Genomic DNA, 55,967 nt, shown 5'->3' on the forward strand with positions numbered 1-55,967 from the left:
CCCGCGCATGCGATACGCGCCGATCGCCGGATGCTGGCCCTGCGCCACCACCTCGCCGCCCGATCGCGCAATGGCGTCGTCCAGCTTCAACCGCAGCACGCCCAGCCGCTCGATATCCTCCGCCACGCCAAGCGCCGCCGCAAACCCCAGCGCGCCCGGCAAATTCTCGGTCCCGGCACGATAGCCGCGTTCCTGCCCGCCGGTCGGGATCAAGGTGGCGACATCGCGCACCAGCAACCCGCCCACGCCCGGCGGCCCACCGCGCTTGTGCGCCGAGATCGCCACGAAATCGGCATGCGCCGTCACATCCGCATCAGCCCCCGTCGGCATCTGCGCAGCATCGATCAGCAACAAGCCGCCCGCGGCATGGACGGCGTCGGCGATCGCGGCGACCGGCTGGCGCACGCCCGTCTCACTGTTCGCCCATTGCACCGCGACCAGCACCCGCCCCGCTCCCGCCAGCACCTCGGCCAGCGCGGCCATGTCGATCACGCCCGCCGCATCCACCGGCAGCACCGCCGCGTCGAGCGCGACCCGCATCACCGAATCATGCTCGACCGCAGAGATCGCGCGCCGCGCCGTCACCGATCGGTTCAGCGCGATCCCCAGCGATTCGCTCGCCCCGCTGGTCAGGATCGTCTCGCCCGTCCAGCCATAGGCCGCCCCGATCCGCGCGCGCGCTTCTTCCAGCGTGGCCCGAGCCGCGCGCCCCTCCGCATGCGGAGACGAGGGATTGGCCCAGCGCGCCATGCCATCGGCCATCGCCGCCACCGCTTCGGGCAGCATCGGCGTCGTCGCGGCATGATCGAGATAGATGCGGTCGGCCAAGTGTCAGGGGTCCTCATGGGCACAATGATTGCGCCGGAGCGCGTCATGCCTATATAGCGCCCAATTCCGCGCGGCCCACGCGCTCACCGAATTTTTGTCAGCAGGTCCCATGCCAGAAGTCATTTTCCCCGGTCCCGACGGCCGTCTCGAAGGCCGTTTTGCTCCCGCGCCGCGCCCCCGCGCGCCTGTCGCGATGATCCTGCATCCGCACCCATCCTCGGGCGGCACGATGAACAACCGCATCGTGCAGGAGCTCTACAAGACCTTCCAGCGCCGCGGTTTCGCGACCCTGCGCTTCAACTTCCGCGGCGTCGGCAAGAGCCAGGGCACGTTCGACAATGGCGTCGGCGAGCTCTCGGATGCAGCCAGCGCGCTCGACTGGGTGCAGAGCTTCCACCCCGAGGCCTCGACCACCTGGATCGCCGGCGTCAGCTTCGGCGCCTGGATCGGCATGCAGCTCCTGATGCGCCGCCCGGAGATCCGCGGCTTCATCTCGGTCGCGCCGCCAGCGAACATGTACGACTTCACCTTCCTCGCACCCTGCCCTGCCTCGGGCATCATCATCCAGGGCGAAGCCGACGAGGTCGTGACCCCGCTCGCGACTCAGAAGCTCGTCGACAAGCTGCGCACGCAGAAGCACATCACGATCCACCACGACACCATCCCGAAGGCGAACCACTTCTTCGAGCATGAGATGCCCGAGCTGATGGGGTCGGTGGATCATTATCTCGACATGCGGCTCGACCCCAACTCGCCGATTCGGTGAATCTCCCTTCTCCCCTTGTGGGAGAAGGTGGCCCGAAGGGCCGGATGAGGGGGAGTGAGGCTCGAAACGATCGGGTGTCCCCCTCACCCTCCCAAGCTTCGCTTGGGCCCCTCCCTCTCCCACAAGGGGAGAGGGGCTAAGTTACATCGTCCAGATCACCACATTGCCGAAGATCACCAGCGCGAGCACGAGCATGAGCGCTGCCTTTTGCCGGTCGCGCTTCTTCACCAGCAGATAGATCCCGCCGAAGATCAGCGCGAAGACCGCCAGCATGCTGATCGCCGGCGCAGTCGCCGACATGGCCTGCGCGATTCCGCCCAGCGCCCCCAGATAGCCCTCCATCCTAATCGTTCCCGGCCAGTACGGCGCCATAAGCCGCCAGATCGACATTGCCGCCCGAGAGGATGACGAGCGTCCCGTGAGTCACCTCGACCTTGCCCGCCAGCAGCGCGGCAAGCGCCACTGCACCGCCCGGTTCGACCACCAGACGCAGCCGCTCGGCCGCCCAGCGCTGCGCAGCGCGAATCTCCGCCTCGCTCACCGCCACACCCTGCACGCCGCGCCGCGACAACACGTCGAAGGTCAGCGATGAGACGAGCGTCGTCTGAAGAGCATCGCACGCCGTCGGTGGGGGATTTGGCCCGACCGGTTCGATCCACCCGGCCTCGAGCGAGCGGCGCATATCGTCCCAGCCCTCGGGCTCGACCACCGTCACAAAGGCATCGCGCAGCCCCAGCGCTGTCCCGGCCGCCAGTCCGCCGCCGCCGCACGGCACGATCGCCTGCACCGGCTCGCCCAGCCCTCGCTCGACCATCTGGACCGAGGCCTCGATTCCCGCGCTGCCCTGCCCTTCGATGATCCAGGGATCGTCGAAGCTCGGCACCAGCACCGCCCCGCGCGCCTCGGCAAGCTGCGCCGCGATCGATTCGCGACTCTGCGTCGCTCGGTCGTAGCTGACCACTTCGGCGCCCAGCGCCAGCGTCCCCTCGCGCTTCGATTTCGGCGCATCGGCCGGCATCACGATCACTGCGGGCATGCCGAGGCGCTTCGCTGCCCAGGCGACACCCTGGGCATGATTGCCCGACGAGAAGGCAACCACCCCTTTTCCGCGCGATTCTTCATCGATTGCGGTGAGCCGATGCCACGCCCCGCGCAGCTTGAACGCGCCGACCGGCTGCAGCGCCTCGGCTTTGAAAGCCACTGGAATCCCGCGGATTTCCGCCACGAACAGCGGCGAAGGCGGCAGGATTGCCGCAATCTTTGCGGCGGCGTCACGCACGCCGGCACGGGTAGGCTGTCGCACAAATGTCACTTCACGTCTCCGTGGGTCCAATTCCACTTTACATTGGGGAAAGTCGACCCTATTTCGCGCTTCCCGCTGCCCCATGGGACTTCCAACCGCAAGGCAGCTTTCGTCCGCCATTAGGCACTTGGAGGTCCCTTGAGTTGCACAAGCATCATAGCGCGCTGGGGTTAGCGACCACCCTTTCGACCGCGACCCGCGGTTTCGAGATCGCTAAGCACGGACCGGTTCAGCCGGTAACGCTCATTCGCCCGCACGCCGCATCGCGTGCCGCCCGCTTCTTCGTCGAGAAGTTTCCGGGCCGCTCGATGTATGCCGTGAAGGCCAATCCCTCGCCGGACCTGCTGAAGGTCCTGTGGGAGAGCGGAATCACGCATTACGACGTCGCCTCGATTGCCGAGGTACGGCTCGTTGCTCGCACCGTTCCCGGCGCGACCCTGTGCTTCATGCATCCGGTCAAGGCCGAGGAAGCGATCGAAGAGGCGTATTTCACGCATGGCGTCCGGGTCTTCTCGCTCGATTCGATCGAGGAGCTCGACAAGATCGTCCGCGCCACCCGCGGCGCACAGGACCTGACGCTCTGCGTCCGCCTGCGCGTGTCGTCGGAGCATTCGAAGCTCAGCCTCGCGTCGAAGTTCGGCGCGGCCCCCGGCGAGACCAAGGCGCTGCTGTTCGCGGCCCGTCAGGCGGCCGATGCCCTGGGCATCTGCTTCCATGTCGGTTCGCAGGCAATGACGCCCGAGGCTTATGCCCAGGCGATGGAGCGCGTCCGCGCGGCGATCGTCGATGCGGCGGTCACGGTCGACGTCATCGACGTCGGCGGCGGTTTCCCCTCGACCTATCCGGGCATGGAGCCTCCTCCGCTGGAGCGTTACTTCGAGACGATCCACCGTGCGTTCGAAAGCCTGCCGGTCAGCTATTCGTCCGAGCTGTGGTGCGAGCCCGGCCGTGCGCTGTGCGCCGAGTACAGCTCGCTGATCGTTCGGGTGGAACGTCGCCGCGGCGACGAACTCTACATCAACGACGGCGCGTACGGCGCGCTGTTCGATGCGGCGCATATCGGCTGGCGTTTCCCGGTCGAGCTGCTCCGCGAGCCGGACAGCCGGGCGAAGCTGATGGAGTTCAGCTTTTACGGCCCGACCTGTGACGACATGGATCACATGGCCGGCCCGTTCCTGCTGCCTGCCGACACGCGCGCCGGCGATTATATCGAAATCGGCATGCTCGGAGCCTATGGCTGTGCGATGCGCACGGCGTTCAACGGCTTCGGGTCCGACGAGACGGTGATCGTCGAGGACGAACCGATGGCGTCGCTGTACGTCGGCGACGAGCGCGAGGTCGCTTCGAACGTCGTCACGCTGTAACCAGCAACCACTACCGCTCTTCTTCCCCCTCCCGCCTTGCGGGAGGGGTCGGGGGAGGGCCTGTAATTCAGGGGTTTCGGCGACACGCCCTCCCCTAGCCCCTCCCGCAAGCGGGAGGGGGATTTATGGAGCAACCAATGACCGACACCATCAACGACACCCGCAAAGCCGAGCTGCTCTCGACCACCGTCGAGCATATCGACATCACCAAGTTCGACGCGCGCCCGATCGTCGATGCGATGAAGAAGATGAGCTTCACCAGCCGCGACCTCGGCCGCGCGACTGACATCTACAACCAGATGCTCGCCGATCCCGATTGCTCGATCTTCCTGGTGATCGCCGGCTCGACCTCGGCCGGCGGCTGCATGGACCTGTACGCCGAGCTGCTGCGCAACAACATGATCGACGGCGTGGTCGCGACCGGCGCCTCGATCGTCGACATGGATTTCTTCGAGGGCCTTGGCCACAAGCATTATCAGGCACTCGAAGTGCCGGACGACGACACGCTGCGCTCGCTGCTGATCGACCGCATCTACGACACCTATATCGACGAAGAGCAGCTCCAGGATTGCGACCACACGATCTACGAGATCGCGAACGGCCTCGAGCCGCGCCCTTATTCGAGCCGCGAATTCATCCGCGCGATGGGCAAGTATCTCGTCGAGAACGGCAAGAAGGACAACAGCCTGGTCAAGCTCGCATACGAGCATGACGTGCCGATCTTCTGCCCGGCGTTCGTCGACAGCTCGGCCGGCTTCGGCCTGGTCAAGCATCAGGTCGACCGCGCCAAGGAAGGCAAGCCGTACATGGTGCTCGACGCCATCGCCGACTTCCGCGAGCTGACCGACATCAAGATCAAGGCGGGCACCACCGGCCTGCTGATGATCGGCGGCGGCGTGCCGAAGAACTTCATCCAGGACACAGTGGTCTGCGCCGAGATCCTCGGCCACGACGACGTCCAGGTGCATAAGTATGCGGTCCAGATCACCGTCGCCGACGTGCGCGACGGTGCCTGCTCATCCTCGACGCTGCAGGAGGCCGCGAGCTGGGGCAAGGTCAACACCGGCATCGAGCAGATGGTGTTTGCCGAGGCGGGCTCGGTCATGCCGCTGCTGGCGTCGGACGCCTATCACCGCGGCCTGTGGAAGACCCGCACCAAGCGCCGCTGGGGCGCCAGCTTCGACTAAAAACCGTTCCTCCCATCGCGCAGATGGGAGCGGACCACGAATTGGTGGCGGGGCTTGGAGCACGGCACATGCCGGACTCCGGGCCCCTTTCCGTTCCCGCTACTGACATCATTGAAAGTTGCGTGCCCGTCACGATTGAGGCAGCCTCCTTAAAATAACAAAGGGGGATGCCAGAATGACCGAACACAGCCCGATCCTTGCACCCGTCGTCGCGCTGGTAGCCTGGAGCCTCGTGATGTGGCTCTGGATGTACGCGAAGCGGATTCCGGCGATGAACGCCGCCAAGATCGACACGAAGAACCTGGTCGGCGGTAACGGCGCTGACCTGAGGGCCCGCATCCCTGCCCAGGCACAATGGCCGGCCGACAATTACAATCACCTGATGGAGCAGCCGACGCTGTTCTATGCGATCGCGCTGACCCTGGCGCTTCTCGGCTCCGGCGGGGGCGTCAACCTGACGATCGCCTGGGCTTATGTCGGTCTGCGCGTGGTCCACAGTATCGTGCAGGTCACGGTGAACCGGGTGATCGTCCGCTTCTCGATCTTCACCCTCGCCACACTCTGCCTGATCGCGCTGACCCTGCATGCGGCAATGGTTGTGTTCTGAGTCAAGGGATCAGCCGAACAGCCTCGCCATCGATCGTTCGAGCATCACCAACTGCCACAGCGTCCGACCGTGCTCCGCGCGGCCGGCGCGGTGGTCAGCCGCGATCCGTTCGATCGCGCGGGGATCGAACCAGCCGGTCCCGGTAAGCACACGCGATTTGGCCAGGCCCGCTGCCTCATCGGACAGCGGTCCGCGGAACCAGGCGCTGATCGGCGTCACGAAACCCATCTTGGGCCGATAGAGGATGTCGCGCGGCAAATAGCGCTCCATCGCCTTTTTCAGCAGCCATTTGCCCTGCCCACCCTTCAGCCGCATCGACACGGGCAAGGTGGCAGCGAACTCGACGAGGCGGTAGTCGAGCAGCGGCTCGCGCGCCTCGAGGCTAACCGCCATGCTGGTGCGATCCGCCTTGGTCAGGATGTCGCCGGGCAGCCAATGCTGGAAGTCGGCATATTGCGCCCGGTCGATCGCATCGCGCGCCGGCGCATCCCGCATGCTGCGGACATAACGATCCTCGGCACGATGCCCCGCCAACGCCCGCTTGGCCTCGTCGGAAAAGAGCAGCCCGCGCAGCGTCGGGGTCGTCACGCCGACCGATCGCGCATAGGCCTCGGCGCCATCCTCGGCGAGCGCCAGCAAGGTGGTCTTCGCCCGCAGCCGCTGCGGCGCCCAATCGGCCTTGGGGTAGAAGCGTCCCAGCGTCCCGAATGCACCCGCCCGGATCGAGGGGGGTAGCAACGCCCGCACCCGCTCCTCGGCTGCCTGAAACTTGTAGCGCCGATACCCCGCAAACGCCTCGTCCGCGCCGTCGCCGGACAGTGCCACTGTCACACTTTCGCGGGCCAGTTCGCACACTCGATATGTTGCCAGCGCCGACGCATCGGCAAAGGGTTCGTCGAAACTCGCGACCAGCGTGTCGATCAGCGCAAAATCGTCCGCCGCCACCACGCGCTCGCGATGTTCGGTGGCAAAGCGTTTTGCGATCTGGTCGGCATAGGCGCGTTCGTCATGCCCGGCCTCGTTGAACCCGATCGTACAGGTCTTCACCGCGCGCTTCGACGCCTCGGCCATCAACGCGACCACCGCCGAGCTGTCGACCCCACCCGATAGGAATGCGCCGAGCGGCACGTCAGAGACCATGCGCGAAGTGACCGCATCGCGCAGCCGCGCGACCAGCTCCTCCTCGAGCGCCTTCTGCTTGCCGGTCGCCCGCCGCGAGAAATCGACATCCCACCAGCGCGACGGCGCAGGCACCGCCCTGCCCCGTTCGAGCAGCAACGAATGGCCGGCCGGCAATTTCTTCACCCCCGCGATCAGGCAGGCATCGTCCGGCACATAGCCGAACGCCATATAATCCTCGACCGCGCGGATATCGGGTGACCGCCGCAGCAGCGGATGCGCGAGCAGGCCCTTGAGTTCGGAGGCGAAGGCAACGCCGCCATCCGACAGCTCGACATAATGGAGTGGCTTCACGCCAAGCCGGTCGCGCGCCAGGAACAGGCTCTGCCGCCGCGCATCGTGCAGCGCAAAGGCGAACATGCCGTTCAGCCGGTCGAGCATCGCCGGCCCCCAGATCGCCCAGCCATGGAGCAGCACCTCGGTATCGCCCTTGGTGACGAACACCGCGCCCAGCGCCGCAAGCTCGGCGCGCAACTCGACGAAATTATAGATCTCGCCATTGTACGTAACCGTCAGTGCCCCGTCGGCGCTCGCCATAGGCTGCGGGCTGCCCGCAACGTCGATGATCGACAGGCGGCGATGCCCCAGGCCGACCCCCGGCCCCGTCCACACGCCCGACCCGTCGGGCCCGCGATGCGCCTGTGCATCCGCCATCGCGGCGATGCGGGCCGGATCGACCGGCTTGGGCGTGGCGGGATAGAAGATCCCGGCGATGCCGCACATCAGTTAAGTCCCCACCCGATCGTCACGCGCCCCGATAGACAGGAAGCGGAGTCCTTCGACAAGCTCGACCCGACCGAAATCACGACTGGTTCAGCGCGCCATGCCGGCGCTGCGATCCGCCAGCACGCCGATCGGCCCGAGCGCCGCGACGAACGCCCCGATCGCAGCACGCGGGTCGCGGCCCGGCAGCACTTCGGCCGACACATGCACCGCCACCGCGCGCTGCGGCCCGCCGAGCATCTTCGCCTTGAGCGTCTCCAGCTTCACCGTCCGGTCGTTGTTGGTCACCACGTCGCCGACCCGGTACCAGGTGGCGATCTGGCGCTCGACCGGCCCCGGCGCAGTCGCCCGGATCACCGATCCGCCGACGATATCGGGCAGGTCCTCGATCCGCACCCACACGTCGTCCTCGCGGATCGCGCCGATGCCGAACGAGACCAGCTCCTTGCCCTCGTGCTGGCTGCCATAGACCGCGACGGCCAGATCGACCGCATCGCCCTGCCCGTTCACATAGCGGCCGATCAGATAATGGTCGGCGCCCGGATAATAAGGCGACCAGGGCGCGTTGGTGCTCATCGACGCGCGGTGCCAGCCCGCCACCTCCGGTAGCGCGATCGTGTTCGGCAGCGCCTGCGCACGCCCGGCGATCGCCGCCGACCAGGCCGGGAAGATACCGGCGACCGTCAGCACCAGGGCAGCCGCGACCAGGGCGTCGATCCGGCGCTTCGGCTCGGCCTGCAAGGTCGCCGGATCGAACACCGGCGCGTCAGGCGCGCGGTCGAACCAGCGCCAGCCGATCGCCAGCACCGCTGCCATCACCACGCCGAAAAACACCCAGCCATAGACGATATGGTCCATGCCGGTGGCACGCTCGACCGAGGTCAGATGCGCCGCATAGATCGTCCCGAAGGCGCGCAGCCCGTTGGCGATCACCGGCACGACCAGCGCCACGACCATGAAAATCGCGCGTCGTGTCCAGGAGGTGAAGCAGACATTCGCGACCAGCGCGCCGTACGCGATCATCGCGATGACGAACTTCGCGCCCGAGCACGCTTCGGCGACCTCGAAATAGCCGTTGGGAATGGTGATCAGCACGCCGTCGACCTGCGCCGGCACGCCGAACAGATGGAGCAGCGGCATGGTCATCTCGACCGTGACGGTCTGGAGCGGCCCCTCCATCCCCTCGCCGAACGGGACCATGAAAAAGGCATAGCAGAGCGGGAACAGCAGCCCGCGGGCGACATTGGGCCCGAGGATCGTGACGACAGCGCCTTGCAGCATCATCACCAGCCCGAGATGCCGCGCCAGTGCCACGCTCGCCGCATCGCCGAGCAGCCAGCCGAACCCGCCGATGGCAACCAACGCCAGCCCCGGCCACCACGCGACCGGCGTCAGCTGCGCCAGCTCCGCCCGGCGTTGCCAGACCAGCCAGCCGATGACAGGAGCGATGAACAGGCAATGCCCAAAGGTCGTGCTGGTCCACCAGATCCGCGCGAGATCGCCAGCGTCGGCCCGGAACAGCAACAGCAGCGCGATCGCGACCCCAGCCAGGATCGCCGTCTGTCGCCGCCAGATCGCGCCAGCCTGTGTCCCGGCCGCGAAGTCAGCCGCCGGGACCGCGATGGTCACGCGGCAGATCGCCGCGGCGGCGCCTTCACCCGGATGCCCAGGATCGAGTCGAGCGGCGCGAGGCACGCATTCCAGCTATAGCGTTTCTGCACCTGCGCCCGCGCCTCGCGGCCCATCGCCGCGCCGCCCGCCGCATCGTCGAGCACGGCGATCACTTCCTCGGCGATCTCGCCCACGGTCGCGCCGATGCGGATCGTCCCGCCATGGTCGATACCCTCGGCCGCCGCGGCCGAGGCCACGACCGGGCGGGCCATCGCCATCGCCTCGAGCACCTTGTTCTGCACGCCGCGCGCCAGCTTCAGCGGCGCGACGACGACCGACGCTGCTGCCAGCCAGCCGCGCACATCGGCGACTTCGCCCGTCACGATCACGCCCGGCTGCTTGGCCAGTGCCTTGACTGCTTCGGTCGGGCTGCGCCCGACGATCACGAAGCGTGCCTGGGGATGTCGGATGCGGACATGCGGCAGGATCGTCTCGACGAACCAGGTCACTGCCTCGATGTTGGGGCGGTAATCCATCTGGCCGGTGAAGACCATCAACTCGCCGGTCGTATCGATCCGTTTGAAATGCGCGACCGGGTCGAAGAATTCGGTGTCGATCCCGTTCTCGACGACATGCACCCGCTCCGCGCCGGTCTTGGAGCGGAACAGCTCGGCCTCGACCTCGCTGACGAACAGGCTCGCATCGGCACGCTGGGCAACGGCGCGTTCATGGCTGAACAGCATCTTCGATTCGCGCTTCAGGAACCAGGCCATCGGCCCGGTCGCCGTCTTGGCGTACGCGGCGAACTTCGCCGAATCCATGTCGCAGAAATCCATGATCACGCGCTGCCGCGGCCGGGCCGGCAGATATTGCGCCATCTGGCTCGAAAAGACGTAGATCGTGTCGATCGAATGCGCCGACAGGATTCGCTCGACCTGTTCGCGTAGCGGCCGGTTCTCGAACGCCGTCAGCGAGATCGGCTTGCGCGAGAAGATCGCCTCCAGCGCCGCCACGGCGCGCGGCTTGGAACGCCAGATGATCGAGCGGTTGCCGGTGAATTTCGCGAGGCCGTTCTTCTGCTTCATGTCGCGCGTGTCGTCGGCGAAGGCGATCAGGTGCACGCGCTTCCGCGCCGACAGGAATTTCAGGATATTGAAGCCGCGAATCTTGTCGCCCCGATCCGGCGGATAAGGGACGCGATGCGCCAGGAACAGAATGTCGCCCATCAGCCGAGTCCCTTGGAAATATGCGGCCCAATCCGATTTGCGACCCACAGCGGCAGTTTTTTCCACATCTCGACCTGAAGCCGATAGCGCGGGTTCAAAGGATTGATTTCGCGCGGCGTCTCCCCAGCTGCCGCCCGCTTAGCATACATCAGGGGGACGCCCTGAAAACCCCAGTTCTTCTTGAACGCCGCCGGGCCTGTGCCAGCCTTGGAGCGCCCGAAATCGAAGCGGGTGCAGCCCTTCGCACGGGCATGCGCCATCAGCGCGAAATACATCCGGTCATTGGCCCGCAGCGCCCGCGCTTCATGCGTCCCGCCACCCCAATAAGGATAGACGGTGCCGTTCATATACAGGCTCAGCACGCTCGCCACCGGTTTTCCTCCCGATCGAATCGTCAGGATATCCGCAGAGTCCCCAAATTCCCTTAAGACCGACCGGAAAAGCGCCGCCGGAAACACCGGGGTACCCAGATTGCGCACCGATTCCGCATAGACCGCATAATGCGCGCGCAGGTCGCTATCATGACGGCCGGCCGAAACCTCCAGATCGATATCGAGGCTTTTGCGCACCTCGGCCCGCTGCTTGCGCGGAATGGCCGTCAGCTCCGCCTCGTCGGATTCAGCAAGCGGGCGGGCGAAGCCGAGATAGGTCGTCTCGTCGCGGATCCATTCCGGCCCCTCGACCGCACCGCCGCGAATCTCCAGCGTCGGGCAGCCAAGCTTCTCTGCCAGCGCCCAGGCCGCCTCGCCGAGCGGCCGCACCGCATCCTCACTCTCGGTGAGAATACCCCCGTCGACCGCGAACCCGTTCGAGACGAGCGCCTTGCCGAACAAGGGTGATCGCACCTCGGTCAACGGCAGCATCGCCGCCAGCGACCCGTCGGCGCGCTCGGCCACCAGCGTGTGGCTGCGCTGCCCGCACCCTTCAGCCACCGCCTTGCTCCACGCCGGCAGATGGAAGGGTGTCCCTTCGGAGTGCGCGCGCACGAATGCATCGAGCCGCACCCGTTCATCAGCATCGCGCAGATCGACCGCGCGAAGCCCCAGCGGCGCCGAGACCAAGGGCATGTTCACGCCAGCCCCGCCCGCGCTTCGGCGACCACCGCGTCCATCCGCCCCCAGTCGTGCCGCCGGATCAGCCCGCGCAGCTTGCCCGCCATCGCGCCCAGCCGGCTGTAATGCCGGATCTTCGACTTGACCGGCGCATTCGCCACGCGCGGCTGGCCGGGATCGATCTCCCAGGGATGGAAATAGAACACCGCCGGATGCCCCTCGCCCGCAACCTGGCGGATCGCGTAATGGGTCAGCGCCGCCGGAAACAGCCGGAAGAACCCGCCCCCGGTCGCGAGCTTCCGCCCGCCGACATCGGCGATCGTCACCGGCACCTCGATCAGCTCGGCACCCGCCACCGGCCGGAAGGCGAAGCGCGGTGCCTCGGGCCAGCCATAATGGTCGTGCCGCACCGGTGCGACGCTTGATGAATAGGCATAGCCCTCTTCGGCCAGCACCGGGTGCGCCCAGGGCGTGCGCTTGTCGATCGAGAAGCTCGGCGCGCGATAGCCCGTCACCGCCACGCCGCCGGCATCCTCCAGCGTCTTGCGCGACCGCGCGAGATCCGCCCGGAACTGCGCCGCATCCATGGTGAAGACGCGCTGATGGTCCCAGCCATGGCTCGCCAGCTCATGCCCCTGCTCGACGATCCGCCGGATCAGCGCGGGATAGCGATGCGCCACCCAGCCGAGCGTGAAGAAGGTGCCCTTCACCCCGCTCTCGCCGAACAGCGCGAGCACGGCATCGGTGTTCCGCTCGACGCGCGGCGCGAGCGAATCCCAATCGGCCTTGTCGATCACCTTCTCGAAGGCGCCGACCTGGAACCAGTCCTCGACATCGACGGAAAGGGCGTTGCGCATGATGCGCTACCGGCTGACCGCGTGCACCGACGCGAGATCGGGACGCTGCTCGCCCTCGACCCAGTCGACCAGCAGGGTGAGCACCCGGCGCATCACAGCATCCTGGTCCTGCACGCGCGCTTCCAGCGCCGCCAGCCGCGCCATCAGCGCATCGTCGCGCACCGGCACTGGTTCAGGCGCGATCTCCTCGCGCACCGACCGGATCGACCGCGGCTCCTCGGCAACCGGCATCGGTGCCGGCTGAACGAAGGCGGCGGGCCTCCCCACCGGCGAATCCCCCGCGATATCGGCGATCACCGCCGTCACCGCGCGCGCGTCGATCGTGTCGATCTGCTCGATCGCGCCGAACAGCAGCACGCGCCCGGCAAGCTGGTTCAGCCGCCGCGGCACGCCGTCCGACCCCTTGTAGAGCGCCTGGAACGCATCGGGTGTGAAACGCGGTCGCCCGTTCCAGCCCACCACCTTGAGTCGGTGGACCATGTACGGCTCGACCTCTTCCGGTCCCATCGGATCGAGATGGTGCATCGCGATCACGCGCTGGCGCAGCTGCTCGAGCCGCTCCGATCCATGCAGCCGCTCGCGGAATTCGGGCTGGCCGAGCAGGAAGATCTGCAGCAGCGCATGGCCGCCCGCCTGGAAATTGGAGAGCATGCGCAGTTCTTCGAGCGCGGAGACCGGCAAGGCCTGCGCTTCGTCGACGATCAACAGAGTCCGCCGCCCGCTGCGCGCCATGGCATGCAGCCCGCGCTCGATCGCGGTCAGCAGCTGCGCCTTGGTCATGCCGGCGCTGTCGAGCTCGAGCCCGCCCGCCACCATGCGCAGCAGATCCTCAGCCTCGATCTGGGTGGAGACGATCTTGATGACGTGCAGCCGCTCGCGATCCACCGTCGCCATCAGATGGCCGACCAGGGTGGTCTTGCCCGCGCCGACATCGCCGGTGATGACGATGAACCCCTCGCCCTGGGCAAGCCCATAGCCGAGATAGGCCATCGCCTTGCGGTGCGTGGCCGTATCGAACCAGAAGCGCGGATCAGGCGTCAGCTGGAACGGCCGCCCGCTCAATCCGTAATGGTCGTCGTACATTGTCACCATCCTAACGCGCAGCAATGAAGCCGCTACGTGCTTCAGAATTGATAGCGCATCCCGAGCTGGGCCGATCCGGAAACCTGATCGTCCTCACCCTTCTGGCTGAATTGATAGACCCCGACAGAGGCGGTCGTCCCAACCCGGCCGAAATTATGATAATAAAGCCCGGTCGCCCCGGTCCCGAGCACGCCCGGCGTATTGCCGATGCCGCTCTGGAAATAATTGGCGAACACATTGCCGCTCACGCCCGAATTGCGATCGATCGCCGCCGAGACGAACGCCTGGCCGTAATAGCTCTCGTCGGTCACCCCGTTGATCGTGTAGCCCGTGCCGCCCGGCGCATAGAAGCGGCGATTGGCATAACCCGCACCGACACCGAACTGCAGCGGCCCGCGATTGGCGGTCATCACCGCGTCCACACCGCGCGCACGATAGCTCGAGCTGGTGATCGACTGGAAGATGCCGTTCAGGCATCCGCCCGGCGCGCCGCTCGACGCGCCATAGGTGCAGCCGCTGAATTGCTGGCCGAACGCGTCGCGCTGCTCAAGGAAGCTGGTCGGCAGGCTGGCAATGCCGTCGCGCAGCTGGCGCCCGAAGGTGTCGACGCTGTCGTACACGCCGATCTGGAAACCGATCGAGCGGCTCGCGGCATAGCTGAACGAGCCGGTATAGGTCATGCCGCCATAGCGCTTGCCGACCCGTGCCTGCAGCGTGGTGCGCGGCGACGGCCGCCAGATCACGCCGGCATCATAGATCAGCCCGTCGGTCTCATAGGCGATGCGCCGCGGCGAGGCGGGATCGGTCTTGAACCGCCCTGCCCCGTCGACCACTGGCTGGCCGGTGCCGTCGAGCAACGGATCCCGCTGGCTGACCTTGATCTTTTCGTACCCCGCACCCGCGGTCAGCGCGACCGTGGGCAGCACCGGCAGGACCACATCGCCCCGCGCGAACTTGCCTTCGTAGCGCTGGTCGAGCTGGCTCGCATCGTCGCGCTCGTACGCGCCGCTCACGGTGACGCCCACCGGCAGCACCGTACCCGCCTTCACCCCAACGCTCGCCTGCGCGACATGGCTCGTGGCGCTGTCGAACACGTCGAGCCGCTGGCTGCCAGGGGCGACGCCCGTCGCGCCCGGCGATTCCACCTTGGTGTAGCCGAACGTGTAGCTGGCATTGACGCTCGCCCGCCCGACATGAGTCGACAGGCTTGGCCCGACATAGGCTGAATAGACCTGGGAGATATTGTCGACATTGCCGGCGAGCACGCCGGGCGCCGCCCCGCGAATGTCGGAACGCGCCCGGGTGGCGAGCGCGCCACCCTGGACGCTGAAGCCAGGCGCAACGCTCACCGAGGCGCGCGCGAGGCCGCTATGGATATCGTCGTCGCCGACCTTCTTGTTCCAGGAAATGCGCCGCTCATAGCGATAGCTCACCTGAACCTGGGTGCGCTGGGTCTGGATCGAGGCGTCCACGCCGGCCGCGATCGTCGAATAGGTCAGCACGTCGCCCGATTGCAGATCGGCGGTCAGCACCTGGCCGAGCTCGATATAGGGCGCGATCGACTTGCTGCGCTGGCGGTCTTGCGCGGCGGCGGGCGTAACGAGCGTGGCGGTCAGCGCCACGCCGAGGATGATCGGGCGCATCATTTTGCGTCCTCCTGATCGTAATAGCTGCCGAAACGGCGGCCGCCGGGGACGAACGACACGGCGTTCAGGACGAGCTGGATATGGTCGCAGCCATCGAGCTGGGCGACCGCATCGCGCAGGTCGCTTTCGCTGGTGCGATCGGCCCGGACGACGAGCATCACCTGCCCGGCATGGCTGGCGAGCACCGAGGCGGGCGACGCGGCCAGCGCCGGCGGCGAATCGAAGATCACCAGCCGCTTCGGGTCGGCGGCGAGCAGATCGGCGACGATCTCCGCCGTGCGCCGGCTGGCGAGCAATTCGGTATCGGTGATCGATTTGGTCCCGGCCGGCAACAGGCTGAGCTGCGGGATGTCGGTGCGGATCACGCAGGCTTCGACATCGACCCGCGGATCGGCCAGCGCATCGAGCAGGCCCGGGCCGTCCTTCAGCCCCAGCCGGTTCATGACGTCGGGCTTGGCGAAATCGGCATCGACCAGCAGCACCTCGACATCGCGTTCGGCCGCCATCGAGATGGCGAGGTTGATCGCGCAGAAGGTCTTGCCGTCATTGGGTTTTGCCGAGCAGACCAGCACGGTCCGCGACCGGTCGCCATCGGTCTTCTTCACGATCCGCGCCGTCTGGAGCAGCTGGCGCTTCACCTGGCGGAATTCCTCGACCAGCGCGCCGATCGGTGCGCCGGGCACGAGCAGCCCCTTCTCGGCAAGCATCGCGCGGTCGATGGCGACGCCCCGTCCGGGCGCGGCCTGCACGGCGCGTGCGCGCGGAGCCGGCGCCTCTTCGATCCTTTCCTCGCGGGCCGGTGGAAGGGGTGCTTCGTCGCGCAAGGTCAGCGCGGGCGCTTCCTCATATACGGGTGCTTCCTCATATACGGGTGCAGGGGCAGGCTTCGGCTCGGGCCGAACCGGTTCCTGCTGCGCCGGGCGCAGATGCGTGCCGAAGTCATAGACCTGGGCGGCACGCTCGAGCAGCGATCCGGCCGGTTTGCGGGGAGTCATGTCGTTCATGCCGCCAGCCCCCGTTGCAACATCTCGACCCCGAGCAGCGCGACATAGGCGACTGCCAGCGCCCCGGCACCGCCGCCGAAAAAGACCATCTTGCGCCGCCGCGACGCGATCTGCGCCCGGGTCACCATTTCGCCGATCGACCCGATCACCGGCATGCCGGTGGCACGCTCGAGCCGTCCGGCCGTGGCGAACGTCGTCTGCAGCTGCCCCATCGCGAAGGCCGCACCGATGCCGCCGAAGATGCCGGCCAGCAGCGCGCCAGTCAGCAGCAGCGGGCGGTTCGGCGACGTCGGCACGCGCGGCGCGGACGGCGGATCGATCACGCTGAACTTGATCGCGTCGGTCTGGGTCTGGGCCTGGCCGCGCAGCTTGATCGACTCGCGGTCGGCCAGCAGCTTGGAATATTGGTCCTTGAGCACCTGATAATTATTCTCGATCTCGGATTGCTCGGCGGCAACCGCCGGGTCGCCCGCCAGCTTCGAATTGATTTGCTCGAGATCGGACTGGAGCTGGTTCTTGCGCATGGTCAGCGCGGCGACCGTCGCCTGCTTGTCCGCCTGCATCGACTTCAGCGACAGGTAGAGCGGGTTGTTCGCCCCGCCGCCCGCGCCAAGCGGCTCGTTGCGCGCAGCGGCCTGTGCCGCAGCGAGCTGATTGCGCAGGGCGACGACATCGGGATGATTCTCGGTATAGCCGCGGGCCCGTGCTTCGCCGAGCTGGCCCTGGATCGCCGCAAGCCGCGCCCGGGCCGGCCCGCTGGTCGGGCCTGCGCCGGCGACGGACTGCGGCGTACCGGCCATCTGGCCGCTCAGCGCGGCAAGGCTGGACTGGGCGGCGGCGAGGTCGCTGTCGATCTGCGACATCTGGCTGCGCACCGTCCCCATGCGGTCGGTCAGCGATCCGGTGCCGGGCAGTGAGCCCAGATAGCGGTTCTGGAAATCGGCGCGTTTGGCCTCGGCCTCCTGAAGCTGCTTCTGGCGCTGTTCGAGCTGCGAATCGAGAAAACCGAGCGACTGGGTCGTCTCGTCGCGATCACCGGCGAGATTCTGTTCGACGAACAGGTCGATCAGCTTCTGCACGATCTGGCGCGCGACCTTGGGGCTCGATCCCGTCACGACGATCTCGAACAGATTGTCCTGCTGCGCGGTGATCTTGATCGCCTTTTGCAGGCCCGCTGCCCGGTCGAGGACTTCGCTGTCGCTCGACACGGTGTTCGCCAGGTCGGTGCCGCGCACGACCTTTTGCAGGTTCACGGCCGACGTCAGCGTCTGGCGGATCGTGTCCACATCCTTCTGCTGATCGGCGGCGGAGATGCCGACCGCATTCGGCAGGATGCGCTGCATCTGCACGAAGACACGCGCCCGCGATTCATAGCTGTTGGGGATCTGCGAGACGAGCAGCCAGCCGACCACCGCGATCGCCCAGGCGACCGCAAGCGCCAGCCAGCGCCGCGTCCAGATCGCGTGGAGCGCGACCCTGATCTCGTCGTAAAGGCCGTTCATCCCCCCGGCCCTCTCAGAACATGCTCTCGGGGATGATGATCACGTCGCCCGGCTCCAGCCGCACGTTCGCGCTCGAATCCCCGTTCTTGAGCAGGCTCGACAGCTTGATGTTGTATTCCACCTGCTTGCCGGTGTTGCGGTCGTAACGGACCAGCTTGGCGCGGTTGCCCGCGGCATATTGGCTGAGGCCGCCGACCGAGATCATCGCGTCGAGCAGGGTCATGTTGGCGCGATACGGGATCGACGCCGGCTTCTCGGTCGCACCGACGATGCGGACCTGCTGGCTGAACGTGCCCGAGAAATTCTCGACGATGACCGAGACGATCGGATCCTTGATATATTCGCCCAGCGCGATCTTCATGTCGTCGGCGAGCATCGCGGGCGTCTTGCCGACCGCCGGCATGTCGCTGACCAGCGGCGTGGTGATCCGGCCGTCGGGGCGCACCTGCACCTTCGCCGACAGCTCGGGGTTGCGCCACACGAAGATGTTGAGCTGGTCGAGCGGGCCGATGATATATTCTTCGCCCGGCTGTTCCTGCGACGCCACGAAGCTCGCCGGCGGCAGATCGGAACGCCCGCCACCACCCATGCAGCCGTTAAGCATAAGGGCGGCGGAGGCTGCGATAGCCAAACCATTGAAACGAGACGAAAAACCCATTGCGAGAACCTCCCGCCGTCTATCTTCGCCGGTGACGTCAGTCCGGCAAAGTTCACGGCAATGGTCCCGCTATGGGGCGGAAGAGGTGAAGATTGCGTTAGTAATGGGCCCGGGGCCCGGCCTAACCGGCGAGAATCTGGGCCGGAAGGGCATGTCCGAGGAAGGCTGCAGGGCTCGCCGACAGGCCATAAGCCCCGGCCATGAAGACAGCGATAACGTCTCCAGGGTGAGCCTCGGGGAGTGACACACGGTCCGCCAGCCGGTCGAGCGGCGTGCAGAGGCACCCGACCACGCTAACCGTCTCGACGGGCGCGTCTTTCTGGGCGGTGGCAACTGCGACCGGATAATTCCGTTTCACAACCGTTCCAAAGTTTCCGGAAGCCGCAAGCTGGTGGTGAAGCCCGCCATCCACCACCAGGAACGCTTCGCCCCGGCTCTCCTTCCGGTCGATCACCCGCGTCAGGTACACGCCCGCCTCGCCGACCAGCCAGCGCCCCAGCTCGATCGCGAAGCGCGCACCCTTCAGCGAGTCCGGCAGTGACGTCATGCGCTCGCTCAGCGCCGCGCCGATCGCTTCCACGTCGATCGGCTCCTCGCCCGGGAAATAGGGAATGCCGAACCCGCCGCCGAGATTGACCAATGGCGGCGTGACGCCAACCTCGTCCGCCAGCCGGCCGGCCAGCGCCAGCGTCTCGGCCTGGGTCTCGATGATCGCCTGGGGATCAAGTGCCTGGGATCCGGCGAAGATATGAAAGCCGCGCCAGTCCGCCCCGGCCGCGATCACCTGCTTCGCCAGCGCCCCCGCCCGATCGGAATCCACGCCGAAGGGAGAGGCCCTGCCCCCCATGCGCATGCCCGATCCGCGCAGTTCGATCTCGGGATTGACCCGCACGGCAAGCCGCGGCGTGACGCCAAGCCGCTCCGCCGCCACCAGCGCGCGCTTCGCCTCGCCCTCGGATTCCAGGTTGAGCGTCACGCCTGCCTCGACCGCCGCCGCGATCTCGTCGTCGCGCTTGCCCGGTCCGGCAAAGCTGATCGCACTGCCCGGCTTCGCCGCCAGCGCCAGCGCCATTTCGCCCTTCGAGGCGATGTCCAGACCGTCGACCAGCGGCGCCATGGCGGCAATCAGCGGCGCGAACGGGTTGGCCTTGATCGCATAATGCACATCGATCCCCGCCGGCATCGCCGCGCGCAGCCGCGCGATCCGGGCGGTCACCATGCCGGCTTCATAGACGAACAGCGGCGTGTCGCCGGCCACCTGGATCCATTGCTCAGCCGTCTTGCCCGCGATGATCAGCGGCCCGTCGCCACGGAATTCCGCCGGTATCGAACCCATCGGCTTCATGACGTCATCTCCGCCTTCAGGGCTGCGCGATCGAGCTTACCATTGGCATTCCTGGGCAATCCATCCCGCCACTCATACCGCGAGGGCTGCATGAAGCTCGGCAATTCGCGCCGCAGACGCTCCCTCAATCCCGCTTCCGCCGTGCCCGCATCAACGCTCGCCCGCGCCACCACCACGATCGCCTGGCCGAGCCGGGCATCGGGCACGCCGATCGCAACCGCCTCGACGGCCTCCCCGCCCGACAGCACGGCTTCCTCCACCTCGGTGGGGCTGATCCGGTTGCCCGCGCTCTTGATCATCTCGTCGTCGCGCCCGACGAAACGAAACAGGCCGTCCTCACCCTCGATCACCGTATCGCCCGACCAGACCGCCGTGCCGCCATGCTCGGCCCAGCCCGGCGCGGACCGGAAGCGCAGCGCCGTCCGTTCGGCATCGTGCCAATAGCCCTGCGCGACCAGCGGGCCGGCATGGACCAGCTCGCCCGGCTCGCCCGGCGCGGCGCGCGATCCGTCGGCCCGTACCGCCATCACCTCGGCGAAAGGGATCGCCCGCCCGATCGCCTCGGGATGCGCATCGACCAACTCGGGCGCCAGATAGGTCGAACGGAACGCCTCGGTCAGCCCGTACATCGGATAGAGATCGGCCTGCGCGAAACGCTGCCGCAACGCCCGGATCATGCCCGGCGTCAGCGCGCCGCCTGAATTGGTCAGCCGCTTCAGCCGCGCCGCGGTCTCCACCGGCCATTCGGCCTCGAGCAATTGCACCCAGAGCGGCGGCACGCCCGCGAGTGTCGTCGCTTCGACCCGATCGACTGCCTTGATGACGTCACGCGCGGTCAGATAGTCGAGCGGCGCCACCGACGCCCCCGCCGCCCAGGTCGAGAAGAGCTGGTTCTGGCCATAGTCGAAGCTCAGCGGCAGCACGCCGAGCACCCGGTCGGCCGGCAAGAGTTTCAGATAATGCCCCACCGAGATCGCGCCGAGCCACAGATTGGCATGGCTGAGCATCACGCCCTTTGGCCGTCCCGTGGAGCCTGAGGTGTAGAGGATCGCCGCCAGCACATCGGTATCGGCCGAGGACGGCGGCATGACGTCATCGCTGACCGCCTCGTCCTCCAGCGCCAGCCTGCACCCGGCGGGAACGTCGCCCGCCTCCAGCGAGGAAGCCCGCGCCGCCTGAGTCACCAGCCGGTCGGCGCCGCTGTCGGCCAGGATATGCGCCACCTGCGCCCGCTTGAGCACGGGATTGATCGGCACGTGGATCAGGCCCGCCCGCGGCGCGGCCATCGGCAATACGCAAGCGAGGCGCGTCTTGGGCAGCCAGGACGCCACGCGAGCGCCCGGCGTCAGCCCCTGTCCGGCCAGCCACGCCGCCACCGCGCCCGTCAAGACCTCGAGTTCGGCAAAATCCAGATGCCCCGCACGATCGACCAGCGCCACGTTGCCCGGGCTCCCGCGCAACGGCAGGGTGTCGATGGGCTGCGGCACAGGATCGAGCGGGATCATATGCCCTGATACGCACCGTGCACGCACGCTGCCAAGGCCCGCACTTGGCATCCTACCGCCCATTCTCTAACGGCGGAGCCAACAGGGGATAAAACCGGGGTACGCAGTGCTTCCTGACGACAATGCCGAAATCGATGCCGCGGTCCGCGCGGTGCTCCGCGATGTGCTTGGGCTGAGCGAGGAGCGCGTCGGCGCCTTCCGCAGCGAGACGCCGCTGTTCGGCGCCCTGCCGGAACTCGATTCCATGGCCGTGGCGGGCATGTTGACCGAATTGGAGGAACGCCTCGGCATCCTGATCGAGGATGACGAGGTCGATGGCGAGATGCTGGAGACCTTCGGCGCGCTGGTCCGCTTCGCCGCCGCCAAGGCAAACCAATGAAAGTCACGCCTTGAACGACCATTACGACTGGCCCGGCGGGCGCGAGGCGATGCTGCGCTTCGGCCCCGCCACTGGCCCGGTCGTGATCGCGGCGATGCCGCTGTTCGAGGAAGCCAACCGCACCCGCGCCTTTATCGTCACCATCCTGCGGGCGCTGGCCGATCGCGGTATCGCCAGCGCGCTGCCGGATCTGCCGGGCACGGGTGAAAGTCTTATCGAGACTGAGAATACTTCTTTAAATGACTGGAACACAGCACTTTCGTCACTAACGGAAATTATTGGAGCAGAACGTAGCGTCCACGGCATCGCCATCCGGGGCGGCGCGCTTATCGACGCTCCCTTCGCCAGCCGCTGGCACTTCGCCCCGGTTCCCGGCGAGAGTCTGGTCCGCGATCTGCTGCGTACGCGTCTCGCTGGCAAGGACAGCGCCGACGACGCGATCGAACTGTCCGGCCCACCCGTCGAGCTTGCCGGCAACCGTCTCTCGCGCACCCTTCTCGCTCAACTCAAAGCAACCGTACCGGTCGGCACCGCGCCCCTGCGCACCGTCCGTCTGGACAGCGACACCCAGCCCGCCGATCACCACGTCCCGGGTTCGCCTCTCTGGCGCCGTAGCGAGCCGGACAATGACCTGGTCCTTGCCCGGCTCCTCGCCGACGACATCGCCGCCTGGATCGCAACATGCGGCGCCTGATCACCTTTCCCTGTGCCGGCGATCGGCTGGCCGGTACGCTGGATGAAGGCGGCAATTCGACTGGCCTGCTGATCGTCTCCGGCGGCAACGAGATAAGGATCGGCGCGCACCGCGGCATGGCGCTGCTGGCGGCACGGCTCGCTGCATCGGGCACGCCGGTCCTCCGCTACGATCGCCGCGGCATCGGCGATTCCACCGGCCAGAACCACGGCTTCCTCAACTCCGCCTCCGACATCGCCGCTGCCGCCGCGACCTTCGTCGCCGAAACCGGCGTGCGCCGCCTTATCGCCTTCGGCAATTGCGACGCCGCGACGGCGCTTGCCCTGTTCCACGGCGTCGCCGGCGTCGATGCGCTGGTCCTCGCCAACCCCTGGGTGATCGAGGACAAGGACGACCTCCCCGCCGCCGCCGCGATCCGCGCGCGCTACGCCGAAAAGCTCCGCAATCCCAAAGAAGTGCTGCGCCTGCTGCGCGGCGGCGTGAATATCAGTAAGGTTTTCGGTGGTTTACGCAAGATATCTGCCGCGGCACCTCCAGCGCCCGACGGCCTGGCCACCCGCCTGTTCGACGCGCTGGCGGCAAGCACCATCCCGGTCACGATCCTGCTGGCCCGGCGCGACAACACCGCCATCGCCTTCCGCAAGCATTGGGAAGCGGCCCCGCTCGCCCATGTCACGCTGCGGGAATACGACACCGACAGCCACAGCTTCGCCACCCAGGCCGACAAGCAATGGTTGTTCGAGCAGATAGAGGCTGCATTGGCGGGTTAGAGCTGTACTTCTCCTCCCGTCACCCCGGACTTGTTCCGGGGTCCACCGTGCCGCGAACCGATTGGCCGATGAGTGCCGGGAACGGTGGATGCCGGAACAAGTCCCGCATGACGTCTTGAAAGCCCAACGCCTGCCTGATTCAATTCTCGCAAGCTTACGCTAGCTTCCCCACCGCCCGGACCGCCAATCGCACCCGGCAACGCTCTTTGACATGACTGGAATGTTGGACGCTCGAAGCGCGCTTTTTCAGCGATAACAGCGGTATTTTTCCGCTGTTATCGACGCATTTTACCGCTGTTATGCATAACAGCGGTAAAGCCGTTCAAGCCACTGAAACGGCACAGGATTTCCGGCCGCAAAATCCAACATAACAGCGGAAGAAAAAATATACCGACGAAACAGCGGAAAAGTTGGAGAATCGCGCCTGCCTCGCGGCGGTCACTCAGCCGCTTCGGCAACCTCGAAATCGGCCTCGGCAAGGAAGCGCTCGGCATCCAGCGCCGCCATGCACCCCGTCCCCGCTGCCGTCACGGCCTGGCGATAGACCTTGTCCATCACGTCGCCGCACGCGAACACGCCCGGCACGCTCGTCTTGGTCGAGCCGGTCTGGACCTTGATATAATGGTCGCTGTCGAGTTCAAGATGCCCGCGGAACAGCTCGGTCGCCGGATGATGGCCGATCGCGACGAAGCCGCCCTCAACGTCGAGCCGCGACTTCTCGCCCGTGACGGTATCGACCAGGTCGAGCGCGACCAGCCCGGCGGTGCCGCCGCCGTCGACAAAGGTCTCGACTTCCTTGTTCCACAGCACCGTGACGTTCTTGTGCGCGAACAGCCGGTCCTGGAGGATCTTCTCGGCGCGGAACGAGTCCCGGCGGTGGATCAAGGTGACGTCATCGCTGTGGTTGGTCAGGTAGAGCGCTTCCTCGACCGCGGTGTTGCCGCCGCCGATCACCGCGATCTTCTTGCCGCGGAAGAAGAAGCCGTCGCAGGTCGCGCAGGCGCTGACGCCCTTGCCCTTCAGCGCTTCCTCGCTGTCGAGCCCGAGCCACTTGGCCTGAGCGCCGGTCGCGATGACCAGCACGTCGCCCTCGTACACATCGCCGCTGTCGCCGATCAGCCGGAACGGGCGCCGCGACAGGTCGATCTCGACGACCGTGTCCCACATCATCCGCGTGCCGACATGCTCGGCCTGGGCCTGCATCTGCTCCATCAGCCACGGGCCCTGGATCACGTCCTTGAAGCCGGGATAGTTCTCGACGTCCGTCGTGGTCATCAGTTGCCCGCCGGGCTGGATGCCCTGGACGACGATCGGTGCCAGGCCGGCGCGCGCGCCGTAGATGGCAGCGGAAAGGCCGGCCGGGCCGGAGCCGAGGATGAGCATGCGGGTCGTGTGGGTGGTCATGGAGTCGTCCGTGATGAGATGAGCGCATCTAGGGGCGATGCGGGCTGGCTGGCAACATGGCGTCGGTGTCCCGCCGGCGGAATGGCCGGAGGGCGCAGTTTTGCTTTCAGGCCTTCAACCGCGCGGCATGCCAGGCGACGTGATCGGCCATGAAGGTCGAGATGAAATAATAGCTGTGATCATACCCCGGCTGCATCCGCAGGGTCAGGTCGATCCCGGCCTTGGCGCACGCCTCGCGCAGCAACTCGGGCTTGAGTTGCTCTGCGAGGAAACTGTCCGCATCTCCCTGATCGACAAGGATTTCTGGCATGCGAAAACCATCGGCGATCAAGGCGCAGGCATCATAGGTCCGCCAGTCCTCACGGTCGCCGCCGACATAACCGGTCAGCGCCTTCTCGCCCCAGGGGCAATGCAGCGGCGACACGATCGGCGCGAAGGCGGACACGCTTTTGAACCGCCCCTGATTGCGCAGCGCGATGGTCAGCGCGCCATGCCCGCCCATCGAATGGCCGGTGATCCCCTGCCGCGCCATGTCGGCCATCGGGAACTGCCCCGCGATCAGCGCGGGCAGTTCGTCCTCGATATAGCTGCGCATACGGAAATTCGCCGCCCAGGGCTCCTCGGTCGCATCGACATAAAAGCCGGCGCCCTTGCCGAAGTCATAGGCCTCGTCATCGGGCACCTCCTCCCCCCGCGGCGACGTGTCGGGCGCGATGAAGACCACGCCATGCTCGGCACAGGCAGCGCGATACTCGCCCTTCTCGGTGACATTGGCATGCGTGCAGGTCAGCCCCGACAGATACCAGAGCACCGGCAGCTGCGCGCCCGGCTCATGCTCGGGTACGAACACCGCAAAAGTCATCGGCGTGCCCGTCACGGTGGACGAGTGCCGATAAACGCCCTGCACGCCGCCATGGGCCTTGTTGGTGCTGACCGTCTCCATCAGTAGACCACGACGCTGCGGATGCTTTCGCCGGCATGCATCAGGTCGAAGCCCTTGTTGATCTCCTCCAGGCTGAGGACATGGGTGATCATCGGGTCGATCTCGATCTTGCCGTTCATGTACCAGTCGACGATCTTCGGCACGTCGGTCCGGCCCTTGGCGCCGCCGAACGCGGTCCCGCGCCAGTTGCGGCCGGTGACGAGCTGGAACGGCCGCGTGCTGATCTCCTTGCCCGCTTCCGCCACGCCGATGATGATGCTGGTGCCCCAGCCGCGATGGCACGCCTCGAGCGCGGTGCGCATGACTTCGGTGTTGCCGGTGCAGTCGAAGGTGAAGTCAGCGCCGCCATCGGTCAGCGCGAGGATCGCCGCGATGGTGTCCTCGCGCGACTTGCCGCGCGCGTCGATGAAGTCGGTCATGCCGAACCGGCGGCCCCATTCCTCGCGATCGGGGTTGATGTCGACGCCGATGATCTTGTTGGCGCCCGCCATCCGCGCGCCCTGCAGCACGTTGAGGCCGATGCCACCGAGCCCGAACACGACGATGTTCTCGCCAACCTGTACCTTGGCGGTGTTTACGACCGCGCCCACGCCCGTGGTCACGCCGCAGCCGATGTAACAGCTCGTCTTGAACGGCGCGTCCTCGCGGATCTTCGCCACCGCGATCTCGGGCAGAACGGTGAAGTTGGAGAAGGTCGAGCAGCCCATATAGTGGAAAATGGTCTGACCCTTGTAGCTGAAGCGCGACGTACCGTCGGGCATCAAGCCCTTGCCCTGGGTCGCGCGGATCGCGGTGCAGAGGTTGGTCTTGCCGCTCAGGCACGACTTACACTGGCGGCATTCCGGCGTGTAGAGCGGGATGACATGGTCGCCCGGCTTCACGCTGGTCACACCGAGCCCGACCTCGCGCACGATGCCGGCGCCCTCATGGCCGAGCACGCTCGGGAACAGCCCTTCCGAATCGAGCCCGTCCAGCGTGTAGGCATCGGTGTGGCAGATGCCCGTCGCCATGATCTCGACCAGCACTTCGCCGGCCTTAGGGCCTTCGAGGTCGAGTTCGACGATCTCAAGCGGCTTCTTCGCCTCGAATGCTACGGCTGCGCGGGTCTTCATGGGCATCTCCTCGATTGAGGCTCCGCTAGCCCAATTGGACGGACCGGAAAAGGCGGAGAAGGGAGATTGCTTCCACCGCGCCAAGGCACCATGCCCTGACCATGGCGCTCCACACCCTCTATCGGAAGACGATGCGGGTACTGGTCGGCTGTGTGCAATTCGGGCGGCACCACCTCTGGTCGCTCACCAGGCCGGACGTCGAGGGTGCCCATGCGATCGCGCTCACGCCAGCGGACCGAATCATCCTGGTGAAGCTCAGCTACGCCCAAGGCTGGCACCTCCCGGGCGGCGGCCGCAAGGCCGGTGAAAGCGCTGAACAGAACGTGCTGCGCGAGCTGCGGGAAGAGATCGGCATGACAGCGCACGACGCACCGACACTGGCCTTCGAGGTGGACGAACAACTCGACAATCGCCGCGACCTCGCCTCGGTCTTCCTCGTGCGCGACGTGGTCTATCGCCCGAACCGCTGGTCGATCGAGATCGAGCGGGTCATCGAGGCCGACCCTGACGATCTGCCGGCCGACATCTCCCGGAGAGCGCGGCGCTGGATCGATTCGGTCAGTCTATGAGGATCGCGAATGGCAGGTGGGCCCACTACGATTTGGTAGCGGAGGAGGGACTTGAACCCCCGACCCCAGGATTATGATTCCCGTGCTCTAACCAGCTGAGCTACTCCGCCCCAGCCATTCGAGAGCGGCGCCTATAGGAGCGCTCGCCCGTCCCGGTCAAGCGAACATGTGACGCGACAGCGGCGCCCATGGCCCGCCGCGATACCACCAGCTCGCCAACCCCGCGATCGCGACCGGGCTCGGCCGGAATTCGGCCTCCAGCATCCGCAGCAAGGCCTTGGCGTCCTGCGGCGGGACCTTGTTCTGGATCGTCACATGCGGCCGCCATCCCGCCCGGTCCTGCGGCATCAGCATCGGCGCGAACGCCTCGGCCAGCCTGTCGCGGATATCGGCTAGTTCCGGGCTCTCGATCCGGAACGCGACTCCCGCGCCGAGCGAGATGAGGCCCGCCGCCCATGCCTGGGGAGCCTTCACGCCGCGTGTCTCTCCGGCCAGCCGCTGCTTCAACTCCGCCTCGAGTGAGGGCGCGAGGTGGTGGAACATCGTCAGATGCGCTTCCAGCTGATTCCGCTCAGGCGGGAAGTGGGCCCGGCGCAGGGCATCGAACCACGCCGCATCGGCCTTGCCGAGCAGCGCCGTCACGATAATCGGCGCCGACTCGCTCAAATCTCTAGCTGGCTGCCGAGTTCGACCACGCGGTTGGTCGGCAGGCGGAAGAACTCCATCGCGCTTTCGGCGTTGCGGAGCATCCAGGCGAACAGCTTCTCGCGCCAGATCATCATGCCCGGCCGCGCCGAGGGCAGCAGCGTCTGCCGTGCGAGGAAGAAGCTCGTATCCATCATGCGGAAGTCAGCGCCGCACTGATGCACCCGCGACAATGCGACCGGCACGTCGGGCTCCTCGATGAAGCCGTAGCGCAGGATCATGCGGTGGAAGCCGTCACCCAGATTTTCGAGCATGAAGCGCTCCGATTCGGGCAAATACGGCGCGTCCATGATCTTCACGGTCAGCAGGATCACGCGCTCATGCAGCACCTTGTTGTGCTTGAGGTTGTGCAGCAGCGCATGCGGCACGCCCTCGGGCGAGGAGGTCATGAACACCGCGGTTCCCGGTACGCGCGTCGCCGAGGTCGCAGCGGACGAGATGAACACCTTGATCGGCATCGCCGCCTCGCGCATCCGGTCGATCATCAGCTGCCGCCCCTTCGACCAGGTCGTCAGGAAGGTGAAGATGATCAGCCCGACCAGCAGCGGGAACCAGCCGCCCGAGGGCACCTTGGTCAGGTTGGCCGCGAAATAGGCACCGTCGACGAGGAAGAAGACCGCGAGCAAGGGAATCGCGTAATATTTCGGCCAATGCCACAGCCGGAACAACACGACGGAGAGCAGGCAGGTGTCGATCAGCATCGCCCCGGTCACCGCGATGCCATAGGCCGAGGTGAGGTTGGACGAGGTGCGGAAGAACATCACCAGCAGCAGCACCATCACCAGCAGCGCCCAATTGACCAGCGGGATGTAGATCTGCCCCGCGGTCGCGGCATTGGTATGCTCGATGCGGAGCCGGGGGATGAAGCCGAGCTGGATCGCCTGCTGAGTCACCGAAAAGGCACCCGAGATCACCGCCTGGCTGGCGATCACCGCAGCAGCGGTGGCCAGCACGACGAGTGGAAGCTGCAGGCTTTCCGGCGCGAGCATGTAGAAGGGGCTGCGCAGCGCGTGGTCGCCCTCGCGGAACAGCAGCGCGCCCTGCCCCATATAGTTCAGCATCAGCGCCGGCAGCACGAAGAACAGCCAGGACACGCGGATCGGGTTGCGCCCGAAATGCCCCATATCGGCGTAAAGCGCTTCGGCGCCCGTCACCGCCAGCACGACCGAACCCAGCGCGAGAAAGGCGCGGATCGGATCGAGCATGAAGAACTCGACCGCATAATGCGGCGAGAAGGCCCAGAGGATCTCCGGCGTGTGCACGATGCTCAGCAGGCCGAGCGTCGCGATCACCGCGAAATAGGTCAGCATGATAGGCCCGAAGAACAGCCCTACGCGCGACGTGCCGCTGCGCTGGATCATGAACAGGCCGATGATGATCACCACCGCGATCGGGATGACCAGGCTACCGAACGCCGGCGCCGCGACCGCAAGGCCCTCGACCGCCGACAGCACCGACACCGCCGGTGTGATCATGGAATCGCCGTAGAAGAGCGCCGTCGCGAACACGCCGAGCAGGATGATGCCATTGGACCAGCGCCGCGTCTTGGTCTGCCCGTTGATCAGCGCGAGCAGTGCGAGGCTGCCGCCCTCGCCCTTGTTGTCCGCGCGCATGATGATCGAGACGTATTTGAACGTCACCACGACCATCATCGACCAGAACATCAGGCTGACGACGCCCCAGATGTGGGCCGGGTCGAGCGCGAGCTTGTGATGGCCGGCAAAGGTCTCGCGAAAGGCGTAGAGCGGGCTGGTGCCGATATCGCCGAAAACAACGCCGATTGCGCCAAGCGCGAGCTTGGCGAGGCCGTCCTTGTGGTGATGAATGGCGGATGCCGTGGCCTCCACGGGCGCGGACTCGTCCACGCTGGGCGAATCGCTGCTCACGGGCGGGTCAATCTTGCCCGATTTTCAAGTGCATAGGTCATGGATGAAACGAACTGCGCCCCTGCGTTCGAAGAGGCGGCGCAGTAGCACGGGCCCAATGCCCCGGCAACGGCACCCGGATTGGGGCAGGAACACATCCTATTCCTCCGTCGCCAGAGTGCGGATCGTGAACTGAGTGATGAGCCGGTGGACGCCCGGCAGAACCGACAGGACCTCCCGGTGGATCCGCTCATAGCTGTCATCCTCCCGGACCAGGACCTTGAGCAGATAATCGGATTCGCCGCTCATCAGATGCGCCTCGCGCACCTGCGTCGTCGAGGCGAGCGCTCTCTCGAACGCCATCATCGTCGCCTGGCGTTGATCGGTGAGCGTCACCGAAACGAACACCGTCGACGGATTGCCGCGCGCGGCGGGCGACAGCCGCGCGCGATAACCGCGGATCAGCCCCTGCAACTCCAGCGTTTTGACCCGACGATGCGCGGCAGATGGGGAAAGCCCTACCCGTTCGCCCAACTCCTCACTGGTGATGCCGGACTCGTTGCCAAGCTGCGCGATGATCTTGCGGTCAATGCTATCCATACGGGAATCCATTGCGCCAATCGTCACATGAGCGCAATCCAGTTGCAACTGGCGCCTCGCTGACCGGCAGATTGCAAGCACTTCCCGGCCCCGCTGGTGTATATGCACGCAAAATCCAGGAGAGCTTTCATGCGCATCGGTGTTCCCAAGGAAATCAAGAACCACGAGTACCGCGTCGGCCTCACGCCGCCGTCGGTCGCCGAGCTGACCGCGGCGGGGCACGAGCTGTTCGTCCAGACCGGTGCCGGCCTCGGCATCGACTTCGAGGATGCGGACTATGTCGCCGCTGGTGCCAAGATCCTGCCCGACGCCGCGAGCGTCTTTGCGCAGTCCGATATGATCGTGAAGGTCAAGGAGCCCCAGCCGGGCGAAGTGGCCATGCTCGAGCCGCGTCATCTGCTCTTCACCTACCTCCACCTCGCCGCCGACAAGCCGCAGGCCGAAGGGCTGATGAAGTCCGGCGCGACCTGCATCGCCTATGAAACGGTGACGGCGAACGACCGTTCCCTCCCGCTGCTCAAGCCGATGTCCGAAGTGGCTGGCCGCATGTCGATCCAGGTCGGCGCGCACTATCTCGAGAAGGAACAAGGCGGCCGCGGCGTACTGCTCGGCGGCGTGCCCGGCGTGGCGCCGGCACGGGTCGCGATCCTCGGCGGCGGCGTCTCGGGCGTCAACGCCGCGCAGATGGCAGTCGGCATGCGTGCCGATGTGACGATCTATGACATCTCCAACGCGCGGCTTGCCGAGCTCGACATGTTCTTCGGCAGCCAGATCAAGACCGCCTACGCTTCCAAGGCGGCGATCGCCGCGGCGGTGAAAAACGCCCATCTCGTGATCGGTGCGGTGCTCGTGCCAGGCGCCGCAGCACCGAAGCTGGTCACGCGCGAGATGCTCAAGACGATGAAGCGCGGATCGGTGCTGGTCGACATCGCGATCGACCAGGGCGGCTGCTTCGAGACCTCGCATGCGACCACGCATGAGGACCCGGTGTTCGAGGTCGACGGCGTGATCCATTATTGCGTGGCGAACATGCCCGGCGCGGTCGCCCGCACCTCTGCCTTCGCGCTCAACAACGCCACCCTGCCCTTCGTGATGAAGCTGGCCAAGCTGGGCGCAGAGCAGGCGATGAAGGCCGATCCGCATCTCGCCAATGGCCTGAATGTCTCGGGCGGCAAGATCCGGCATCAGGCGGTTGCCGAAGCACTCGATCTGCCGTTCGAAGCCTGGCAGGCGTAAATCCATAGGGGCCGGTCATAATGGCCGGCCCGCCCCTTTTGAATCAATTGGCCGGAACGGCGCCGCGAGACTGTTCCGCCATGGCGAGGAAGGCGTCGAGCCGCGCAAGTTGCGCCGCGATGTCCTTGCGATAGGGCTGCTTCGGATCGGTCAGCTCGAGCGCCTTTGCCCAATAGGGCCGGGCCACCGCATATTCACCGGCCCGGATATAGGCGAGGCCGAGGAAATAGAGCGGCGCCGGGTTCTTCAGGTTGAGTTCGGCCGCGTGCCGGAACGCGTAGAGGGCCGCCGGCGACACCACATTATCATGCATCGACAGCGCCGAGCCGAGGCCGGTCCACAGCGCCAGACTGCGGGGATATTTGTTGATCCCGCCCAATATGGCCTGGACCGCGCTCCTGGTATCGCCAGCGCGCGTCACGCCGTCGGCGGCGACCAGATAGGAGCCCTCGGCCGTGTAGCGCCCGAGCATCGAATCGCGCAGTTCGGTCTGGGCAGGATCGATTTCGATCGGCTCGGCATTGGCGGCGACCGGATGGCCCGGCAGCACGGGATCGCCCTGCAGCGCATAGCCCGCCGCGCCCAGCATCATCGCCGCGCCGACAAAGCTCCATAGCGGGCGCGCGACGCCTGCGAGCGACAGCACGGCAGCCGAGCCCAAACCGATCAGGGCAAGCATGATCCATCCCATCAGCGCCGCTTCCTCTTGAAACTGCCGCGCGCCAGCCAGGCGCCGACGAGCAGCATTGCCAGCGGCGCAAGCCAGAGGGCGGCCGTCGTGCCGTTGAACGGCGGGTCATAGGTCACATAGTCGCCGTACCGTTCGATCAGCCAGCGTCGCACCGCATCCGGGCTCTCGCCGGCCTGGATGCGCTGGCGCACCAGCGCGCGCATGTCGCCCGCCATATCGGCGTCGCTGTCGGCGATCGATTGGCCCTGGCAGACGAGACAGCGCAGGGTGATCATCAGCGCCTGGGCCCTGGCCTCCTTCGCCGGGTCGCGCAGCTGCGTGTTCGCGAGCGCCGCCGGTGGCAGGCCGCTATCGGCCTGGAGCGGCGTGGCGAGAAGGAGCAACAGGAGCGCCAGGCGTTTCATTGCGCCGCCTGCAGGGCTTCGAGAATCGCGGGAATATCCTCAGCGCGGATATCGCCGATATGCTGCTTCACGATCCGCCCCTGGCCGTCGATGACGAAGGTCTCGGGCACGCCCGACGAGCCGAGCGAGAGCTGCACCGCGCTGACCTTGTCGTCGCCGATCCGCTCATAGGGATCGCCGTTGCGCTTCAGGAAACCCTGGATCGCCGGGCCGGTATCGCGGATCGCGATCGCATCGATCGGCACGCCCATCGCTTTCAGCCGCATCAGGTTCGGCGCCTCGGCGATGCACGGTATGCACCAGCTGGCGAACACGTTGAGCAGGCGTGGCTTGCCCTGCTGGAAGGTCTCGTTCCCAAGGCCCGGCTTGGTCCCGATGATCGCCGGCAGCGTGAATTTCGGCAGGGGCTTGCCCACCATCGCCGATTTCACCGTGCGGTCCGCCGGCGCGATCAGTCCGCTTGCCACCACCGCGAACAACAGGGCGAACGCCCCGAATGGCGCCCAGAGCAGCATCCGTTTCATGCCTCCATCTCCCTCGCAGCGGCGCGGCGCTCGCGACGCACGCGCCCGAACAGTGACAACACCCCGCCGAGTGCGATCAGCGCCCCACCCAGCCAGATCAGGGTAACGAAGGGCTTCCACCACAAACGAAGCTGCCAGCGGCCCTGGTCGTCCTCCTGGCCCAATACGGTATAGAGCTGGCCGTCGACCTTCGTGGCGATGGCAGATTCGCTGGTGACGGTCGGCGGCGAGGCGAAGAAGCGTGACTGCGGGCGCAGGGTGAAAGGCTTGCCCGTGCCGCGCTGCACCGTCAGAGTCGCTTCGAGGGCCGACCAGTTCGGGCCGATCACTGGCCGGATATGATCGAGGGTGACGATGAAGGGTCCGACGCGCTGCGGCTCGCCGATGCGCGCCGCGATCAGCGTCTGCTTGGTGAAGGCACTGTCCGAGGCCATGCCGGCGAGGCTTACCGCGATGCCGAGATGCGCGATCACCATGCCCCAGGTGAACAAGGGCGTGCGACGCAGGTCGCGCTTCCACAAGGGCGCGATGCTGGCGGTCCCGGCCCCGACCGCGATCGACAGCCCAAGCAGCGGCAGGATGCCGATCCCGCCACCAAGCGCCGCGAACGCCGCGAAGGTGATGCCCGTGGCGGCAACCGGCACCGTCATGCGGCCGAGCACTGCATTCGCCTCATCGCGGCGCCAGCGCAGCAGCGGCCCGGCGCCCATGATCGCGACCAGGATCAGTGCGATCGGCCCGGCGGTCTTGTCGAAGAAGGGCGGCCCGACCGAGAGCTGGACGCCCATGCCCGCCGCGACGATCGGATAGAGCGTGCCGATCAGCACGATGCCAAGGACCACGCTCAACAGCAGGTTGTTCGCGACCAGCGCGCCTTCGCGGCTGACCGGCTCGAAGGTATTGCCCTGTCGCACCGTGCCGACCCGCGCCGCGAACAGCAGCAACGCGCCGCCGATATAGAGCGCGAGCAGCACGAGGATGAACGCCCCGCGCTTGGGATCGACGGCAAAGGCGTGGACGCTCGTCAGGATGCCCGACCGCACCAGGAAGGTGCCGATCATCGACATCGAGAAAGCGACGACCGCGAGCATCACCGTCCAGGCGCGCAGGCCATCGCGGGTGGCCAGCACCGTCACTGAATGAAGCAACGCCGTCGCCGCGAGCCACGGCATCAGCGACGCGTTCTCGACCGGATCCCAGAACCACCAGCCGCCCCAGCCGAGCTCGTAATAGGCCCAATAGCTGCCGGCGGTGATGCCGAGGGTCAGGAAGATCCAGGCGCCGAGCACCCAGGGCCGCATCGCGCGGGCAAAGGCCGGCCCGACGTCCCGGGTCACCAATGCGCCGACCGCGAAGGAGAAGGCCACCGAGATGCCGACATAGCCGATGTAGAGCGTCGGCGGATGGAAGGCCAAGCCCGGGTCCTGCAGCAGCGGATTGAGCCCGTTGCCATCGACTGGTGCCGGGTTCAGCCGTGCGAACGGGTTGGAGGAAAACAGCAGAAAGGCATAGAAACCCAGCGCAATCATCGCCTGTGCACCCAGCGTCGCGATCAGGGTCGCGCGCTGCAGCCGGTGTTCGAGGATCGCCACCGCGCCACCCGCGAGCCCGAGGATGGTGACCCAGAGCAGCATCGAGCCCTCATGGTTCCCCCAGGCGCCGGCGATCTTGTAGAGCAGCGGCTTGTCCGAATGGCTGTTGGTCGCGACCAGCAGCACCGACATGTCGGAGCGGACGAACGCGATGATCAGCAGCAGCAGCGACAGACCCGCGAGCAGGCCCTGCACCACGGCAACCGGTCGTACCGCCGACATTATCTGATCCGTTATCGCGACATCTTCCGGACCGACAAACCGCGGCTCAGGGCGTGACTTGCCTTCGGCTGTCTGCGTTACGACGGGATTGGACAGGAGAGCGCGACGGACGCCCACCGCCGCCAGCGCAAGCTGCAGCGCCGCGAGCGCGGCGGCGAACCAGAGTGCGGCCAGGCCTGCTTCAGCGATCATTGTTCGAGCGACTTTGTCTCGTGCATCTTGCCCGCGATTTCCGGTGGCATGTATTTCTCATCGTGCTTGGCGAGCAGATTGGTCGCCGTGAAGCTGCCGTCGGGATTGAAGCTGCCTTCCGCCACCACGCCCGATTTCTCGCGGAACAGGTCGGGCACGATGCCCTTGAACGCGACCGGTACCTTGGCGATGCCGTCCGTGACGACGAAGCGGATCGAGATACCGTCGGGAAGCTTGGCGATCGATCCGGCTTCGACCATGCCGCCGAGCCGCACCGCACGGCCAAGCGGCATGTCGCCCTTCTTCACGTCGCCCGGCGCGTAGAAGAATGCCGCCTGGTCCTTCAGTGCCGACAAAGCGAGCAACGCGGCACCGATCACCGCCGCAACCGCGAGCAGGGCCAGGGTCAGCCGTTGATGCTTGGCCTTCATTTAGTTTCACTCCGGCGCATCGCGAGCCAACTCCACAGGACCAGGGCCGTGATCGCGGCGAAGGTGATGCCGTACGCACCGATGACGAAGGGCCAGGGATTCATGCCGCCATCCGCCGCATGCGCGCCTCGGCCTTGGCCGTGGCGAGAAGGGTCCGCATGCGCATCAGCACCACCGCGCCGAAGATCAGCGAGAAGCCGAGCAGGGTGAAGGGCAAGGGCCAGAGGATGGCATTGTCGATGGTCGATTTGGTCAGGCTGATGCTCTGCCCCTGGTGGAGCGTGTTCCACCACACGACCGAATAACGGATGATCGGCAGCAGCACCGATCCGGCGATGCCGTAGATCGCGGGGATGCGCCCGTCCCCGCCCCGCTCCGCATCGGCGCGGGTCAGCGCCATGAAGCCGAGATAGACGAAGAACAGCAGCAGCATCGAGGTCAGCCGGCCATCCCATTGCCACCAGGTGCCCCAAGTCGGCCGGCCCCAGATCGACCCGGTGACGAGGCAAAGGCCGCAGAACACGGCGCCCGGCAACGCGATGGCGCGCGCGGCGACCATCGCCAGCGGATGGCGCCAGACGAGATAGACGATCGACGACAACGCGATCCCGGCCCAGGCGCCCATACCGAGCGACGCGGTCGGGATATGGATGTGCATGATCCGCACCGTCTCGCCCTGGAGATAGTCGGGCGGGATGCGGAACAGCGCGCCCCACAGGCCGATCACCAGCAGCACCAGCCCCGACCAGAACAGGATCGGCGTCAGCGGCCGCGCAAGCTTGAGGAAGCGGGCGGGATTGGCGAGGGCATGAAGGCTGGGCACGTCGGTTCCGCGTCTAGAGCGAGTTGGGGTGCTACTCAACCGCGCGTTATGAGATGCCACCACCTTGACCACCATCGGACGGCGCAGGATCGCCGGCAATATGGGTGCGAAGTATTCGTGCCGGAACGAGGGGAAAATCGACCAGTAAAAATTGGAATGTGAGAGTCGATCAACGTATCTCTCACATCGGGCGTTATTTTCGCCCTGCGCCGGCGTCGAGAAATCCTGTTGGATAGCCACGAAGAGCGAACCGAACAGATTCGGAACCCCGTCTACACGAAACCTTGCACAATGTGAGAGTCGGTTAAGTACTGCTTTTGCTGTACTGAACAATAGATGCGGCCTGCCGCGCTGTAGTGTCACGTCCGATGCTCCGGATTCGCCGGCATACACCGGCGGGGAGAGCATCCTACGCTGCCGTGGCGGGCGGTTGAATCAGGCCACGGGTTGGACGCGCGATCGGTAATGATCGAGCACCGTCGCGACGCCACCGGTCGAAACCGTGGCATGCAACCCTTCTGCCGCGCCTTCCGCCGCCGGGATCGCGCGTTCCGTCATGGCCGCCTCGTATCGCGCCACCGCCGGCCAGCCCTCGCCCGACACGAGCGCGTCGGCGAGATCCATGGCATCGGCGAGCGCCAGATTGACCCCTTCGCCCCCGAACGGGGACATCAGATGCGCGGCGTCGCCAAGGAGGGTGAGGCCCTGCCGCGTCGCCCAGCGATGGCCGATCGGCAGCGCATGCAGCGGCCGGACCGCGAGCACGTCGCCGGTCTCGATCAGATCCAGGAGCGAGGGAGCCCAACCGGCAAAGACACGCAGCATCTCGGCCCGAACATGCTCCGCCGGCAGGCCCGCCAGGGCCAAAGCCGCGGTTTCGGACATGCGCGCACCGACATAGCCGCGAATATGGCCGTGACCGTTGCGCTGCCCGATCAGGACCCGGTCGTCGCCGATCGCGAACATCTTGCCGCTGCCGACCAGCGCATCCACCCCGGGGTGGCGCTGCGTGTCGAAACCCAGTTCCACCAAGGTCACCCCTTCATATTCGGGGCGGGCCGAGGACAATAAAGATCGCACCCGCGACCAGGCACCATCCGCCCCGACGACGATATCGAACGACTCCACGAAACCGCCGGTGTCGACCTCGTACCGGCCGTCCGCGCCCGAGCGGATCGCCTCGACGCCGCTCGCCCACCGCACGGTACCAACGGGCAGCGACTCAAGCAGAATCCGACGCAGCGCCGTGCGATCGATTTCCGGCCTGTCGTCGCCGGTGCCGTCGCGATCGAACAGGAGGGTGCCATCGGCATCATAGAGTCGGTCGCCCTGATCCTCGGGCCGCGCCTCGGCGGAGAATTCGTGCTCCAGCCCCGCCGCGCGCATCGCCCGCTGCCCGGTTTCGGCGTGGAGATCGAGCGAGCCGCCCTGCGGCCGTTCGTCGGCATGGGCATCGCGCTCGAACACCGTGGCGGCGACGCCGCGGACGTTGAGCAGCCGGGCCAGCATGAGCCCGCCGGGCCCTCCCCCGATGATGGCGATTAGCGGATTGGTTGTCATATCGAGATCCCTTATGTACATAGGTGCCTATACATTAAACATAGGCCCCTATGCAATGCCCGACAGCGTTTGGAATCCGATGAGGACCCCGGGTCATTATTTCAGCCGGATCGCGCGCGGCATGGCACGGGTTGGGGATACGAGGCTCCGGGAGATCGGCTTCGCGACCGCGCAATTGCCGGTGCTGACCGCGCTCAAGGATGGCGCCAGACGATCGCAGACCGAGCTGGCGCAATGGGCAAAGGTCGAGCAGCCGACCATGGCGCAGCTTCTCGCCCGAATGGAACGGGACGGCATTATTCGTCGCGAGCCCGATCCAGGCGATCGGCGCAGCAGCCTCGTATCACTGACCGAGGACGCGATTGCCAGATTGCCAGCGGGACGCGCCATTCTCGAACAGGGGAACAGGGAAGCGACGCGCGGCCTGTCGGCAGTAGAGGTCGATACGCTGCTCGACCTGCTGCGCCGCGTTCTCGCCAATGTGGAAGCGATGGACTCCTGATCGTCAGCCAGGATGTCCGCGAACGCGGCTGCATTTCAGCCTGTTGCGCGACCATGACCTCCGAGGTCATTTCCCGCCAGCAAGGCCCCGGATAGATCCCGATCGTCGGTGGCGCCGAGCCGCCGGCTATTCACGGGATCGGGAGTGCTGGAATGCAGATCGGACGCAGGAATTTCCTGAAACTGAGCGGGGCCACTATCGCCACCGTCGCCCTGCCCGGCACGCTGACCGCCAACGCCCCTGAGGGCCCGCCGATCATCGACGTGCATATGCACGCCTATCCGGCAGCGACGCCGTTCCCCAACCCGATCGTCAATCCGATCACGGGCGCAAAGAGCCCGATCCGCAACGGGGCGGATCACCTGTCGGCCTGCATCGCCGAGATGAAGCGGCACAATGTGGTCCGGGGAATCGTCAGCGGCGGCGATGGCGACCGGCTGAAGGCAGCGACCGACTGGCATGACCGCGACCCCGATCGATTCGTCGCGGGCGCGGGCATTCGCGGGTCGGCAGATACGCCGCTGCCGCCGCTCGACACGCTGCGAACGGCCTTTTCCACAGGCACGCTGCGCGTGCTCGGCGAAGTCACGTCCCAATATGCCGGCCTGTCGCTCAGCGACCCGATATATGAGCCCTATCTCGCGCTGGCCGAGGAGTTCGACATTCCCGTGGCGCTGCACACAGGGACGATGCCGGAAGGGACGCCCTTCGATCCCTGCTGCCGGACGGCCCGCGCGCGCCTCGGCAATCCCGGGCTGATCGAGGAGGTGCTCAACCGGCATCCGAAGCTGCGGATCAACCTGATGCATGGCGGCTGGCCCTATCTCGACGATACGCTGGCCATGCTGATGCTGTATCCGAACGTGAACATCGATACCGGGGCGCTCGACTGGCTCATGCCGCGCCCGCACTTCCACGATTATCTGCACAAGTTCGTCGATGCGGGTTTCGGCAAGCGCATCATGTTCGGATCGGACCATATGTACTGGCCCGATGCGATCGGCCTGGCGATCGAGGGAGTGGAGTCGGCCGCGTTCCTCAGCGAGGAGCAGAAGCGGGATATTTTTTATAATAATGCCGTGCGGTTTTATAAATTGCCGGGCGTTGGATCATCATAATCGCAGTGCCGGATCCCGCGCAAAATCTTGTCTTCCCCGGCGAAGGCCGGGGTCCAGTTGGGGGACGATCGTGAGCGCTGCACGCCGTAATAACGACCTTTCCGACTGGACCCCGGCCTTCGTCGGGGAAGCAAAGTAGATTTAGCGGGCGTCGCTCTACGAGACCCTTCCGATCAGGCGCCTTGCGATCATGTCCGCCACGTCGGACGCGGGCGCGCCGGTGCGGTCGCTTTCATCCCACACCTCGACGAGGCGATCGGGGATGCGCGCGATCCGGGCTTCGACCTCGGCCTGGTCGCCCTGGCCGAGATATTCGAGGCCGACATTGATGATGCCGCCCGCGTTGATGACGTAATCCGGCGCATAGAGGATGCCGCGATCGGCCAGCCGAGCGCCGTCGCCTTTGGTCGCAAGCTGATTGTTCGCCCCGCCGGCGACGACACTGGTTCGCAGCGCCGCGATCGATTCAGCGGTGAGGATCGCGCCGAGGGCGTTGGGGCTGATCACGTCCGCCTCGATCCCGAGGATGGCGTCCGCCGCGGCGGTCTCGGCGCCGAGCTCGGCCGCGAGCGCCGCTGCCTTGTCGGCATTGACGTCGGCAAGGGTCAGGCGCGCGCCGTCCCTGGCGAGCAATCGGGCGAGCCCGCCGCCGACACTGCCGACGCCCTGGACCGCGACATGCACGCCCTTCATGGAGTCGGCCGACAGACCGCGCTTCGCCGCCGCCTTCACGCCGAGATACACGCCCATCGCGGTGAACGGTCCGGGATCGCCGCCCGCGCTGCCCGCGGCCACCGGCAGGCCGGAGACGTGGCGCGTCATGGTGGCGATGGTCTTCATGCTTGCTTCGGACATACCGACATCCTCGGCCGTCACATAACGTCCGCCGAGCGATTCGACCGCACGGCCGAATGCCTCAAGCTGGGGGACGGTGATCGAATCGCCCGGATTCGCCGCAAGCACAACGCCCTTGCCGCCGCCCATGGGCAGGCCGGCCATGGCGTTCTTGAAGCTCATGCCGCGCGAGAGGCGCAGCGCGTCGGTGATCGCGCCGTCGCTGTCGGCATAATGCCAGAAGCGCACGCCGCCCGCTGCCGGGCCGAGCGCGGTCGAGTGGATCGCGATGACCGCCTGAAGGCCGGAAGCCGGATCGGTGAAGAGGTGCACGCCCTCATGGTCGTCGAAATCGGGGAAGCCCCAGCCGCTGGTCACGCGATTTTCCTGGCTGATGAAAAAATGGGGCGACCGACGGGACTTGAACCCGCAACATCCGGCATCACAAGCCGACGCTCTAACCAATTGAACTACGATCGCCGCAGAGCCAGCGCCCCTAGCGGGCGAAACATGGCATCGTCAAGATTAGCGTTTTCGTTATCGCTGCACCACCCTTCGCTGCCTTTCCGCCGATGCTTGGCATCGGCAGAACCTTGGGCAGCTCCGCCCGCTTCCAAATCACGGGCGTCAGAAGCGTCCCTCGATCGAAAGCGTATAGCCGGCGGGTGTCGCCTGGAAACCGGCGAGCACGAGCTTCTCCACCACCGCAGGGTCGCTCGGCTGTACCGTAAGCTCGCCCCGGAAGCGGCCAGTGCCCCAAAGGCGTAGCGCAACCGTCTCGGTTCCGGCCTGGCTGGCGAGCGGCAGCAGCAGTGCGCCGGCGTCGCACCGGGCGGTGCCGGTCATGCCCTGGCCGAGATTGATGCCGGCCAGATCGCCCGAGATGGTCGCGCGGACCCGTCCTTCGGCCTTCTGACAATTGCCGTCCTGGAACCGAACGCTGAGATCGTCGAAATCCAGCGCCGAGACCGGCACCGGCGCGAAGACATTGCCTGCGGGCAGAGTCGCGGTGAGATCGTCGATCCCGAAGCTGTGGCGGCTGACGCCGATCGCGCCCCGGAACGGTCGTGCCGCGTCCCTGCCGGGCCCTGACAGATCGATTCGCGCTCGCCCGACCAGCAGCTGGATCGGCGACAGCCGGGCACGGAGATCGCCCAGCGCGACGCCGCCGAAGCTCGCCTCGCGCAAGGTGCCGTACCAGAGACTCCCGCTGACCTGACGCGCCGTGAGCCCGGTATTGCCCAGATCGAACCAGCCCATGGCAAGGCGAAGCGGCAGGAAGACGATCAGCGCGATCACGAAAGCCGCGCCGAAAAAGGCCCGGGGCCCCGTCGTCAGGCGAATCCGCCTCATTGCCCGCGCACCTTGAGCGAGATCTGCGCCGACACCGTCTTGTCGCCATTGTCGGCGGTCGACAGGGAATCGACCAGGATACCGGCCGATTCGAGCCCCGCGATCCAGCCGAGCAACGGTCCGGGCCGCGCCGTCGCGATCGTGATCTGCACGCGATTCGGCCCGTCCGGCGTCACGCTGGCCAGCGCGAAGCCAGCCTCGTTCGCACGGTCGCGGATCACGGTGTCGAGCTGTGCCTCGAGCGGGGCTGGCCGCTGGCGCTGGATCGCCTCGAGCTCCTTCACCCGCGCCTGGGTCTCGGCGAGGCGGATCAGCGCGTCGGTATGGCGCTCGCGCGCGGAGGACAGGCCGTCGGTCACCGGGCGGATGATGCCGGCCCAGACGATGGTCAGCGCGAGCAAGGCGAACATCACCAGCAGCAGCCGTCGCTCGCGCAAGGAGCGTCCGGCGAACCAGAGGCGGAACCGCTCGATCATCGCGCACTCACCGTCATCTCGCCGGTCAACCGGCCCGCAGCCGACGCGAACACGCCGGCCTTCACGACAAAGCCATAGGATTCGATCCGCGATTTGAGGTCATTCACTTGCCCCTCATTCTCGGTCGCGACCGAGACGCGCAGATCGCCATTCGCCTCGAACGAAAGCCCGCGCAGCTCGGCGCCCGCTACCGAGCGGACGGCGGCGTAGACGGCCGCCGTGGTGCGACTGAAACCCGCCCCGCCGCCGCGCAGCCCCGACAGGCGCGCATCGAGCTGGCGATCGGCATTGTTGATCGTCTCGCCGCGCGGCAGGCCCTGGCGCGCGACCAGATCGGCCTGGCGTTCGAGCGAATCGGCGGCGAAGCTGTATTTCATGATCTGCACCAGGCTGATCAGCAGCGTCAGGCCAAGGATCGCGACCGACAGCCAGGCAAGCCGGCGGATCAGGCCCCAGTCGATCGCGAAGCGCCGGCGCCGCGCAAACGGTCCCTGGCGAAGATCGAGCGCGGGCGAGGCCAGCGCCGCGGCGATGGCGACTTCCAGCTCGTCGCGACCGAGCACCGTCGGCGCGACACCGCCGGTGACCAGTTCGGTCAGCCGCGCCTCATCCGCAAATCCACTGGTCGGGCCACGCACCACGCCCTCCCCGCCCAGATCGGCGCGAAGATATCCCTGGTCGGGCCGGGGCAACAGCATCGGCGACGGCACGAGCATCGCCGGATCGACGCCGTGCGCCGCGAGCGTTTCAAGCCATGCCCGCATCTGCGCGGCGGAGACGACGGCGATCGGCCGTTCGGCATGCTCGCCCTCGCGCCCAACAGCGACGTGCAGGTCGCCGATCGGCGCCGCGCTCGCGTCACCGACCAGCATGCGGGCGGCGGTTACCGCCTGCGCGGTCGAGCGATCGGGCAGTTCGGCCCAGTGCAGCGTGACAGCTTCCGCCGGGACGATGACGATCGGCGGCTCGGCATCAGCACCGGGAAGATCGGGCAGCCCTTCGCCCCGCGCGGCGACCGCGCCGTCGGCGATGCGCAGCCAGCGCCAGGGCGCGGTGCCCGTGGGCAGGAAGAGGGTGAGCGAATCGGTCATGACGGCTCGCCCCAGTGCCGCGAGACGAGCCGCGCGGGAAGCTCCGTCGCGTCGATCAGCGCATGTTGTTCGAGTTCGGCGCCGCCCAGCGTCACATCGACCTGCAGCTTGAACCAGCCGGTGGTGACGGCGGTCTGCGCAAAGGCGTCGGGCGGCGGGGTGATCGCGCTGAGCGACGGCAGCTTCCAGAAAGCGGAGGGGCTTTCATAGCCATTGGGCGGGCGGCGCAGCAGCACCTGGCGGGCGGCCTCAACCGTCATCGTGTCGGGCATGAGCATCGCGAGCAAGGGTGCCTGTTCCGGGAGCAAGGTGTTGACGTTGATCTTCGACGGCTTGGCGAGCGGGAGCGCGCAGAGCCAGGGCTGGAGCTTCGCATAAATCTGCGGTGTGACACCTGCCACCGCGCGCAATTCGCTTGGGTCGGTCATCAGCGTGTTGGCGGTGCGATAGGGCGTCGACTGGCCGCCATAGCTTGCGTCCTCGGCGCCGAGATCGATCGGGCTGGTGTCGCTGTCGATCCAGTCGGAAGCGGCGGCGGCGATCGATTCGGCCGAGGCGCTGGGCCCGCCGACAAGCCGGATCAGGCGGGCGAACTGGATGCGCGACGGGGTATAAGCGGAATAGGTGTTGGGCGTGGTCTCGACGACCAGGCTGTTGAGATTGAAGCAATTGCCGCCATCCACCACTCTCGCGGTGGCGAGGCCGCCCGGCACCGGCAGCGGGATCGCCCGGCCACTCCAGCCGCCGGCGAGCGTGACTCGGCTGGCGTCGCGCGCGAGCAGGTCGCTGACCTTGGTCAGGGCCAGCGTCTCGGCGGCGAGGCCATAGGCACGCGCCTGATCCATCGCAACGGCATTGCCGCCCAGCCTGGTCGCGAGGCGCAGCTTTTCGAGCGCGGTGCCGGCCAGCACCGCGATCAGCGCGACGAGCAGCAGCACCGTGAGCAGCGCCGCGCCGCGTTCGGAGACCCGTTCAGCTCCCATCGGGCGCCTTCCGCTTGCCATAGCCCGCGCCGACCAGGAACATCTGCCGGAACTCGACCCCGTCATCGCGCAGGATGCGCATCTCCATCGCCTGGGGCAGCGCGTAGATCGGCGTGCCCTGCCAATGGTCGCTCCAGGCGCCGTTGATGCGGTAGCGGAGCGCGACCTGGCGGACATTGGTGAGCATTACCGCCGGTGCGAGCGGCTGGGCGCCGTCGAGCATCGGATAGGCGACTCGTTCGAGCGCACCATTGGCAACGCGATATTCGACCTTCTGCTCGCCCGGGCGCGGCGCGGCATCGAGATTGCTCCAGCCGGCGCGGACGAGGCGGAGCATCGGCGCGGTGCCCGATCCGGATTCGCCGGCAAAGGCGGGCATCAGGTCGCCGGCCTCGTTGCGGGTCTGGCGTTCGGTCGCCTGGGCGAGATCGCCGGCCAGTGCCGAGGAGAGGCGGTTGAGCGCCTGCACGTCGTCGAGCTTCCGGTCGGTCGCGGCTTGGGCCCGTACGCTGAATGACAGCAGCGACACGCCTGCGGCCGCGAGCAGGCCGAAGATCATCAGCGAGATCATGACCTCGACAAGTGTGAAGCCGTGTTCGGCGGAGCGCTTCATGATGCCGCGCCCCCGATCGTCGCGACGCGCACGACGGTGAGGTGGCCCTGGCGGTTGCCCGCGGCGTCGGCGACCTGCACATCGATGCGCAGGATGCGGGCATCGGCGGTCGCGCGGGTCTCGCGGGTCCAGGTCCAGGCCTTGCCGCCATTCTGCTCGACGCCCCTGGCGATGCCGATCGTGGGCGGTTTGGCGTCGGTCATCGCCTCGATCGCGACATTACGGGCGACCATCTGCGCGGTCAGGGTCGAATCGAGGATCGAGGTGCCGCGGATCGTCGCACCCTCCAGCCGGATCAGCGCGAGCGCGGCCAGGCTGAACACCGCCAGCGCGACCATCATTTCAATCAGCGTGAAGCCGTGTTCGGCGGAACGCCAACGAAGAATATACCCCCGGGCCTTCATCAGCCGCCCACCTTCACGGAGCCGTCGGGGGCGATCTTCACGGATACTTCCTCCGCGTCGCGCTTCAGCCTTATATCGAGTGGCCGGTCGGCGAGACCGGTCGTGTCGAACATGATGCGCTGGCGGCCGCCGGTATCGGTCACCACCGCACGCGTACCCTTGCCCCAGCTCGTCACGCGCAGCGGCTTCTCGGCGATGGGCGCCCAGGCGCCGCGGGTACGCTCGTCGAAGCCATAGCCGCCGCCCGTGACCCACACGCTTACCGGCCGCGCGCCGACGATCGCCGATTGTTGCGCCGCGCGCGTCCGCGCCGCGAACCGCGTCGCCTCGTCGAGCAGCCGGCCGCGCGGATCAGGCAGCGCCCAGACGACTACAGCCGATGCCAGCCCGATGATCGTGATGACGATCATCAGTTCGATCAGCGTGAAGCCGCGATCGTTGGCGCGAGTGCGCGTTTCAGGGGCGAGCGCCTGGCGCAATTACTGCCAGCTGCCGATATCGGCGTCGGCACCCTCGCCGCCTTCCTTGTTATCCGCGCCGAGCGTCCAGATGTCGTCGTCGCCATGCTGGCCGGGCGAAGCATAGAGATAAGGGCGGCCCCAGGGGTCGTTGGGCAGGCGCTTGATATAGCCGCCGCGCTGATATTTCGACGGATCGGCACCGGCGGGCGCCGTGACAAGCGCCTGCAGGCCCTGGCTCGTCGTCGGATAGACGTCGTTGTGCAGCTTGTAGGTGTCGAGCGCGCCCTCGATCGTCGAGATGTCGCTCTTCGCCTTGATGACCTTGGCCTTCTCGCCGCTCGGGATGACGTTGACCGCGACGATCGTCGCGAGCAGGCCGAGGATGACGATCACGACCATCAGCTCGACAAGCGTGAAGCCGTGTTCGGCGGAACGCCTCACGGGCGTGAAGCCGTGTTCGGCGGAGCGCCGAACGGGCGTGAAGCCCGCTTCACGCTGACGCTTCCGGATCGGAGCTTTTCGGGGAGTCTTCATGGCAGTCCTCATTGCCGACTTCACTGGCCGGCGAGCGTGTTGAGCTGCAGGATCGGCAGCAGGATGGAAAGAACGATGGTCGCGACGATTCCGCCCATCAGCACGATGATCGCGGGCTCGAGCAGCGACAGCGCAGTGGCAGTGAAGCGGTCGAATTCGCGCTCGAGATAGTCCGCGGCACGTTCGAGCATGTCGTCGAGCTGGCCGGCCGTCTCGCCCGACGCGGCGAGATAGGTGAGCAAGGGCGGAAATACCCCGGCGCGGCGCATCGCCGCCGACAGGCTGCCGCCGCCGCGGATCGATTCGACGATCTCGTCCGAGGCGAGCTTGAGTCGGCGGTTGTGGATCGTGCCCGCGGTGAGCGTCAGGCCTTCGAGCAACGGCAAGCGACTGGCGACCATCGTCGCGAGGGTGCGCGCCATGCGCGCCGCGTGAAGGTCGCGGATCAGGCGGCCGAGCAACGGCAGCTTCAGGATCCAGCTGTCGAAAGCGAGCCGGATCCCCGGGTCCTTGAGCGCCTGCCATATGCCGAGGCCGATCACGGCAAAGCCGATCAGAATCGCCCACCAATAGCCGACCAGCAATGCCGAGATGCCGATCACGATCCTGGTCAGCAGCGGCAGTTCCTGCCCGACCGTATCGAATTGCTCGACCACCTGGGGCACCACGAACATCATCAGCGCGGTCACCACGCCCATCGCGACGACGGCGAGCACGGCGGGATAAGCGAGCGTGGTGATGATCTTGCCGTTGATCTCGGCCTGGCGTTCGAGCAGCACCGACAGGCGTTCGAGGATCACCGGCAGCGAGCCGGAACGCTCGCCGGCCGAGACCATCGCACGGTAGAGCGGCGGAAAGCTCTTCGGCTCGCGGCCCATCGCCTCGGCCAGGCGGCGGCCCTCGACCACGCCGGCATGCACCGCCGAGACGATCGTACGGACCGTTTCCTGTTCGGTCTGGCGCGTGATGGTGCGGAGCGATTCCTCCAGCGGGGAGACGCGGTTGAGCGTGGCGAGCTGACGGGTGAACAGGGCAAGCTGCTTCGCGCTCATCTTCTTCGCGCCGAAGCGCAGGTCGGCGAGCAAGGGCTTGCCGCGCTGGGCCGGGCCCGATCCGGCCTCGACCTTCACGACATAGAGGCGTTTGCGATCCAGCAGGACGCGCGCATCGTCGATCGACTCGGCGGCGATATGCCCCCTTGTCTCACGACCGCGCGTGTCGATTGCCAGATAGTCGAAATCAGCCATTCGACGGCGCGTCCACCACCAAAGGCGCTTCGACATCGGCCATGTCGCGGCGCGAGACGCGCACGGCTTCCTCGGGCGTGGTCAGGCCTTCGCGCACCAGCTGGCGTGCGGCGGAGCCGAGATTGGGCGAGTGGAGGAAGGCGTGGCGCGCGATGATCGCCTCGTCGCCGCCATCGTTAATCAGGCGGCGGATCGTTTCGTCGACGCGGATCGCCTCGAAGACGCCGATCCGACCCTTGAAGCCCGAGCCCTGGCACTGCTCGCACCCGACGGGTTCATAGACCACGGCGCCGACATCGAAGCCGAGCAGTGCCGAGACCGAGCCACTGGCCTGGACCGGGCGGCGGCAATGCTCGCACAGCTTGCGGACGAGGCGCTGGGCGATGACCGCGCGGAGCGTCGAGGCGAGCAGGAACGGTTCGACCTTCATGTCGCGCATGCGGGTGATCGCACCGACCGCGTCGTTGGTGTGGACGGTCGAGAGCACGAGATGGCCGGTGAGCGAGGCCTGGACCGCGATCTCGGCGGTCTCGCGGTCGCGGATTTCGCCGACCATCACCACATCGGGATCCTGGCGCAGGATCGCGCGCAGCCCGGCCGCGAAGGTCAGGCCGACCTTGGGGTTCACCTGAGTCTGGCCGATGCCGTCCATGGCATATTCGACCGGATCCTCGACCGTCAGGATGTTGCGGCTGCCGTCGTTGAGCAGGCGGAGCGCGGCATAGAGCGTGGTCGTCTTGCCCGAACCGGTCGGGCCGGTGACGAGGATGATGCCGTTGGGCTCGGACAGCGCGCCCTTCAGCATGGTGTTGATCGCGGCGGTCATGCCGAGCACGTCGAGCGTGATCCCGGCATTCTCCTTGTCGAGGATACGCAGCACCACGCGTTCGCCCGCCCGGCTCGGCAGGGTCGAGACGCGGACGTCGAGCAGCTTGCCGCCCAACGTCAGGCCGATGCGGCCGTCCTGCGGGATACGGCGTTCGGCGATGTCGAGGCGGGCCATGACCTTGACGCGGCTGACCACCACCGGCGCGACATGCGGCGGCATGCGCAGAGTCTCGCGCAGCACGCCGTCGATGCGCATGCGCACGACCAAGCCGGTCTCATAGGGCTCGATATGGATATCCGACACGCCGTTGCGCGCGGCATCGGCGATGATGCCGTTGATCAGGCGGATCGCGGGGGCATCGTCGGCGGTGTCGAGCAGGTCGTCCGCAGTCGGCAGATCACCCGCGAGCAGGTCCAGCTCGTCGCCCAGCCCCAGCGTGCCGGCGGCGACGGCCGCGGCCTGGCCGTCCATCGCATAGCGATCCGACAGGAGGCGGTCGAAATCCTCAGGCGTCACGAAGCTGACGTCGAACGGCCGGGCGAGATGGCGGCGCAGCTCGAGCAGGACCTTCGGATCCGATCCTTCGCGCATGGCGATCGAGAGATGGCTACCGTCGCCGATTTCCAGCGCGACGCCGAAGCGCCGGGCGAAACCATAGGGAATGGCGATCATGCGATCGGGCAGCGCGCTGCCTTCAGCCAGCACCAATGGCTCCACCGCGTCCTCCGCATTGCCTGGGGCGATGTGCATCATTTGTCCTTCGGCCGTATGATCTTCGTCGAATTGCGCATCACCGGCACGGCAACGCGCGGATCCTCGATGCTGCCGTCCTGGCCTGCCGGCGGCAGCGGTGCGGCGGCCCCCATATAGTCGCGCACCAGCTGGTCAATGCTCGGCTCGGCATCGGGATTCTGCCCCGCCTGCTGCAGGCGAAGATAGCCGTAGCGCCGCTCCGTCACCTTCCGGCTGTCCTCCGGCGTGCGCAGCACGGTCGGGCGGATGAAGATCATCAGATTGGTCTTGGTCCGTTGTTTCGCCTTGGAGCGGAACAGCGCGCCGATGCCGGGCAGGTCACCGAGGAATGGGACCTTCTCGATCGTGCGGCGCTCGTCGTCGCTGAGCAGGCCGCCGATGATCGCGATCTGGCCGTCGTCGACGGTCAAGGTGGTCTCGACCTCGCGCTTGTTGAGGATCAGGTCGCTATTGTCGCTCGATACCGGCCCCGCGATGCTGCTGACCTGCTGGTGCAGGAACAGCTTGATCGCGCCCGAGGAATTGACCTGCGGCCGCACCTCGAGCTGGATGCCGACATTCTCGCGCTGCACCGTGCGAAAGGCGTTGTCGAAATTGGTCGAAAGCGCCTGGCCGGTCGTGATCGGGATTTCCTGGCCGACCAGGATGCGCGCGGGCTGGTTGTCGAGCGTGGTCAGCGACGGGGCCTGGAGCAGGTTCGACGTGGTGTCGGATTTTACCGCGCTGATGATCGTGCCGAAGATCGCGTCCTTGCCGATATTGAATGCGCCGCCGCCAAAGCCGCCCGACGCACCCAGGATCGAGTTGAGCGCCGACTGTGCGAGCGAATCGCCCACCGCGCTGCCGTTGGTGGTGACCGTAGTGGTGCCGTTGACGGTCGTCGTGCTGGTTGCGAGTTCGCGCGCGCCGATCGCGCCGGCGATGGTCAGCAAATTGGGCGCTGAATTGCTGTAGGCGGTGGCAAAGGTCGGAACCCCGCTGCCCGGCAGGCCGGCGAGCAGGAACTGCACACCCAGCTTGCTCGCGGTCGCATCGGACACCTCGGCGACGATTGCCTCGACCAGTACCTGCTCGCGTCTCGTGTCGAGCTGGCGGACCACTTCGGCGAGCTGGCGCTGCACTTCGGCGGGCGCGGCAATGACGATCGCGTTGGCGCCGGTGAAGCGAGTCACCACTGCGGCGGTGCGGCCACCCTCGGCGACGATCGCGGGCTGGCCGGTGCCGCCGCTGACCGCAGCGGGCGCGGCCTGTTGCATGGGCGCGGGCGTGTTCGACGTCTGGCTGTCGTTGTTGCCGGTGCCGCCGAAATTGGAGCGCGAGAGGGAGTTGCTCTGCGTCGGCTGGCTCGGCGTCTGGCCGACGAGTTGCTGGAGGACCGGCAGGAGCTGCTCGGCATCCGCATTTTCGAGGAAGACGACCTTGATTTCGGTGCCATTCTTCGCGCGCCGGTCGAGATCTTCCGCCACCGCGGCGAGGCGCGCCACCGACGCGGGATCGCCTCGTAGCGCAACCGAGTTCGACCCGACGATCGCCACGACGCTGACGCTCTGGCCGTTGGCAGGGGTAGCGCCCTGCCCGCCCGAGCCGATCAGCGCCTGGAGAGCCGTCGCGATCTCGCGCGCACCGGCATTTTTGAGCGCGATGACGCGGGTGGCGTTGTTGTCGGTATCGATCCGGCGCAGCACTTCACGGACGCGGCGGACATTGTCGGCGAAATCGACGATCACGACCGAATTGCCACCGCGATTGGCGGTGACCGACCCTTGCGCACTGACCAGCGCCCGGACGGTATCGACGGCCGAGGCCGCATCGATCGCGCGGAGTCGGACGATCTCCGTCACCAGGCTGTTGCGCGCGGCACCGGCCGATCCGATCCGGCTCGGCTGGGACGCCGAATTGTCGCTCGGCTGAATGCGGAACGCGCCGTTCGAGGTCGGCACCGCGACCAGGCCGTTCGCCCGCAGGGTCGACAGGAACACCTCGAAATACTCGGAGCGCGACAGTGGCCGGTCAGTGACGACGGTCACCTTGCCCTGGACTCTGGCGTCGATGATGAAGGTTCGTCCCGTGACCCGCGCAGCATCGGCGATGAAGGCGCGGATATCGGCATCGCGCACATTCATCGTCGTCTGCGCGGAGACCGTGCTGATCAGCACGGCGGCGAGGACGGGAGCAAGGATCAGCTTTTTCATTGGCCCGCGATCGTGATGGTGAGGGAAAGGGTGTCGTTGCCGCGCTCGACCGTGACGGGGACGCTGCCGCCCTTGCCGATCTGCGCGCCGAGTTGTTCCATATCGCCCTGGCCCGTCACGGCGCGACCATTGATCGCGGTGATGACATCGCCTTCGCGCAATCCGGCCTGGCGGAAAGCGGCGCCGGAGCCCTGCGGGCGCACGACCAGGCCACTGATCTTGCCGCCGTCGACGCGCGGGATGAAGCCGATATCGGCGCGGAGCTGGGCCGGCGACAGTCCGGCCCTGGCGCCCGGCGCATTGGGGGGCGCATTGGGCAACGCGGGCAGATTCGGCGCGTTCGGCAGCAGCGATGGCACGGTGTCCGACGGCGGCGGCGCGACCGGCTCGACCGCGCCGCTTTGGTCGAGGAACAGATCCTCGGCAGCGCCGCCGCGATCGATCGTGACATGATCGAAGGCCACGGCCTTGAGCCGTACGCCCGGGCTGATCTCATCGCCCACCGCGAAGCTCTGCTGGACGCCGTCGGGGCCGGCGATGATCGCCGATCCGCCGCCCATCGCCTCGTTCACGCGTGTACCGAACAAGGTGAGCTGGAGCGACGTCACCACCACCGTCTTGTTGTCAGCGCCGCCGCTCAGCCGGAAGAACGGATCGAAGCCCTGCAGCACCGCGGTCGGCGAACCCGAAAAGCCCGGTCGCACCGGCTGCCACGGGCCGAGCGCCCCCACGGGGGTGACCAGCACCCAGAACAGCCGGGCGCACTGCACCGCCAGCGCCACGAGCAACAGCAGCTCAAGCGCCGTATAGACGTTGGTACGGGGCAGCCGCCGCAACAGCGCGCGTGCCCGCGCATCCAGAACCAAACGCATGCGGAAAAATCCCCGATCGCGAACCTGCTAGGCGGCGATTGTTACAGTCGTACGTCGTTCCTGTGAACCTTCCGAGACGCAACATGTATAGGTTGTCATGCTGGAAAAGACCCGCGGTTTTTGGCATCAGCGCCGCCATGGCCGATGCCCCCGAAAACACCCCCCTGCCCAGTCCGTTCGGATCGGGCCTCCCGTCCGAAGGACTGACCGCGCATCTCACCGGCAAGCCGGGCGTGCAGCGCGTGCCGAGCCCGAAGCTGACCCTGTTCCTGCGCCGCGGCTTCCTCAATCCCGAAACCTGCGCGGCCGTGATCGCGCGAATCGATTCAACCCGGCGACCGTCGACCATCTCCGACGACAATGGCGATGCCGCCTTCCGGACCAGCGAGACCTGCGATCTCGACCCGCTCGATCCAGTGGTGGCCGAGGTCGAGACGAAGATCATGGCCTTTACCGGCCTGAATCCGGTGTTCGGCGAGCCGATGCAGGGTCAACGCTATGCGGTGGGCCAGGAGTTCAAAGGCCATACCGACTATTTCGAACCGTCGGGCGTGGATTATGAGCGCTATTGCGGCGTCGCCGGCAACCGCACCTGGACGGTGATGATCTATCTCAACGAGCCCGAAGCAGGCGGCGCTACGCGCTTCAAGACGATCGACAAGATCGTCCAACCGGAAACGGGCAAGCTGCTGGCCTGGAACAACCGCCGGCCGGATGGCAGCCTGAATCCCGCGACGATCCATCAGGGGATGAAGGTGCGCAGCGGTGTGAAGTATGTGATCACGAAGTGGTTTCGGGAGAAACCCTGGGGCTGGGCCTGAGGAGTAGCGTCAGGCTGCGCTGCCAATCCCTAGAATCCACCTCCGCGAGGACGCTGCGAGCCACCAACGCCATCGCACCAGGCCGATTCATGGAAAAGCCACCACGCTGCCGTCGAGCGGTAGCTCGAACCGGCGGACCTTTGCCGACGGCGACTGCAGGTCGGTGTGCTTCGTCGTATCGAAACTGTCCTCGATCTTTCCGTGACCGAGAAGGGTGAAGGCATCGACGACGAAAGGCAGGCCCTCCGATTGCTCGAACGTTGGACGATCGCTGACGTGGAAGTGCAGATGCGGCGCCCCCGCACTGCCGGTCTGACCCAGGCGGCCCAGAACCATGCCACGACGCACGTGCTGACCAATCCCGACGGTCAGAGTGCCCGTCTTCATATGCGCATAATGGACATAAACGCCCGGCGCGATCCTGAGGATCACGAAGTTGCCGTAAAGGGTTCGGGCGGTAAGATCGTCCGGCGTCTCCTCGGGCGCCAAAGGCTTGCCGTTGGGGATTCCGTCGCGGGCATCTTCCACCACGCCGTCGGCCACGGCGAGGACGTCAGCGTCATATCCTACCCAATCCTCATCGACAGTCGACGCGAGCGAGTCAGGTTGGCTGCGGATCGAATGACTCTCCTTATCGAGCCCGAACCAATCAATGGCGAACCGCTGGGGGATGGTGAGCTTGCCGTCGACCGCAACCATGCTTCCCCAATGATGCGAGCGGTGATTGCCTGGCCCCTCGACTGCCATCCAGCGCCCTCCCCGCAAGGGCGGACCGATCCTGACCGGCAGACCGGGGAGGACTGGAATCCGAATGTCGTCGGCGCGCTCGACCGCGGCCTTGTCGGCCTCGAAGATCAATTGATGACGGAGGGAAGCGGGCCGTGCGCCAGGGGGCAATGTCAGCCATAGAAAGAGCGTCTGACTGAGGCCCGACGCGATCGGAATGCCCTTTGCTGCTTCATCTTCCTTCGTGGGCCGCGCGAGAAGCGCGCGGATGGCGGCACCTTCGATCGTCTCCAGCGGGACCGAGGCATTGTCCGGATAGATGGCCACGCGCACCAGCTTCAGCGGCTCGTCGCCCGAATAGAAGCTGGTTATCCGCAGCTCATAGGCGATATGTCGCTTGCCGTCGGTGCCACTGACGATGCGCGGCGCGGACAATATCCTGACCTCCACCTGCGCCTGATGGGCTCCCCCATCCGCCTGCCGCGTCGTCGTCGCGCCCGGCACCATGTCGGGCGCTCCGGCGGGATGCGGCCAGAGGCTTCCAGGGCTCCCCAGGATGCACAGGAGGAGCGCTAGACTGCGCGCTGGGACAAAGGACATGTCAGGAAGCCATCGCAACGTTGAACCGCTGCGAGACGATAGCCCGGAAATCAGGTCAAGGCGTTGCAGTTTCGCGAGGGCGGGAAAGTGAGGCTGCGCTGGGGGCTCGATCGCTATCCCGGCCGTCTGACCGCGCGCACCGTGCCGCTCTCGCCGCCCCCGCAGAAGAACCGGTCGTCGCCATATTCCAGGCCGGAGACCATCGCCCCCGAGGGCATGTCGATCCGTTCCAGAACCTCCCCCGTTTCGGGATCGATGCGCCGCAAATCGCTGTCGTCGCCTTCCCAGGTGCCATGCCAGAGATCGCCATCGGCCCAGGTCACGCCGGTGACGAAGCGGTCGGACTCGATGGTGCGCAGGACCTTCCCGCTTTCCGGATCGACCTGGTGGATCTTGCGGGCGCGATACTCGCCGACCCAGAGGATTCCTTCGGCAAAGGCGAGCCCCGAATCACCACCGGCGCCAGGCGCGTGGATCGTCGCGAGCACCTTGCCCGTCTTCGGATCGATCTTCTGGATGCGGTCCTCGGCGATCTGGAAAAGATGCTCGCCGTCAAAGGCGGTTCCAGCGTGCGCGGCGACATCGAGCGTCCGGACGATCTCCCCGCTCGCCGGATCAAGCGCATTCAGCCTGTCGCTGGCCGCGAACCAGACATTCTCGCCATCATAGGAGACGCCGTTCACGGCCTCCACGCCCGGAAAGGGGCCATATTCGCGAATGATTTCAGCTGCCGACTGTCTCATGTTTTCCGTCCAATTGCCATTTGCCGCGCAAGACTAGCTGCCCGGCAGCGGGCCGGGGAGCAACAAACTTGTCGTGAAACCGGTGGGCGGCGGGGCGACCCAGCGACAGGCGCGCCCGCCGCCATAAGGCTGCGCCTTGCCGGCTGCCGCGAGCCCGTCGAGCGCCCGCTGAACCGTGCGCTGGCTCGTATCCAGCGCCATTGCCAGCGCCGAACTCGACCATGACTCGCCGTCAGCGAGAAAGGCCAGCACAACGGCATGTTCCTCGTCGACCGGTGGCGCCAGCACCGTTGTCTCGAGTCCGTGTTGCGGCACCAGCGCGAATCCCTGCCGGGTCGAGACAATATCTGCGAACGCGCCGATCTCCTGACGCAACCGACCGATCTCGACACGCAATCGGGCGCGATGCGATTCGTCGGCTTCCTTCGCACGAAAGGCCTGCCGGACGAGCACATCCCGCGTGACGTCTCCCGGCCATGCTTCCGCGAGCGCGCGGGCAAGCGCGAACAGGACCGGGCGCGTCGCGAGCGAGACTCGAGTCTCGCCCTGCCGCACGACATAGCGGCAGGCGTCGACGACAAGCATGTCCGTCGCGAACAGCGCTTCGACATCCTCGAGCAGCATCAACCGCTCCTCTCCTTGTGCAATGCGCC

The 55,967-nt window shown here is 66.6% G+C and carries 57 protein-coding genes and 2 tRNA genes (2 of these 59 only partly in view); 12 read left to right on the plus strand and 47 right to left on the minus strand.

All coding sequences use genetic code 11. The features are described 5' to 3' along the window. A protein-coding gene (locus tag WC729_RS16935) for a cysteine desulfurase family protein (protein ID WP_372854846.1) crosses the window boundary here: on the minus strand, positions 1-828 show its 5' portion. It extends 243 nt beyond the left edge of the window; only the first 828 of its 1,071 coding nucleotides appear in the window; the start codon lies at positions 826-828; its stop codon lies beyond the left edge, outside the window. A gap of 109 nt (positions 829-937) precedes the next feature. Between WC729_RS16935 and WC729_RS16940 the strand changes: the two genes are divergently transcribed. Continuing rightward, positions 938-1,594, plus strand: coding sequence for an alpha/beta hydrolase (locus WC729_RS16940; protein ID WP_372854848.1), 657 nt, complete (start codon positions 938-940; stop codon positions 1,592-1,594). A 141-nt stretch (positions 1,595-1,735) separates the two neighbouring features. Here the strand turns inward: WC729_RS16940 and WC729_RS16945 are convergent, their stop codons facing one another. Continuing rightward, positions 1,736-1,936, minus strand: a complete 201-nt coding sequence (locus WC729_RS16945; protein ID WP_372854850.1) for a hypothetical protein — start codon at positions 1,934-1,936, stop codon at positions 1,736-1,738. Position 1,937: 1 nt separating this feature from the next. Beyond that, positions 1,938-2,906, minus strand: a complete 969-nt coding sequence (locus WC729_RS16950; RefSeq protein WP_372854852.1) for a threonine/serine dehydratase — start codon at positions 2,904-2,906, stop codon at positions 1,938-1,940. 134 nt (positions 2,907-3,040) lie between these two features. Here WC729_RS16950 and WC729_RS16955 point away from each other — a divergent pair, with 134 nt between their 5' ends. The 3 genes from WC729_RS16955 to WC729_RS16965 all read left to right on the plus strand — a co-directional run bounded on the left by WC729_RS16955 (position 3,041) and on the right by WC729_RS16965 (position 6,055). Beyond that, the gene (locus WC729_RS16955; protein ID WP_372854854.1) at positions 3,041-4,261 is read left to right on the plus strand and encodes a type III PLP-dependent enzyme; all 1,221 of its coding nucleotides are present in this window, start codon (positions 3,041-3,043) and stop codon (positions 4,259-4,261) included. 137 nt (positions 4,262-4,398) lie between these two features. Continuing rightward, positions 4,399-5,448 carry a deoxyhypusine synthase gene (locus tag WC729_RS16960; RefSeq protein ID WP_372854856.1) on the plus strand — a complete coding sequence of 350 codons (1,050 nt, stop codon included), beginning with the start codon at positions 4,399-4,401 and terminating at the stop codon, positions 5,446-5,448. A 175-nt stretch (positions 5,449-5,623) separates the two neighbouring features. After that, positions 5,624-6,055, plus strand: a complete 432-nt coding sequence (locus tag WC729_RS16965; protein ID WP_372854858.1) for an MAPEG family protein — start codon at positions 5,624-5,626, stop codon at positions 6,053-6,055. Between the two features lie 9 nt (positions 6,056-6,064). Here WC729_RS16965 and WC729_RS16970 read toward each other — a convergent pair whose 3' ends face one another. The 12 genes from WC729_RS16970 to WC729_RS17025 all read right to left on the minus strand — a co-directional run bounded on the left by WC729_RS16970 (position 6,065) and on the right by WC729_RS17025 (position 21,446). Then, a complete protein-coding gene (locus WC729_RS16970) occupies positions 6,065-7,957 on the minus strand; it encodes an XrtA/PEP-CTERM system amidotransferase (RefSeq protein WP_372854860.1) in 1,893 nt (630 codons plus the stop codon). Between the two features lie 90 nt (positions 7,958-8,047). Beyond that, entirely contained in the window at positions 8,048-9,586 is a 1,539-nt protein-coding gene (gene xrtA, locus WC729_RS16975; RefSeq protein WP_372854862.1) for an exosortase A, read from the minus strand. After that, a complete protein-coding gene (locus WC729_RS16980) occupies positions 9,583-10,794 on the minus strand; it encodes a TIGR03087 family PEP-CTERM/XrtA system glycosyltransferase (RefSeq protein ID WP_372854864.1) in 1,212 nt (403 codons plus the stop codon). The genes xrtA and WC729_RS16980 overlap by 4 nt, the downstream gene beginning before the upstream one ends. Next, positions 10,794-11,861: a FemAB family XrtA/PEP-CTERM system-associated protein gene (locus WC729_RS16985; RefSeq protein WP_372855491.1), complete on the minus strand. Its 1,068-nt coding sequence runs from the start codon at positions 11,859-11,861 to the stop codon at positions 10,794-10,796. Before WC729_RS16985 ends, WC729_RS16980 begins: the two co-directional genes overlap by 1 nt. A gap of 2 nt (positions 11,862-11,863) precedes the next feature. Beyond that, positions 11,864-12,703: an XrtA system polysaccharide deacetylase gene (locus WC729_RS16990; protein ID WP_372854866.1), complete on the minus strand. Its 840-nt coding sequence runs from the start codon at positions 12,701-12,703 to the stop codon at positions 11,864-11,866. 6 nt (positions 12,704-12,709) lie between these two features. Beyond that, positions 12,710-13,786, minus strand: coding sequence for an XrtA/PEP-CTERM system-associated ATPase (locus tag WC729_RS16995; RefSeq protein ID WP_372854868.1), 1,077 nt, complete (start codon positions 13,784-13,786; stop codon positions 12,710-12,712). A gap of 41 nt (positions 13,787-13,827) precedes the next feature. After that, on the minus strand, positions 13,828-15,432 hold the full coding sequence (locus WC729_RS17000; protein ID WP_372854870.1) for a hypothetical protein: 1,605 nt from the start codon (positions 15,430-15,432) through the stop codon (positions 13,828-13,830). Beyond that, the gene (locus WC729_RS17005) at positions 15,429-16,436 is read right to left on the minus strand and encodes an AAA family ATPase (RefSeq protein ID WP_372854872.1); all 1,008 of its coding nucleotides are present in this window, start codon (positions 16,434-16,436) and stop codon (positions 15,429-15,431) included. The genes WC729_RS17000 and WC729_RS17005 overlap by 4 nt, the downstream gene beginning before the upstream one ends. Beyond that, positions 16,433-17,938: an XrtA system polysaccharide chain length determinant gene (locus tag WC729_RS17010; protein ID WP_372854874.1), complete on the minus strand. Its 1,506-nt coding sequence runs from the start codon at positions 17,936-17,938 to the stop codon at positions 16,433-16,435. Before WC729_RS17010 ends, WC729_RS17005 begins: the two co-directional genes overlap by 4 nt. Positions 17,939-17,951: 13 nt before the next feature. After that, positions 17,952-18,542 (minus strand): XrtA/PEP-CTERM system exopolysaccharide export protein, encoded by a 591-nt coding sequence (locus WC729_RS17015; RefSeq protein WP_372854876.1) that lies wholly within the window; start codon positions 18,540-18,542, stop codon positions 17,952-17,954. 175 nt (positions 18,543-18,717) lie between these two features. After that, a complete protein-coding gene (locus WC729_RS17020) occupies positions 18,718-19,941 on the minus strand; it encodes a pyridoxal-dependent decarboxylase, exosortase A system-associated (RefSeq protein WP_372854878.1) in 1,224 nt (407 codons plus the stop codon). Further along, complete coding sequence (locus tag WC729_RS17025) at positions 19,938-21,446, minus strand: acyl-CoA ligase (AMP-forming), exosortase A system-associated (protein WP_372854880.1); 1,509 nt, start codon at positions 21,444-21,446, stop codon at positions 19,938-19,940. Before WC729_RS17025 ends, WC729_RS17020 begins: the two co-directional genes overlap by 4 nt. Before the next feature lie 106 nt (positions 21,447-21,552). Here WC729_RS17025 and WC729_RS17030 point away from each other — a divergent pair, with 106 nt between their 5' ends. Genes WC729_RS17030 through WC729_RS17040 form a run of 3 tightly spaced genes read left to right on the plus strand, consistent with a single transcriptional unit; the run spans position 21,553 to position 23,289 of the window. After that, positions 21,553-21,825, plus strand: a complete 273-nt coding sequence (locus WC729_RS17030; RefSeq protein WP_372854882.1) for an acyl carrier protein — start codon at positions 21,553-21,555, stop codon at positions 21,823-21,825. 10 nt (positions 21,826-21,835) lie between these two features. After that, on the plus strand, positions 21,836-22,519 hold the full coding sequence (locus tag WC729_RS17035) for a hypothetical protein (RefSeq protein ID WP_372854884.1): 684 nt from the start codon (positions 21,836-21,838) through the stop codon (positions 22,517-22,519). Further along, entirely contained in the window at positions 22,507-23,289 is a 783-nt protein-coding gene (locus WC729_RS17040) for a hydrolase 1, exosortase A system-associated (RefSeq protein ID WP_372854886.1), read from the plus strand. The genes WC729_RS17035 and WC729_RS17040 overlap by 13 nt, the downstream gene beginning before the upstream one ends. 438 nt (positions 23,290-23,727) lie before the next feature. Here the strand turns inward: WC729_RS17040 and trxB are convergent, their stop codons facing one another. From trxB to WC729_RS17055, 3 genes are all read right to left on the minus strand, one after another. Next, positions 23,728-24,693, minus strand: coding sequence for a thioredoxin-disulfide reductase (gene trxB, locus WC729_RS17045; protein WP_372854888.1), 966 nt, complete (start codon positions 24,691-24,693; stop codon positions 23,728-23,730). Positions 24,694-24,799: 106 nt separating this feature from the next. Beyond that, a complete protein-coding gene (fghA, locus tag WC729_RS17050) occupies positions 24,800-25,636 on the minus strand; it encodes an S-formylglutathione hydrolase (RefSeq protein WP_372854890.1) in 837 nt (278 codons plus the stop codon). Then, on the minus strand, positions 25,636-26,748 hold the full coding sequence (locus tag WC729_RS17055) for an S-(hydroxymethyl)glutathione dehydrogenase/class III alcohol dehydrogenase (RefSeq protein WP_372854892.1): 1,113 nt from the start codon (positions 26,746-26,748) through the stop codon (positions 25,636-25,638). Before WC729_RS17055 ends, fghA begins: the two co-directional genes overlap by 1 nt. Before the next feature lie 101 nt (positions 26,749-26,849). Here WC729_RS17055 and WC729_RS17060 point away from each other — a divergent pair, with 101 nt between their 5' ends. Then, positions 26,850-27,317: an NUDIX domain-containing protein gene (locus WC729_RS17060; protein ID WP_372854894.1), complete on the plus strand. Its 468-nt coding sequence runs from the start codon at positions 26,850-26,852 to the stop codon at positions 27,315-27,317. 33 nt (positions 27,318-27,350) lie between these two features. Here the strand turns inward: WC729_RS17060 and WC729_RS17065 are convergent. From WC729_RS17065 to WC729_RS17080, 4 genes are all read right to left on the minus strand, one after another. Next, a tRNA-Met gene (locus WC729_RS17065) sits at positions 27,351-27,427 on the minus strand. Positions 27,428-27,473: 46 nt separating this feature from the next. Beyond that, complete coding sequence (locus WC729_RS17070; RefSeq protein WP_372854896.1) at positions 27,474-27,983, minus strand: 2'-5' RNA ligase family protein; 510 nt, start codon at positions 27,981-27,983, stop codon at positions 27,474-27,476. Next, on the minus strand, positions 27,980-29,887 hold the full coding sequence (locus tag WC729_RS17075) for a potassium transporter Kup (protein WP_372855493.1): 1,908 nt from the start codon (positions 29,885-29,887) through the stop codon (positions 27,980-27,982). The genes WC729_RS17070 and WC729_RS17075 overlap by 4 nt, the downstream gene beginning before the upstream one ends. 159 nt (positions 29,888-30,046) lie before the next feature. Further along, entirely contained in the window at positions 30,047-30,499 is a 453-nt protein-coding gene (locus tag WC729_RS17080) for an Lrp/AsnC family transcriptional regulator (RefSeq protein ID WP_372854898.1), read from the minus strand. 117 nt (positions 30,500-30,616) lie between these two features. Here WC729_RS17080 and ald point away from each other — a divergent pair, with 117 nt between their 5' ends. Beyond that, a complete protein-coding gene (gene ald / locus WC729_RS17085) occupies positions 30,617-31,723 on the plus strand; it encodes an alanine dehydrogenase (protein WP_372854900.1) in 1,107 nt (368 codons plus the stop codon). Between the two features lie 43 nt (positions 31,724-31,766). Here the strand turns inward: ald and WC729_RS17090 are convergent, their stop codons facing one another. The 8 genes from WC729_RS17090 to WC729_RS17125 form a co-directional block, all read right to left on the minus strand. Then, positions 31,767-32,414: a tetratricopeptide repeat protein gene (locus WC729_RS17090; RefSeq protein WP_372854902.1), complete on the minus strand. Its 648-nt coding sequence runs from the start codon at positions 32,412-32,414 to the stop codon at positions 31,767-31,769. Further along, positions 32,414-32,818 carry a cytochrome c-type biogenesis protein gene (locus tag WC729_RS17095; protein ID WP_372854904.1) on the minus strand — a complete coding sequence of 135 codons (405 nt, stop codon included), beginning with the start codon at positions 32,816-32,818 and terminating at the stop codon, positions 32,414-32,416. Before WC729_RS17095 ends, WC729_RS17090 begins: the two co-directional genes overlap by 1 nt. Next, on the minus strand, positions 32,815-33,342 hold the full coding sequence (locus tag WC729_RS17100; RefSeq protein WP_372854906.1) for a redoxin family protein: 528 nt from the start codon (positions 33,340-33,342) through the stop codon (positions 32,815-32,817). The genes WC729_RS17095 and WC729_RS17100 overlap by 4 nt, the downstream gene beginning before the upstream one ends. Then, positions 33,339-35,348, minus strand: coding sequence for a heme lyase CcmF/NrfE family subunit (locus WC729_RS17105; RefSeq protein WP_372854908.1), 2,010 nt, complete (start codon positions 35,346-35,348; stop codon positions 33,339-33,341). The genes WC729_RS17100 and WC729_RS17105 overlap by 4 nt, the downstream gene beginning before the upstream one ends. After that, positions 35,345-35,779 carry a cytochrome c maturation protein CcmE gene (gene ccmE, locus WC729_RS17110; RefSeq protein WP_372854910.1) on the minus strand — a complete coding sequence of 145 codons (435 nt, stop codon included), beginning with the start codon at positions 35,777-35,779 and terminating at the stop codon, positions 35,345-35,347. The genes WC729_RS17105 and ccmE overlap by 4 nt, the downstream gene beginning before the upstream one ends. Next, positions 35,776-35,883 carry a heme exporter protein CcmD gene (ccmD, locus tag WC729_RS17115; RefSeq protein ID WP_372854912.1) on the minus strand — a complete coding sequence of 36 codons (108 nt, stop codon included), beginning with the start codon at positions 35,881-35,883 and terminating at the stop codon, positions 35,776-35,778. Before ccmD ends, ccmE begins: the two co-directional genes overlap by 4 nt. Further along, on the minus strand, positions 35,880-36,602 hold the full coding sequence (ccmC, locus tag WC729_RS17120; protein ID WP_372854914.1) for a heme ABC transporter permease CcmC: 723 nt from the start codon (positions 36,600-36,602) through the stop codon (positions 35,880-35,882). The genes ccmD and ccmC overlap by 4 nt, the downstream gene beginning before the upstream one ends. Positions 36,603-37,037: 435 nt before the next feature. After that, positions 37,038-38,162 carry an FAD-dependent oxidoreductase gene (locus WC729_RS17125; RefSeq protein ID WP_372854916.1) on the minus strand — a complete coding sequence of 375 codons (1,125 nt, stop codon included), beginning with the start codon at positions 38,160-38,162 and terminating at the stop codon, positions 37,038-37,040. 79 nt (positions 38,163-38,241) lie between these two features. Here WC729_RS17125 and WC729_RS17130 point away from each other — a divergent pair, with 79 nt between their 5' ends. Together WC729_RS17130 and WC729_RS17135 are read left to right on the plus strand one after the other, a co-directional pair. Continuing rightward, a complete protein-coding gene (locus WC729_RS17130) occupies positions 38,242-38,664 on the plus strand; it encodes a MarR family winged helix-turn-helix transcriptional regulator (protein WP_372854918.1) in 423 nt (140 codons plus the stop codon). A gap of 152 nt (positions 38,665-38,816) precedes the next feature. Beyond that, a complete protein-coding gene (locus WC729_RS17135) occupies positions 38,817-39,782 on the plus strand; it encodes an amidohydrolase family protein (RefSeq protein ID WP_372854920.1) in 966 nt (321 codons plus the stop codon). A 156-nt stretch (positions 39,783-39,938) separates the two neighbouring features. Here the strand turns inward: WC729_RS17135 and WC729_RS17140 are convergent, their stop codons facing one another. The 14 genes from WC729_RS17140 to WC729_RS17205 all read right to left on the minus strand — a co-directional run bounded on the left by WC729_RS17140 (position 39,939) and on the right by WC729_RS17205 (position 52,424). Beyond that, positions 39,939-40,994 carry a Leu/Phe/Val dehydrogenase gene (locus WC729_RS17140; RefSeq protein WP_372854922.1) on the minus strand — a complete coding sequence of 352 codons (1,056 nt, stop codon included), beginning with the start codon at positions 40,992-40,994 and terminating at the stop codon, positions 39,939-39,941. 25 nt (positions 40,995-41,019) lie between these two features. Continuing rightward, positions 41,020-41,096: transfer RNA gene (locus tag WC729_RS17145), tRNA-His, on the minus strand. A gap of 147 nt (positions 41,097-41,243) precedes the next feature. Further along, positions 41,244-41,969 (minus strand): type II secretion system protein N, encoded by a 726-nt coding sequence (locus WC729_RS17150; RefSeq protein WP_372854924.1) that lies wholly within the window; start codon positions 41,967-41,969, stop codon positions 41,244-41,246. After that, positions 41,966-42,445 carry a type II secretion system protein GspM gene (gene gspM / locus WC729_RS17155; protein WP_372854926.1) on the minus strand — a complete coding sequence of 160 codons (480 nt, stop codon included), beginning with the start codon at positions 42,443-42,445 and terminating at the stop codon, positions 41,966-41,968. Before gspM ends, WC729_RS17150 begins: the two co-directional genes overlap by 4 nt. Further along, positions 42,442-43,536, minus strand: coding sequence for a type II secretion system protein GspL (gene gspL / locus WC729_RS17160; protein WP_372854928.1), 1,095 nt, complete (start codon positions 43,534-43,536; stop codon positions 42,442-42,444). Before gspL ends, gspM begins: the two co-directional genes overlap by 4 nt. After that, complete coding sequence (gene gspK / locus WC729_RS17165; protein ID WP_372854930.1) at positions 43,533-44,519, minus strand: type II secretion system minor pseudopilin GspK; 987 nt, start codon at positions 44,517-44,519, stop codon at positions 43,533-43,535. Before gspK ends, gspL begins: the two co-directional genes overlap by 4 nt. After that, positions 44,509-45,132, minus strand: a complete 624-nt coding sequence (gspJ, locus tag WC729_RS17170) for a type II secretion system minor pseudopilin GspJ (RefSeq protein WP_372854932.1) — start codon at positions 45,130-45,132, stop codon at positions 44,509-44,511. The genes gspK and gspJ overlap by 11 nt, the downstream gene beginning before the upstream one ends. Further along, positions 45,129-45,536 (minus strand): type II secretion system minor pseudopilin GspI, encoded by a 408-nt coding sequence (gene gspI / locus WC729_RS17175; RefSeq protein ID WP_372854934.1) that lies wholly within the window; start codon positions 45,534-45,536, stop codon positions 45,129-45,131. The genes gspJ and gspI overlap by 4 nt, the downstream gene beginning before the upstream one ends. Beyond that, positions 45,536-46,015 (minus strand): GspH/FimT family pseudopilin, encoded by a 480-nt coding sequence (locus WC729_RS17180; RefSeq protein WP_372854936.1) that lies wholly within the window; start codon positions 46,013-46,015, stop codon positions 45,536-45,538. The genes gspI and WC729_RS17180 overlap by 1 nt, the downstream gene beginning before the upstream one ends. Then, the gene (gene gspG / locus WC729_RS17185) at positions 46,016-46,531 is read right to left on the minus strand and encodes a type II secretion system major pseudopilin GspG (RefSeq protein ID WP_372854938.1); all 516 of its coding nucleotides are present in this window, start codon (positions 46,529-46,531) and stop codon (positions 46,016-46,018) included. It lies immediately after the preceding gene. 20 nt (positions 46,532-46,551) lie between these two features. Further along, complete coding sequence (gene gspF, locus WC729_RS17190) at positions 46,552-47,778, minus strand: type II secretion system inner membrane protein GspF (protein ID WP_372854940.1); 1,227 nt, start codon at positions 47,776-47,778, stop codon at positions 46,552-46,554. Continuing rightward, positions 47,771-49,279, minus strand: coding sequence for a GspE/PulE family protein (locus tag WC729_RS17195; protein ID WP_372855495.1), 1,509 nt, complete (start codon positions 49,277-49,279; stop codon positions 47,771-47,773). The genes gspF and WC729_RS17195 overlap by 8 nt, the downstream gene beginning before the upstream one ends. A gap of 77 nt (positions 49,280-49,356) precedes the next feature. Then, a complete protein-coding gene (gspD, locus tag WC729_RS17200) occupies positions 49,357-51,552 on the minus strand; it encodes a type II secretion system secretin GspD (RefSeq protein WP_372854942.1) in 2,196 nt (731 codons plus the stop codon). Continuing rightward, positions 51,549-52,424 carry a type II secretion system protein N gene (locus WC729_RS17205; RefSeq protein ID WP_372854944.1) on the minus strand — a complete coding sequence of 292 codons (876 nt, stop codon included), beginning with the start codon at positions 52,422-52,424 and terminating at the stop codon, positions 51,549-51,551. The genes gspD and WC729_RS17205 overlap by 4 nt, the downstream gene beginning before the upstream one ends. A 137-nt stretch (positions 52,425-52,561) precedes the next feature. Between WC729_RS17205 and WC729_RS17210 the strand changes: the two genes are divergently transcribed. Further along, a complete protein-coding gene (locus WC729_RS17210) occupies positions 52,562-53,245 on the plus strand; it encodes a prolyl hydroxylase family protein (RefSeq protein ID WP_372854946.1) in 684 nt (227 codons plus the stop codon). An 87-nt stretch (positions 53,246-53,332) separates the two neighbouring features. Here the strand turns inward: WC729_RS17210 and WC729_RS17215 are convergent, their stop codons facing one another. From WC729_RS17215 to WC729_RS17225, 3 genes are all read right to left on the minus strand, one after another. Beyond that, complete coding sequence (locus tag WC729_RS17215; protein WP_372854948.1) at positions 53,333-54,478, minus strand: M23 family metallopeptidase; 1,146 nt, start codon at positions 54,476-54,478, stop codon at positions 53,333-53,335. 206 nt (positions 54,479-54,684) lie between these two features. Further along, positions 54,685-55,314, minus strand: coding sequence for a glutamine cyclotransferase (locus WC729_RS17220; protein WP_372854950.1), 630 nt, complete (start codon positions 55,312-55,314; stop codon positions 54,685-54,687). A gap of 33 nt (positions 55,315-55,347) precedes the next feature. After that, positions 55,348-55,967: the 3' portion of a helix-turn-helix domain-containing protein gene (locus WC729_RS17225; RefSeq protein WP_372854952.1), read on the minus strand. The gene runs 601 nt beyond the window's last position; the window shows 620 of its 1,221 coding nt (coding positions 602-1,221); the start codon falls outside the window, past its right edge; its stop codon occupies positions 55,348-55,350.

This window comes from Sphingomonas sp. (genome assembly GCF_041661825.1).
In the GTDB taxonomy this organism is placed as follows: Bacteria; Pseudomonadota; Alphaproteobacteria; order Sphingomonadales; family Sphingomonadaceae; genus Sphingomonas.

Coding starts and splice junctions, on each gene's coding strand:
- WC729_RS16940 (WP_372854848.1), top strand. CDS start 938: ATGCCAGAAGTCATTTTCCCCGGTCCCGACGGCCGTCTCGAAGGCCGT.
- WC729_RS16945 (WP_372854850.1), bottom strand. CDS start 1,936: ATGGAGGGCTATCTGGGGGCGCTGGGCGGAATCGCGCAGGCCATGTCG.
- WC729_RS16960 (WP_372854856.1), top strand. CDS start 4,399: ATGACCGACACCATCAACGACACCCGCAAAGCCGAGCTGCTCTCGACC.
- WC729_RS16965 (WP_372854858.1), top strand. CDS start 5,624: ATGACCGAACACAGCCCGATCCTTGCACCCGTCGTCGCGCTGGTAGCC.
- WC729_RS16970 (WP_372854860.1), bottom strand. CDS start 7,957: ATGTGCGGCATCGCCGGGATCTTCTATCCCGCCACGCCCAAGCCGGTC.
- WC729_RS16980 (WP_372854864.1), bottom strand. CDS start 10,794: ATGGGCGACATTCTGTTCCTGGCGCATCGCGTCCCTTATCCGCCGGAT.
- WC729_RS16985 (WP_372855491.1), bottom strand. CDS start 11,861: ATGCCCTTGGTCTCGGCGCCGCTGGGGCTTCGCGCGGTCGATCTGCGC.
- WC729_RS16990 (WP_372854866.1), bottom strand. CDS start 12,703: ATGCGCAACGCCCTTTCCGTCGATGTCGAGGACTGGTTCCAGGTCGGC.
- WC729_RS16995 (WP_372854868.1), bottom strand. CDS start 13,786: ATGTACGACGACCATTACGGATTGAGCGGGCGGCCGTTCCAGCTGACG.
- WC729_RS17000 (WP_372854870.1), bottom strand. CDS start 15,432: ATGATGCGCCCGATCATCCTCGGCGTGGCGCTGACCGCCACGCTCGTT.
- WC729_RS17005 (WP_372854872.1), bottom strand. CDS start 16,436: ATGAACGACATGACTCCCCGCAAACCGGCCGGATCGCTGCTCGAGCGT.
- WC729_RS17010 (WP_372854874.1), bottom strand. CDS start 17,938: ATGAACGGCCTTTACGACGAGATCAGGGTCGCGCTCCACGCGATCTGG.
- WC729_RS17015 (WP_372854876.1), bottom strand. CDS start 18,542: ATGCTTAACGGCTGCATGGGTGGTGGCGGGCGTTCCGATCTGCCGCCG.
- WC729_RS17020 (WP_372854878.1), bottom strand. CDS start 19,941: ATGAAGCCGATGGGTTCGATACCGGCGGAATTCCGTGGCGACGGGCCG.
- WC729_RS17025 (WP_372854880.1), bottom strand. CDS start 21,446: ATGATCCCGCTCGATCCTGTGCCGCAGCCCATCGACACCCTGCCGTTG.
- WC729_RS17040 (WP_372854886.1), top strand. CDS start 22,507: ATGCGGCGCCTGATCACCTTTCCCTGTGCCGGCGATCGGCTGGCCGGT.
- trxB (WP_372854888.1), bottom strand. CDS start 24,693: ATGACCACCCACACGACCCGCATGCTCATCCTCGGCTCCGGCCCGGCC.
- fghA (WP_372854890.1), bottom strand. CDS start 25,636: ATGGAGACGGTCAGCACCAACAAGGCCCATGGCGGCGTGCAGGGCGTT.
- WC729_RS17055 (WP_372854892.1), bottom strand. CDS start 26,748: ATGAAGACCCGCGCAGCCGTAGCATTCGAGGCGAAGAAGCCGCTTGAG.
- WC729_RS17060 (WP_372854894.1), top strand. CDS start 26,850: ATGGCGCTCCACACCCTCTATCGGAAGACGATGCGGGTACTGGTCGGC.
- WC729_RS17080 (WP_372854898.1), bottom strand. CDS start 30,499: ATGGATTCCCGTATGGATAGCATTGACCGCAAGATCATCGCGCAGCTT.
- ald (WP_372854900.1), top strand. CDS start 30,617: ATGCGCATCGGTGTTCCCAAGGAAATCAAGAACCACGAGTACCGCGTC.
- WC729_RS17090 (WP_372854902.1), bottom strand. CDS start 32,414: ATGGGATGGATCATGCTTGCCCTGATCGGTTTGGGCTCGGCTGCCGTG.
- WC729_RS17095 (WP_372854904.1), bottom strand. CDS start 32,818: ATGAAACGCCTGGCGCTCCTGTTGCTCCTTCTCGCCACGCCGCTCCAG.
- WC729_RS17100 (WP_372854906.1), bottom strand. CDS start 33,342: ATGAAACGGATGCTGCTCTGGGCGCCATTCGGGGCGTTCGCCCTGTTG.
- WC729_RS17105 (WP_372854908.1), bottom strand. CDS start 35,348: ATGATCGCTGAAGCAGGCCTGGCCGCACTCTGGTTCGCCGCCGCGCTC.
- ccmE (WP_372854910.1), bottom strand. CDS start 35,779: ATGAAGGCCAAGCATCAACGGCTGACCCTGGCCCTGCTCGCGGTTGCG.
- ccmD (WP_372854912.1), bottom strand. CDS start 35,883: ATGAATCCCTGGCCCTTCGTCATCGGTGCGTACGGCATCACCTTCGCC.
- WC729_RS17125 (WP_372854916.1), bottom strand. CDS start 38,162: ATGACAACCAATCCGCTAATCGCCATCATCGGGGGAGGGCCCGGCGGG.
- WC729_RS17130 (WP_372854918.1), top strand. CDS start 38,242: ATGAGGACCCCGGGTCATTATTTCAGCCGGATCGCGCGCGGCATGGCA.
- WC729_RS17135 (WP_372854920.1), top strand. CDS start 38,817: ATGCAGATCGGACGCAGGAATTTCCTGAAACTGAGCGGGGCCACTATC.
- WC729_RS17150 (WP_372854924.1), bottom strand. CDS start 41,969: ATGAGGCGGATTCGCCTGACGACGGGGCCCCGGGCCTTTTTCGGCGCG.
- gspM (WP_372854926.1), bottom strand. CDS start 42,445: ATGATCGAGCGGTTCCGCCTCTGGTTCGCCGGACGCTCCTTGCGCGAG.
- gspL (WP_372854928.1), bottom strand. CDS start 43,536: ATGACCGATTCGCTCACCCTCTTCCTGCCCACGGGCACCGCGCCCTGG.
- gspK (WP_372854930.1), bottom strand. CDS start 44,519: ATGGGAGCTGAACGGGTCTCCGAACGCGGCGCGGCGCTGCTCACGGTG.
- gspJ (WP_372854932.1), bottom strand. CDS start 45,132: ATGAAGCGCTCCGCCGAACACGGCTTCACACTTGTCGAGGTCATGATC.
- gspI (WP_372854934.1), bottom strand. CDS start 45,536: ATGAAGGCCCGGGGGTATATTCTTCGTTGGCGTTCCGCCGAACACGGC.
- gspG (WP_372854938.1), bottom strand. CDS start 46,531: ATGAAGACTCCCCGAAAAGCTCCGATCCGGAAGCGTCAGCGTGAAGCG.
- gspF (WP_372854940.1), bottom strand. CDS start 47,778: ATGGCTGATTTCGACTATCTGGCAATCGACACGCGCGGTCGTGAGACA.
- WC729_RS17195 (WP_372855495.1), bottom strand. CDS start 49,279: ATGATCGCCATTCCCTATGGTTTCGCCCGGCGCTTCGGCGTCGCGCTG.
- gspD (WP_372854942.1), bottom strand. CDS start 51,552: ATGAAAAAGCTGATCCTTGCTCCCGTCCTCGCCGCCGTGCTGATCAGC.
- WC729_RS17205 (WP_372854944.1), bottom strand. CDS start 52,424: ATGCGTTTGGTTCTGGATGCGCGGGCACGCGCGCTGTTGCGGCGGCTG.
- WC729_RS17210 (WP_372854946.1), top strand. CDS start 52,562: ATGGCCGATGCCCCCGAAAACACCCCCCTGCCCAGTCCGTTCGGATCG.
- WC729_RS17215 (WP_372854948.1), bottom strand. CDS start 54,478: ATGGTGCCGGGCGCGACGACGACGCGGCAGGCGGATGGGGGAGCCCAT.
- WC729_RS17220 (WP_372854950.1), bottom strand. CDS start 55,314: ATGAGACAGTCGGCAGCTGAAATCATTCGCGAATATGGCCCCTTTCCG.